This window comes from Asanoa ferruginea (assembly GCF_003387075.1).
Taxonomy (GTDB): domain Bacteria; phylum Actinomycetota; class Actinomycetes; order Mycobacteriales; family Micromonosporaceae; genus Asanoa; species Asanoa ferruginea.
The window spans coordinates 837,633-894,486 of record NZ_QUMQ01000001.1 but is presented as its reverse complement, the minus strand read 5'-3'; the positions used below and the strand labels follow the sequence as shown (position 1 = coordinate 894,486).

The window sequence follows — 56,854 nt, the reverse complement described above, 5'->3', positions numbered from 1 at the left end:
GGCGAGAGGGATGAAAGTGACAGCACGTCCGGAGCTTGCGGTTATCGGCGGTTCGGGTTTGTACGCGCTCCTCGACAACGCCGTCGAGCACGATGTCGAGACCCCTTATGGGAAGCCGTCGGACCCGATCACCGTGGCCAGTGTCGGCGATCGGACCGTGGCATTCCTGCCCCGGCACGGCCGCGACCACCGTTTTCCGCCGCACCGCATCCCTTACCGCGCCAACCTGTGGGCTTTGAGAGCGCTCGGCGTACGCCAGATCCTGGCACCCTGCGCCGTCGGTGGCCTGCGTCCCGAACTCGGCCCGGGCACGTTCGTGATCCCCGACCAGTTGATCGACCGCACCAACGGCCGTGTGCAGACCTACTACGACGAGGGCGCGGTGCACGTGTCGTTCGCCGACCCCTACTGCCCGGTCGGCCGCGAAACGATCGCAAAAGCAACAAACAAGCACCACATCGAAGCCGTACGCACAGGCACCATGGTCGTCGTCGAAGGGCCCCGCTTCTCCACCCGCGCCGAGTCGCGGTGGTTCACCAGCATCGGCGGCGCCGTGGTCAACATGACCGGCTACCCGGAAGCCGTCCTGGCCCGCGAACTCGCCCTCTGCTACTCCACGATCGCGCTGGTCACCGACCTCGACGCCGGTGTGGAGGGCGACCACGGTGTGACGCAGGAAGAGGTCTTCCGGGTCTTCGGGGAGAACACGGCGAAGCTGCGCGGCGTGCTGATGGACGCGCTCGCGACCATCCCGCTCGACCGTGACTGCCCGTGCGGCCACGCCCTCGACGGCCTCAAACTCCCGATCGAGCTCCCCGAAAACTAGGACACGCCCACCGGCAAAACCGTGCCGTTGAGGCCGTCGAGCACCGGCCGGTCGCCGAGCGGCTCGGTCAAGGTGACGCTCACCGGCTCGATCAATAGTTGGTCGGTGCAGGCGCCGCTGTCGTGGGTGACCGCGCCGGCGACGACGACCACGGTGGGGCGTTCGACGACGATCGGGGTGATGTCGCGGTCGCAGGCGCCGACGCCGAGCCGGTAGCGCAGCGTGAATCCCTCGACGCTGGTCACGCCCTGGGTGCTGACCATGTCGGGTGGCACGGCGCGGTTGGCCGGGGTGGCCGCCGGTGATGGGACCGGTGCCGGGTCGGCCACGGCGGCCAGGAGCACCGCGCGGTTGCCGGAGATCTCGAACCGCCAGGCCGGCACGGTCGCCACGCCGCGGCTGGTGCGCAACTCCATGGTGGTCAGCGACGCCGCCGACGTGGTCAGGCCGACGCAGTCGCCGCCGGCCGCGCTGGACACCGAACTGTCGGGGCCGCCGGACGGGTCGGGCACCGGCGGCACGCTCGGCTCGGTGCAGGGCGGCGGATCACCTTGATCCATTTTTTGGTACGCCTCCGCGGCGCTCAGCAACGGAAGCTTCAGCGTGCCGTCGCGGAAGAGCACGGTGCCCGCCGCCGGGCGGGTGGTCGGCAGCGTGGCCGTCGACTCCCACCACCCGGCCGCGAGCGCCCGCTTCTCCTCCTCGACCAGCGTGCCGTCGACGGCGGTCGGTTGCTGCAACGGCACGTACCCCCGCTGCCACGCGTCGCCGGTCGGAGACCAGGCGTTGGCCACCTCGGTCGCCCACTGCTCGACCGCCTGGTGGTCGGTTTCGGGCGGCTCGAGCCCGCCGCCGTCGCCGGCCCCGCCGGGCGAGGCGCACGCCGACAGCGCCACGACGACAACAGCACCGACAACGGCGGCGAGACGACCCGCCCGCAGAAGACTCATGGTGGTCAGACGGTTACGCGGGCCGACGGGTTCCGGAGATCACCCGATCAGGTCAGGTTTCTCCACCAATGTCGGTCTCGTACGCGTCGTAGACCAGATCGGCCCCGCGTTGTCGGTGGCGGGACAACGCCCGCAACACCTCCCCGCCGCACGCGCGCAGGTCGCCCGACCGGGATCCGGCCAGGTCGGCCCGCCGCTGCAGCGACGACATCGCGACGGCGATCGCGGCGTGCTCGCGGATCAGCAGCTTGACCCGGTGGGTCAGCCGCGGCGCGTGCTCGAGCAGTTCGGCGTAGAGCCCGTCGTCGCCCTCGGTCACCACGATGTGCTCCGCGAACGCCGCCCGCAGCGTGTGCAGGCGGGTGCTCACCCGCTCGCGCCAGCCCGGCTCGCCGATCGGCGACGCGATCGCCTGCTCGAACATCTGGATGTCACGCAGCAACGCCGCCCGGTGCCGCCGAGCCACCTGGAGCGAAACCGCATCGGTCACTATCGGTTGTGTGCCGCCCACCGCACACCTCCTGGTCTCATACGACCTCTGCACCGATGGTGACGGCGCTCACACCGCGCTGTAAAGGGGAACGGCGGAACCCGTTCGTACCACCGCGATCTTGTGGCCCATCCGCACCGCCGGACCCGCTAGCGTGGCTATCCATGAGTCGCTACGGCGCGATGTATGGGCCCGACATCACCTTCCTCGGCGTACCCCCGTGTGATCTTGATGATCGTGCGACCTGGGCCGATGCCGACGTGGTGATCCTGGGCGCGCCGTTCGACGGCGGCACCTCGCACCGGCCGGGCACCCGGTTCGGCCCGTCAGCGATGCGCAAGGCCTGCTATCTGCCGCACGACGGCTCGCGACCGGCACTCGCGTTGCGGACCGATGGGCTCAAGGACATCAGGGTGTACGACGCCGGCGACGTCGAGTGCTTCTCGGGCGACATCGAGAAGAGCGTCCGGGTGATCGAGGCGGCCGTGGCGACCATCGCCGGCGCCGGTGCGATCCCCGTCGTGCTCGGCGGCGACCACACGATCACGCTGCCCGACGTCACCGGCGTCGCCCGCGTGAAGGGCTTCGGCCGGGTCTCGGTGGTGCACTTCGACGCACACGCCGACACCGGCAACAGCGAGTTCGGCTCGCTGCTCGGCCACGGCCAGCCGATGCGCCGGCTGATCGAGTCGGGCGCGGCGCGCGGCGATCGGTTCCTCCAGATCGGGCTGCGCGGTTACTGGCCAGGTCCGCAGACGCTCGACTGGATGGCGACGCAGGGCATGCGGGCGTACGAGATGAGCGAGGTCGTCGCCCGCGGCCTGGACGTCTGCCTGACCGAGGCGTTCGCGATCGCGGTCGACGGGTGTGACGGTGTCTTCCTGTCGGTCGACATCGACGTGGTCGACCCGGGCATGGCGCCGGGCACCGGCACGCCCGAGCCCGGCGGTCTGACCTCCCGTGAACTGCTCGACGCGGTCCGCCGGGTCTGCCTGGAACTGCCGGTCGTCGGCGTCGACGTGGTCGAGGTGTCGCCGCCCTACGACCAGGCCGAGGTGACCGCGTTCCTGGCCAACCGGGTCGTGCTGGAGGCACTGTCGGCGATCGCGTTCCGCCGCGGCGGCGGCGTCTGGGACCCGGCGCGACCGTTGCTCGACGGGCGACGTACCGAATGAAATTGGTCACCGGCGATTGTCCTAACCGTCCGCACGCGGTCTGATCGGTGCATGGTCGAGGTCACCGGCACCGCCCAACGGGCCGCGTGGCAGCAGAAAGTGCTGCCGCCGGTGGAGCAGGTGCGACCGGGCCTCTGGTCGATCCCGGTGCCGATGGCCGGCAGCCCGCTGCGCTACGTGCTGGTCTACGCGCTGGCGCTGCCCGATGGGGTGGCGCTGGTCGACGCCGGCTGGCCCACCGACGACGCCTGGACCGCGCTGGTCGACGGCCTGGGTGAGTGTGGATACGCGATCACCGACGTGCGGGCGGTGCTGATCACCCACTGGCACGCCGACCATCTCGGCCTGGCTGGCACGGTGCGCGAGGCGTCCGGTGCGTGGGTCGGCATGCACCCGCTCGACGCCGCGGCGGTCAAGGGCCGCGGCGGCGGTGACCGGCGCGCCTGGGTCGAGGGCCTCAGCACGTGGGTACGCGCCCGCGGCGGTAGCGCCGACGACGTGACCGAGACGGTCGTGATGGTCGCCGACTCCCGTGGCATGCGCGCCCTGGCAGAGCCCGACCGGCTGATCGACGACGGCGACCTCCCGCTGGGCCCCGGCTCGGTCCGTGCTGTGTGGACGCCGGGACACACCGCCGGGCATCTGTGCTTTCTCGACGAGGGGCAGCGACTGCTGCTCGCCGGCGATCACGTGCTGCCCCGGATCAGCCCCAACATCACCCTCCACCCCGGACAGAGCACGGATCCCCTTGGCGATTTCCTGGAGTCGCTGACCCGCACCGGTTCGCTGCCGGTCGACGAGGTGCTGCCGGCGCACGAATACCGGTTCGCCGGGCTACCCGATCGGGTGACCGCGTTGCACGAGCACCACGCCGCCCGGTTGGCCGAGGTGACCACCCTGCTGGCCGCCGCGCCGGAGTCGACCACCTGGGAGCTGGCCGCTCAACTCACCTGGTCGCGCCCCTGGCCGCAGGTGCAGGGCATGATCCGGCGGTCCGCGGTCGGCGAGACCTACGCCCACCTGGCGCACCTCGCCCGGCTCGGCGCGGTGGCCAGGATGGACGGCGAGGTCGACCGCTGGCGGCTAGCCTGAGCCGATGAACTGGACTCTCGAAGTCGTCACCGTCCCGGTCTCCGATGTGGATCGGGCCAAGCAGTTCTACGCCGAGCAACTCGGCTTCGCGGTCGACCACGACACGGCCGGCGCCGGCTTCCGGATCGTGCAACTCACCCCGCCGGGCTCGGGTTGCTCGGTCGTGCTCGGCGTGCAGAACGGGATGGCTCCCGGCTCGCTCAAGGGCGTGCAGCTGGTCGTCAACGACCTGGAGGCGGCCCGCGCCGAGCTGGTCGCCCGCGGGGTCGAGGTCGGCGAGATCACCGTGTACGGCGCGAACGGTCCGCGTCCGCGCGAGGAGGGCGACGACCTCAACAACAACGGCTTCGTCTTCTTCGACGACCCCGACGGCAACTCGTGGACGGTGCAGCAGATCACGAACCGTCCGTGACCTGCCGCCAGCCGCTGACCCGCACCAGCACGCCGGCGGAGGTGTGCACGAGCGGCTCACCGACCGGCGTGGGCAGCCCGGCCGCTTCGACCAGGCTCTGATCGAGGCTCTTCAGCGTGCCGTGCCGCAGTGGCCAGGGACCATGCTGGGCGTCGGCGGCCACCAACGTGCCGCGCCGAACGCTGTAGAGGCGAAACCGCGCGGTGAGGAACAGGTCTAGCGCGGCGGGCTCGTCGATCGGCTGCCCGACCTCGACGGTGGCGTCGCAGCGTTGGTCACGGTCGGCATGCCGGTGGCTGCGATAGCTGTGCACCGGGCCGTCGATGCCCACCGACATGCGCGACCAGTGGTAGGGAAGCATGTAGGTCGTGCGCGCCACGACCACGGGCGCCAGGCGGTCGGCATCGAGCGAGAAGAACCAGATCCCGGAACGCCCGTCGGGCCCGCGTACGTAGGTGCGGACGTTGGTCTCGGGGAAGCGCGACAGCCAGGGCAGCGCGGGCACGTAGGGCGCGCGGACCCCCGCCATCACAAACGGAATGAGCCCGACCCAGGCGTCGCCGTCATGCGTCTCGACGGTGAGCCCGGCCGGCAGCAACGCCTGCACGGCCGGCGCGGGGTAGCGCCAGTGCAGGAAGGTCAGATCCCGCCAGGCCTGAAACATGACCGGACGCTCAACGACCGGCGATTCGCTCACCGGTCCACCGTAGCGGGATCACCGTTCCTGGCGCAGTCGCCCGATCTCGCCGCCGGGTCGAGCTCGATCCCGGCGAGGGCGGCGCGAAAGTGACTGGCATGCCGGGGGTTGACCAGATCATCTGGAGTGCCTGCCCGCCCGGGATCATCTGATGAATGCCGTCTTTGATCTGAAGAAGCCGTGCAGCGTCCGCGCCTGATGCGCGCGGATTACCCTCAAAGTGATGGATCCGGAACACGGACTTTTCGGTCGGGCGGCCGAGTGTGCGGTGCTCGATCAGGTCCTGGCAGACGTTAACGCCGGTGAGCACGCGGTGTTGGTGTTGCGCGGCGAGGCCGGTGAGGGCAAGACCGCCCTCCTCGACTATCTGGGCGACAACGCCGACGGTGCGCGGATGATTCGGGTTACCGGCGTCGAGTCCGAGATGAAGCTTCCCTATGCGGGCCTGCATCAGCTCTGCGTGTCGATGCTCCACCAACTGGACAGTCTTCCCGATCCGCAACGTGACGCGCTCTGTGTCGCGTTCGGGCTCATCGAAAGCACCGGCACGGCCCCGGATCGGTTCCTGGTCGGGTTGGCGGCGCTGACCCTGCTCTCGGAGACGGCGAGCAGCCAGCCGCTGGTCTGCATCGTCGACGACTTCCACTGGCTCGACCTTCCCTCGGCGCAGGCACTGGCCTTCGTGGCGCGGCGGCTCGGCGCCGACCCGGTCGCCCTGGTCTTCGGCGAGCGCGACCCCAGCGACGACGACGAGCTGGTTGGGCTGCCGGAACTCGTGGTGACCGGGCTCGACGACCCGGACGCGCGTGCGCTGCTGGCATCGGCGGCTCCTGGACTGCGCGATGAGCGGGTGCGGGACCGGATCCTCGCCGAGGCGCGGGGGAATCCACTGGCCATTCTGGAGCTGCCGGCTGACCTCACCTCGATGGAACTCGGCGCCTGGAACGGCCTTCCGAAGCGCGAGAGCAGGTCCGGTCAAATCGAGCAGAGCTACGAGCGGCGGATCCGCGCACTGCCGACACCGACACAGCAATTCCTGTTGCTGGCCGCGACCGAACCCGTTGGCGATCCGACGGTGCTGTGGCGGGCCGCGGCGCTGTTGGGTCTCGACGAAGACGTCGCCGTGCCCGCGGAAGCCAGCGGGTTGGTCAGTCTGGATACCCGGATCCGGTTCGCCCACCCACTCGTGCGGTCGGCAGTCCATCAGTCCGCCAGCCGCGCCGACGTGCAACGAGCGCACCGCGCGCTGGCCGAGGTGACCGATCGGCACACCGACCCCGATCGGCGGGTGTGGCATCTGGCGGCCGCGGCGACCGCGCCCGACGAAGCGCTGGCCGCGGAACTGGAGCGGTCCGCCAACCGGGCGCGGTCCCGCGGCGGGGTGGCGGCCGCGGCGATCTTTCTACGCCGGGCCACCGAACTCACGCCCGATCTGACCCGCCGCGGGCAACGGGCCCTGGCGGCCGCGCAGCAGGCCATGGTCGCGGGCGCCCCCGACGCGGCGGAGGAACTGCTCGCCACCGCGGAGATGGCTGATCTGAAGGGCCTGCAACTGGCGCGGCTGGAACGCCTGCACGCGGAACTGGTTTTCGCCCGTAGCCGGGGCACCGACGCACCGGCGCTGCTGCTCGATGCGGCTCGCCGGCTGACCCCGCTCGACCTCCCGATGGCCCGGGAGACCTACCTGGAAGCGTTGCTGGCGGCGATGTTCGCCGGTGCCGGCCGACTGGAGCCCGACGAGGGGATGCGTACCGTCGCCGAAGCGGCTCGGTCGTTGCCTTCCGACCCGGGCTCGCAAGACCTGGTGGAACTTCTTCTCGACGGCCTGTCGGCGCAGTTCACCCAGGGGTACGCGGCCGCGGCACCGACACTGCGGCGAGCGCTGGCCGCCAACCGGGCCCGGGACGGCGTCACCTTGATCTGCTTGACGTCGTCGCTGGTGGCGATGGAACTGTGGGAAGGGTCGGCCTGGCTCGACCTGCTGGGTCGGCACGTGCGCGGCGCCCGCGAAACGGGAACGTTGAGCCTGCTGCCGATGGCGCTGGACTATCTCGCGAGCTACTACGTCCAGGCCGGGGACTTCGCCACCGCCGCCGCGTTGACCGAAGAGGCGGCCGCTCTCAACGCCGCCATCCACGTGGTGCCGCCGCCCTATACGCCGACCATGTTGGCGGCTTGGCGCGGTGACCAGCCAGCCACCGGCAAGCTCACCGAGGTCGGCATCCAGGACGCGTTCCCGCGTGGTGAAGGCAGTGCGTTGGTGCTGACGGAGTACGCCTCGGCCGTGCTCAACAACGGGCTGGGCCGCTATCCCGAGGCGCTGGCCGCCGCACAGCGGGTCAGCGGCGGAGACCAACTGGTCGCCAGGTCGTGGGTGCAGGCCGAACTGGTGGAGGCGGCGGCGCGGCTGGAGCAGTGGGACGTCGGGGCGGAAGCGCTGGCGGCGCTCACCGAGCGGTCCCAGGCGAGCGGAACGTCCTGGGCGCTGGGCACCGAGGCACGCGCCCGGGCGTTGCTGAGCCGCGGCCCGGACGCCGACGATCTCTACCGCACGTCGATCGACCGGCTGCGGGACAGCGGGATGCAGGCGCACCTGGCCCGCGCGCACCTGGCGTACGGGGAGTGGCTGCGCCGCAACGACCGCCGAGCAGATGCCCGCGACCAGCTGAGGCGGGCGCACGACCTGCTCTCGCACATGGGTGCGGCGGCCTTCGCCGAGCGGGCCCGCAACGAACTGCTGGCGACCGGCGAGACCGTGCGCAAGCGCACCCCGGACACCGCGCTCGATCTCACGCCTCAGGAGTCGCTGATCGCGTCGCTGGCCCGGGACGGGCAGACCAACCAGGAGATCGGCGCGGAGCTGTTCATCAGCCCTCGTACGGTCGAATGGCATTTGCGGAAGGTCTTCGCGAAGCTCGCCATCAGCTCACGCCGCGAACTCCGCGACACTCCGCTCGAAGCGCACATGGCCGCCGTCTGACGCTTGCTGGTTTCCCCGGAAACGGACACCCGGGCACACGTGCGGGGCTCCTCGGCCCGATCCCCGTGCACGCGTGACCCGACCCCGGGGCCCGGCGACCCGGGTTGACGACGGGCCTGAAGCCGGCGGCGCGAAACGACAGTGGGTGGGCAAGCACGACAGCCGAGCCCAAGGAGCCTTCCCGGTGTTGACCAGCCCCCCAGCCGACCACACCATCGCCCAGGCCATCGCCCACGACGAGTTGCGGCTGTTCTACCAGCCCATCGTGCGCGCCACTGATGGCGCGGTCGTGGCCGTGGAGGCCCTGGTGCGGTGGCAGCACCCGACACTCGGCCTGCTGACCCCCGACCGGTTCCTGCACAAGGCCGACCGCGACGGGCAACTGCCGTTGCTGGACCGCTGGGTCCTGCACCGCGCCTGCCAGGACCTGGCCGACCTGGGCCCGGCGGCGCCGGATCACGTCAACGTCAACCTTTCCGCGCCGACGCTGGCGACCGACTTCACCGAGCCGGTCACCACCGCGCTGGAGCGGACGGGCCTGGCGGCACACCGGCTGCGGCTGGAACTGTCCGAATGCGCCGACCTCAACACGCTGACGCACGCGGAGAAGCACCTCAAGGGCCTGGTCGAGCGCGGCGTCGGTGTCGCTCTCGACGACATGGGCACCGGTTCGACCGACCTGCGTTGCCTGTCCCGGCTGGCGGTGCACGGCATCAAGATAGACAAGGAGTTCGTCTCAGGCATGCTGACCAACCCGCGCGACCACGCCATCGTCAAGCTGCTCACCGAGATGGCACACGGCCTGCGCCTGCACGTGACGGCCGAAGGCGTCGAGACCGCCGAACAGTTGGCCGCGCTCACCCGCCTCGGCGTGTGCTATGTGCAGGGTTACCACCTCGCGCCGCCGCTGACGCTCGCCGAACTGACCAGCACCATTCTCACGGCATGAACCGCAAGCATCGACTCCCGGAGGTAGGCATGAAGACGATCCGCTCGGCTTACGGACGCGACATTCTCCGCACCGGTGGCGTCGGGGTCACCACCATCAAGCCCAGGGACTCACCCGCACTAGCTTCTCTTGAGTACGTCGGCGACCTCACCGCTGCCGACCTCGGACAGCAGCGCCAGCGACGCGTGCCATTGCTCGCGGGCGATCGTGCCGAGGCCGTTGGCGCGGGCGATGTCGCCAAGCAGACGAAGAACCCGGGCCTCGCCCAGCCGGTGGCCGGTCGCCCGGTGGGTGACCAGTGCCTGCTGTCCACATTCGACAGCGCGGTCGATGTCGCCGGTCTGTAGGTGGATGCTCCCGAGCAGGAGATAGGCGTTGCCGGCCGGGATGCGGTGGCCCGCCCGGCGCGCGTCGGCCAGCGCGGCGGCCGCGACCGTGGCCGCCTGGGTCAGGTCGCCGGTGTCACGCAGGGCGGCCGCCAGACCGACGTTGGCGCGGGTGCGGACATACTCGCTGCCGGCGCCCAGCAGGGCCAGGCCCTGACGGTGTTCGTCGACGGCCTGGTCGGGACGGCCCAGCCAGTGGTGGACGGTGGCGAGCACCGAGAGGATGTCGCCCTCGACCATCGGGTCGGCCGCCTCGCGGGCCTTGTCCAGCGCGGCCTCCGCGTTGGCCAGGGCCAGCGTGAGCTCGCCGCGGTCGCGCTGCACGGTCGCGAGACCGCCCAGCAGGTGGGCCTGCGAGTAGGCCTTGCCGACGTCGGACTGCAACTCCATCGCGGCCCGGAAACGGTCGGCGGCGGTCGGTTCGCCGAGCAGGTGTTCCACCGCGGCGAGGTTGTTGAGCGCGATCATCTGGCCGACCCGGGAGCCGATCTCCTCGTGCATCGCCAGCGCGGTCACGCAGTAGTCGGCGGCCCGGCGCAGCTCGCCGAGATCGTGGTAGAGCCCGCCGAGGGTGATCAGGGTGCTGGCCTCGCCCGGCCGGAAACCGTTGGCGCGGTGCAGTTCCAGGGCCCGCTCACTGCGCCGGGCCGCCCCGGCGAAGTCGCCCATGTTCTTCAGCACCACGCCGAGGTTGCCGGATGCCGCGGCCTGGCCGTGCGACCAGCCGGCGCGGTCGCTCAGGTCGGCCGCCGTGTCGAACTCGGCCGCCGCCTCCGCCAGATGGCCCTGGCTCTGCTGTGCCAGCGCGATGCTGGTGTGCATCGCCGCCTGCGCCCGCAGGTCTCCTTCGCGCTCGGCGGCGTCGAGGCTGGCGTTGACCGCGGCGAGCCAGTCGACGGTGTGGCTGGTCTGCCAGAAATAGCCGCGCAGCGCGTCGGTCAGCTCCCACGAACCGCGAGCCGGGCCGGCTGTCGCGGCGTGCCCGATCGCGGCGAGCAGGTTGCGATGTTCGGCGTCGAGCCAGGCCAGCGCCGCGGGGTTGGCGGCGAACTCGTCGACCTTGGGCAGATCGGCGAGGGGTAGGCGGACCATGTGCGGGTAGAGCAGCCGGCCGGCGGCGTCAGCGGTTGCCAGGTAGTAGGCGTGCAGGCGACCGACCGCCGCTTTCGCTTCGGCTGGGTCGGTCAACTCACGGGCGTACGCGCGGAGCAGGTCATGCAGCCCGAACCGCCCCGGCCGGGGCACGGTGACCAGGTGGGCGGCCACCAGGCCCGCCAGGGCGGCATCGACAGGCGAGCCGGCCAGCGCGGCGGCGCCGGCCGCGGAGACGTCGGTGCCCGGCACGGCACCCAGCACGCGGAACAGGTCGCGTTCCACAAGAGACAGCCGGACGTAGGAAGCGCGGAAGGCGGCCCGTACCCCGGAAAGCTCGTCGCCCTCGATCGCCAACCGGTCGAGCGGGCCCTGATCGAGCGCGCGGACATAGCCGTCGAGGGTGGCCGTCGGTGAGGCGTCGAGCTGCGCGGCCGCGATCCGCACGGCGAGCGGCAGCAGGCCGCAGGCGCGCACCAGGGCCACGGCGGCGTCGGGCTCGGCGTCGACCCGGGACCCACCGATGATGGTGCGCAGCAGCAGCACCGCCTCCGGCTCGGTGAGCAGGTCGACGGTCAGCCTTCGGGCGCCGTGGCTGGCGGTGAGGCCGCCGAGCTGGGCCCGGCTGGTCACCACGACGACGCAGGAGGGTGAGCCGGGCAGCAGCGGGCGGACCTGTTCGGCGGTCGCCGCGTTGTCGAGCACGATCAGCACCCGGCGGCCGGCGAGCTCGCTGCGGTAGAGGGCGCCGGCTTCGTCGAGGTCGGTGGGGATGCGGTCACCGGGAAGGCCGAGGGCGCGCAGGAAGCGGGCCAGCGCGTCGACCGGGCGCACCGGCGGGACGGTCTCATAGCCGCGGAGGTTGACGAACAGCTGCCCGTCGGGGAACCGGTCGGCGACCCGATGCGCCCAGCGGACGGCGAGCGCGGTCTTGCCGACCCCACCGGCGCCGTCGATCGCGGAGACGACCACCGTCGTGCGGCCGTCGCCGACGAGCGTGTCGAGCTGGTCGAGCAGCGCGGCGCGGCCGACGAAATCCGGCACGGCGGCCGGCAGTTGGGAGAGCCGGGCAGCCGCAGCGGGCCGCAGAGCCGGGTCGTCGCGGAGGATCGCGGTGTGCAGGTGCCGGAGTGACTCGCCGGGGTCGAGGCCGAGGTCGTCGCGGATCCGGTCGCGGGCCCTGGTGTAGACGTCGAGCGCCTCGGCCCGCCGGCCGTCGCGGAACAGCGCCGTCATCAGGTGGGCGGTCAACCGCTCGTCGAGGGGCGCGCCGGCGGACAGGTCGGTCAGCTCGCCGATCAGCTCGGCGTGCCGGCCGGCCTCGAGGTCGGCGACGATGCGCAGGTCGAGGGCGGTCTTGCGGGCCTCTTCGAGGCGGGCGCCGAGCCGCTCGCGGCCGGGGCCGATGCCGTCGAGGGCCGGACCCTGCCAGAGGGCCACCGCCCGGCGGAGCAGGTCTCCACGCGAGAGCGGGTCGGTGGTCTCCCGGGCCCGGGCGACCAGGTCGCTGAACCGGTGGGCGTCGACCGACCGCGGGTCGACCTGGATGCGGTAGGCGCCGTTGTGCAGCTCGATCCGGGCGCCGTCGCCGAGCAGCGCGCGCAGCCGGGAGATGTAGGTCTGTAGGACGGCCCGCGCCCCGCGCGGCGGCTCGCCCGACCAGAGCAGCTCGACCAGTCGGCCCACGGGCACGAGTTGGCCCGGCTCGAGCAGCAGGATGGCGAGGACGCAGCGTTCCTGCCGGCGACCGATCCCGAGGGTGGTGTCGCCATCGACGACTTCGACCGGACCGAGCAGGCGGAACTCCACGCCGACCGACTGTATAGCTGCCCACCACGGTGGGGAAGTCCGGGTGGTAAGCGATCCGGTAGGCGGTATGCGCCACGCTGTGACGTGACGGGGGGCAGCGAGCCGATCGCTCGCTGCGGTCGGCGGCGGTGGAGTGACCTAAAGCCCGGCGTCCCGGGCCCGGGCCACCGCCGCCGCGCGGTCGGCCACCCGGAGCTTCGCGAAGACGTTGGAGACGTTGTTGCGGACCGTCTTCTCGGTCAGGCCGAGCCGGGCGGCGATCGTCGCGTTGGCGGCGCCGGTGGCCATCAGCGTCAGGATCTCGCGTTCGCGGGTGGTCAACTCCGGGAACGGGACCGCGGCCGGAGCCGCGGCGCCGGTGGCGAAAAAGCGGGTCAGCCGGGCCGCGATCGCGGGGCCGAAGATGGCCTCGCCGTTGGCGACCACCTGGATCGCGCGGAGGATCTCGGCCGGGTCGGCGCCCTTGAGCACGTAGCCGCGGGCGCCCGCCCGCATCGCCGCGAAGACCGAGTCGTCTTCGTCGACCATCGTCACCACCAGGATGGCCACCGAGGGGGCGGTGCGCAGGATGTGCCGGGTGGCCTCGACGCCGCTGCGGCCAGGCATCCGCAGGTCCATCACCACCACGTCGGGGCGTTCGGCCAGGGTGACCTCGACCGCCTCGTCGCCGTCGCCGGCCACGCCGACCAGGGTCACGCCCGGCGCGTCCTGGATCAGGGCGCGCAGGCCCTCGCGGAACAGCGGGTGGTCGTCGGCGACCACAACCCGGACGGTCATGGCGCCGTCAGCGGTAGGTCGGCGACCACCAGCGTGCCGCCGGACGGGCCCGGGCCGATCACGAACGAGCCGCCCACCTCGGCCGCCCGCTCGCGCATCGACGCGATGCCCACCCCGGCGCGATAGCCGTCGGGGATGCCGCCGCCGGCGTCGGCGATCCGCAACACCAGGCGGCCGGCCGACGACACGGTCACCGTGACCGGGGCGCCGGGTGCGTGCCGGCTGGCGTTGGCCAGCGCCTCCAGCGCGATCCGGTAGGCGGCCACCTCGACCGCCGCGGGCAGGGGCGGCAGGTCGGCGACCTCGACGTCGGCACAGCCGAGCCGGAGCGCCTGCTCACGGACCGCCCCGGCCAGGCCGAGCTCGTCGAGCACCGGCGGGCGCAGGTCGTAGACGATCCGGCGGATGTCGGCGACGGCCCGCTGGGCTTCGCCGCGGAGCAGATCGAGCCGGTCGGCGTCGGCTTGAGCGCCGGCCGGCAGCGCCCGCCGAACGGTGTCGATGCCGAGGGCGATGCCGGCCAGCGTCGGGCCGAGGCCGTCGTGCAGGTCGCGGCGCAGCCGGCGGCGTTCCTCCTCGCGCGCGGTGACCAGCCGCTCGCGCGAGTGCCGCAACTCGGCGGCCAGGGTCACCGCGTGTGCGACGACGGCCACCTGCCGGCTCAGGTTGGCCAGCAGTGCCTCGTCGGCGAGGGTGAAGTCGGCGTGCCGGCTCTGCAGCACCAGCCGCCCGATCGTCTCGCCCGCGAACGGCAGCGGGAGTTCGCGGACCGGCTCCGGGCCGCGCCGGCCGTGGGTGGCCACCACCGAGCCGGCGACCTCGACTTCCACATAGGACAGACGAAGGGCGTCGGCGACGGTGCCGGCGGCGGCGGCGAGTGCTTCGTCGGGCGCGCCGGCCGCGTCGAGCCGTTCACCGAGCCGGGCCAGGGCGGCGGCCGGTTCGTCGCGCAGGCCGTACACCAGCCGGTTGACCTGTCTTTGCAGCACGTCGCGTAGCGGGAGGGCGGCGAGCGCCGCGATCGCGCCGCCGGCGATCTGGCCGACCGCGAGGGCCGCTCCGGCGTAGACCGCGAGCACGACCGCGGTCAGCGCGCCGTAGACCAGCGTCCGGCTGACCACGACCCGGGTGTCGAACAGCCCGTAGCGCACGATCCCGACCCAGGCCGCGACGCCGAGCACGACCGGCCCGGTGTTCTCCAGCACCGAGATCTGGGCGGTGTCGCCGGAGGTCATGCCGACGGCGAGGCACGCGAAGAACGTTGCCGCGCAACCGAAACCGGCGTAGGCCGCGAGCCGCATCGCCGCGCCTCGGTCGCCGCCCGCGGCGCGCGCCTTGCGCAGCAACGACCATGCGGCGAGCGCGATCATCGGCCCGAGCAACAGGACCACGACCAGGAGCGCGGAAACCCAGCCGCCCAGCGAGAGCGGGTTGGGCACGTCGGGCTGGTCGATCAGGGTCGGCGAACACAACCCATAGATCAGGAGCAACACCAGGGCGATGGCGTACGCCCAGGCGAGCGCGCGCCGCCGGCCGGAGCCCAGCCGGCCGTCGGGGAACAGCAGCACCCCGAACAGCGCGGCCAGCGGAACGGCGAGCACCGTCAGCCCACCGGACACCAGCTCGAGGGCGATGCCGCCGATCAGGTGCAGCAGGTTGGCCAGCGGCAGGGTGACGCCGGAGACGAGGAAGATCCAGCCGACCGGGTTGGCCGGCTCGCGGCGGGCCATCGCCGCGCCGACCACGGCGACCGGCAGGTAGGCCGCCGCGCTCGCGGTCAGCCACGCGTCGAGCCCGGAGACCTGGCCGCGGATGGCCAGCAGCACGCCGGCGATCGCGGCGGCCACCGCCACCGCGACGCCGAGCCGGATCGCCGCGTTACGCATGATTCCTGATTGTGCGGCCGCCGGCCGGGCCGCGGAATCGGCCCGACCGGCGGTCATCTCAAGCCGCCACACGTTCGGGGACCGGCTTCGCGGCGATCCGCGCCGGCAGGTCCCATTCCGCGTCGGGCGTGCGGGCCAGGATGACGGCGCAGGCGACCGTGGCGATGGAGAGCAGCCCGTAGGCGATCGCGTCGACCGCCGGCCCGATGCCCATCGCGACCGCGTGCAGGAACGGGCTGGCGCCGAAGAGGATGCCGACCCAGGCCGGCACCGCGCGCGACCGCCAGAGCCCGATGCCGAGCACCAGCATGCCGACGAGGTGGCCGAGCACGAAGACCATGAGCAGGGTGTTGTAGACGGCGTCACCGGTGACGGCGTCGAGCAGCGCGGCGACGGTGTCCCGGTCTTCCATCCGGGAGCCGAACCAGTAGGCGGCCTCGACCCCACCGATGCTGGCGATCCCGGCCGACCAGGCCAGGAACGACAGCGCGCCGCCGACGGCCGCGAGCCGGGGAGCGCCACGCCGGGCCATCCTGGCCGCGTAGAGCACGGTGAGGGGCATGAGCAGGATCAACAGCCAGACGAGGGTACGCGCCGGCGCGGCCGGGATGGCGTGCGTGGCCACGTCGGCGAGCTGGCTGGCGGCCGGCGCGTCCTCGTCGAAGTGCGGCTCGGTCAGCGTGCCGGCGACCAGCGCCAGCGGCGCGAGCACCAGGCAAGCGGCGCCGGTGAAGCGGGAGAGGGCTCGGGTGTCCACGATGGTGTCCCTTCCTTCGGAGGTGTGGACAGCAGCGTCCGCCGCACCGTGACCCGGGCGGCAGAGTCACCGGTCCCGGGACACCCGGGAAATGCGGGGGTGCCCGCCCCCGTTGGCGGGCACCCCCGGCTCCCTCAGCGGACCGAGACCAGCTCCGGCGCGGGTGCGTTCTCGGTTTCGGTCAGGCCGATCCGAGCGTGGATGCGGGCCAGCCAGGCCGGCGCCCACCAGTTGTAGCGGCCCAGCAGGGTCATGGTCGCCGGCACCAGCAGCATCCGGACGATCGTCGCGTCGAGCAGCACGGCCAGCACGAGGCCCAGGCCGATCGAGCGGATCGGCACGAAGCCGCCGGCCACGAAGCCCGCGAAGACGACCGCCAGCAGCAGCGCCGCCGCCGTGACGATCCGGCCGGTGAGCTGGAGTCCCTCGGCCACCGCGACCTCCGGCCGGGCGCCGGCCAGCCAGCGCTCCCGCATCCGGGACAGCAGGAACACCTCGTAGTCGACGGACAGGCCGAACGCGATGGCCGCGACGAGGACCGGGACGGTCAGGTTGGTGCCGTCCAGCGGCGCGAGACCGAGGTGGCCCTGCTGGAAGACCCAGACGACGGCACCGAGCGCGGCACCGATGCTGAGCAGGTTGGTCAGCACGGCCTTGATGGGCAACACGATCGAGCCGGTGAACAGGAACAGCAGGACCAGCGTGCCGAGCGCGACCAGCGCGATCGCCCAGGGGAGCCGCTCGGCCAGCATGCCCCGGTAGTCGATCAACCGGGCCGCGTCGCCGCCGGCCAGCTTGTCGCCCGGCAGGTCGCGCACGGCCTGGGCGACCGCGTCCTGCTGGGGCTGGTCGACATCGGCCTGGACCAGGGTCAGGTTGCCGAGCGCGGAGACCTCGACCTCGCGTACCCCTGGCATGGTCTGGATCTGATCCCGCAACATCGTGGCCGTCGCCGCGTCCGGCACGATGGCCGAGACCTCGTCGGGTCGGACCTCGTCGGGGAAATGGACGGCCAACTCGTCGTAGAGGGCGCGGGTCTGGGTGGTCGCGGGCAGCAGTCGGGCGTCACCCGCCGCCAGCCGCATGTCGAGCACCGGGATCGCGATGAACAGCATCGCGGCCAGCACGGTCAGTGCGGTCACCAGCGGCCGGCGCTGCACGATCCGGGCCAGCCGGGCGAACACGCCGGCACTGGCCGGCCGCGGCGCGCGGGCCTTGATCCGCTTGCCGAAGAGCGCTAGCAGCGCGGGCAGCAGCGTCAGCGCGGCCAGCATGTCGAGCAGGACGACCGCGGTGCCAGCGATGCCCATCGAGCGCAGGAACGGGTCCGGGAAGACGGTCAGCCCGGCCAGCGCGACCGCGACGGTCAGGCCGGAGAACAGCACGGTACGGCCGGCGGTGCCGGCTGTCCGGAGCACGGCGGCGCCCACCTCCGGGTCGATGGCCCGCTCCTCGCGGAACCGGTAGACGATCAGCAGGGCGTAGTCGACGGCCAGGCCGACCGCGAGCATCGTGACGATCTGGATCGAGTAGACGGACACGTCGGTGACCTGGCTGAACGCGAAGAGCAGGCCGAAGGTGCCGCCGACGCCGACCACCGCGATGATCAGCGGCAGTCCCGCGGCGAGCAGGCCGCCGAAGACGATCAGCAGCAGCAGCAACATGATCGGCGTGCTGAAGATCTCGGCGCGGGCCACGTCGCGGGCCGCCTGCTCGCTGAACTCGTCTTCGCTGAGCGACCCGCCGGACACCGTGACCGTGCCGCCGGCCAGGCCGGTGCCGGCGCGGATGCGTTCGGCCGCCTGCCCGGCGACCTCGTCGGCGCCGTCGGCGAGGTCCATCGTGACGGTGAACAACACGGCGCGGCCGGTCTCCGGCGCGGGCACCGGCGGGCTCACGTCGGCCACCCCGGGCATCGCCCGGACGTCGGCGCTGACCCGGTCGATCGCGGCGGTGACGGCCGGGTCGGCGGCGTCGATGCCGCTGACGACCGCGGTGATCCGCTCGGGTTCCGGCGCGAGCGTCTCGCCGAGGTCGCTGGCCCGGTCCGACTCGCTGCCGGGCACCACGCCGACATCGCCGACGAGCCGTTCGAAGACGCCGACCCCGACGGTGAAGCCGGCGCCGACGACGGCCAGCCAGATCAGCAGAACGATGACCGGGCGGCGTACGGAGAAACGTGCCAGTGAGGTTGTCATGCCATCGATCCAACGCATTTTCGGCCTGCGGCGGATCGCCGTCCGGAGTGGACTCCGGCTCACTCGCCGGAGCGAGGAACGACCAGTCCGGTCTCGTACGCGAGGACTACCGCCTGCACCCGGTCGCGCAGGTCGAGCTTGGTGAGCAGGTTGCTGACGTGGGTCTTGACGGTGTGCTCGGTGACGAACAGCTCGGCGGCGATCTCCGCGTTGGACAGGCCGCGCGCCACCGCCTTCAGCGTCTCGGTCTCCCGGGCGGTGAGGGTGGTGAGGTTTTTCGGCATCGCGGGATTCTGCGGTGCCCGGGCGACCACGTCGGCGATCAGCCGGCGGGTCACCGTCGGCGCCAGCAGCGCCTCGCCGCCGGCCACCACGCGAACGGCGTTGACCAGGTCGTCCCGGCGCATGTCCTTGAGCAGGAAGCCGCTGGCGCCGGCCCGCAACGCGTCGTAGACGTATTCGTCGAGGTCGAAGGTGGTCAGCACGAGCACCCGGGTCGCGGAGGCGGCGCAGATTTGGGCGGTGGCCGCGATGCCGTCGACGTTGGGCATCCGCACGTCCATCAGCACCACGTCAGGACGCAGCCGCTCGGCGGCGGCGATCGCCTCGGCACCGTCGGCGGCCTCACCGACCACCGTGATGTCGGGTTGGGCGTCGAGGATCAGCGCGAACCCGCCCCGGACCAGCTCCTGGTCGTCGGCCACGAGGACGCGGATCTGGTCAACCACGCGGCTGCACGGGAACCACCGACTCCACGAGGGGGAGCGTAGCGTGCACGACAAATCCGGGGCCGTCGGTGGCGGCGCCGGTGCGCAACGTGCCGCCGCACGCGGTGACCCGCTCACGCATGCCGATCAGGCCGTGCCCGCCTGGGGTCGGCGGCCGGCGGCGTGGCCCACGCCCGTCGTCGCGCACCTCCAGCACCAGCGCCGACCCGTTCCAGTCGAGCCGCACCTCGACCTGAGCGGCGCGGGCGTGACGTACCACATTGGTCAGTGCCTCCTGCACCACCCGATAGGCGGCGACCGCGGTGTCGGCCGGAACGGACCGCCGATCACCGGCTTCGGCGAAGCTGACCACCAGGCCCGCGGCACGCGCCTGCTCGACCAGCGGCCCGATCGCGTCGAGGCCGGGCTGCGGCGCGCGCGAGGCCGGCTCGGAACGCAGCACGCCGAGGGTGCGCCGGAGCTGGGTGAGCGCGTCGCGGCCGGCATCGGCGATCGCGTCGAAGGCCCGCTCGGCGGCGGCCGGATCGCGGCGCACCACCACGGGCCCGGCCTCGGCCTGCACCACCATCAGGCTGACCGAGTGGGCGAGCGTGTCGTGCATGTCGCGGGCGATCCGTTGCCGCTCGCGCGAGGCCGCCTCGGCGTAGTCGGCGGCGAGTTGCTGCGCCCGGGCCTCCAGGGTGGCGATGAGGTCGCGGCGCGAGCGGGCGATGGCGCCGAGGCCGTAGGCGGCACCGAACAGGATCAGCGTGGCGGCCACCGGCAGCGGGTTGCTCTTCGGCGTGAGCGAGACGCTCAGCCCGGCGATGGTGCCGGCGATGCCGACAAACCGCCAGAGCTGGCTGCCCAGCGCGGCGAAGGTGTAGGTGGCGACGAGCTGCCCGTAGGGCACCTCTTTGATCAGGTCGTTGACCGCGAGCACCGCGGTGGCGATGCCGGTGATGAAGGTGACCGGCACTGGCCAGCGCCGCCGCCAGACCAGCGGCAGCGAGCTGAACGCGGCGAAGAGATACATGCTGGTGCTGTCTTCGGCGTCGACCACCGGCGAGGCGATCGTCGCCAGATAGCAGAGCAGCGCGATGATCGCGTCGACCACCAGCGGCGGAAGCGCGTAGGCCGCCTCAGTGGCCCGGCGCCTGAGCTCCGACAGCTTCCGCACGCTGGCAGTATCCGACGCGCCGACCGCCCGCCGCCTCCCTCCCAGGAGGGAGACGGATTTTCTTGGGGACGATGTCGAAACCGGCGTGCGCCCGTTCGACCCACGGGTAGCAGAAGGACGACACGAGGAGGACAGGCCATGAAGGTCCTGGTAGTGATCAAGGTGGTCGGCACCGACGAGGACATCGTCGCGGGCAACGTAGAGATGCTGGCGCCCATGGGCGAATACAACGACAAGCTCTCGAAGGCCGGGATCCTGCTCGACGCCGCCGGCTTGCGGCCGAGCGTCGAGGCCAAGCAGGTGGTCCTCGAGGGCGGCACCACGTCGGTGGTCGACGGGCCGTTCACCGAGGCCAAGGAGATCATCGCCGGATACTGGATCTGGCAGGTCGGCTCGATGGAAGAAGCGGTCGAGTGGGCCCGGCAGTGCCCGGTCGACCCGAAGGTCGGGCGCGGGCTGCTGGAGATCCGGCCCTACTGGGAAGAGGCCGACCTGCAGGCCCTGCTGGGCGGCTGAGCACCCGATCGGGGAGGGAGCGGCGATGGACGCGCGGCGGACCGTGGAAGCGGTGTGGCGGATGCACTCCGCCCGCTTGGTCGCCGCCCTCACTCGGCTGGTGCACGACGTGGGGCTGGCCGAGGACTTCGCGCAGGACGCCTATCTCGCGGCGCTGGAGCAGTGGCCGCGCGAGGGTGTCCCCGCCGAGCCGGCCGGCTGGCTGCTGACCACGGCCCGGCGCAGGGCGATCGACATGATCAGGCGCGAGAGGGTACGCGACGAGAAATACGCCCTGCTGGCCGTGGCCGACGACGACGAGGGCGGCACCGGCACCGACAGCGAACTCCTGTCGCTCGTGTTTGTCGCCTGCCACCCGGTGCTGTCCCAGGAGTCGCGGGCGGCGCTGACCCTCCGGCTGGTCGGCGGGCTGAGCACGGAGGAGATCGCCCACGCGTTCCTGGTGCCGCCGGCCACCATGGGGCAACGGATCTCCCGGGCCAAACGCACGCTGACCGAGGCCGAGGTGCCGTTCGCGATGCCCGACCCCGATGCCTTACCGGCCCGGCTCAACGCCGTCCTGGAGGTCGTCTACCTGATCTTCACGGAGGGCTATTCGGCCACCTCCGGCGACCGCTGGATCCGCCGCGACCTGGCCGAGCGCGCCATGCGCCTCGGCCGGATGCTGGCCGGCCTGATGCCCACCGAGCCGGAGGTCTTCGGCCTGGTGGCCCTGATGGAACTCCAGGCGTCGAGATTCGCCGCCCGGATCGGGCGCGACGGGCAGCCGGTGCTGCTCGAAGACCAGGACCGCGGGCGCTGGGACCGCACCCTGATCGCACACGGACTCGGCGCCCTGTCCCGGGCGCGGGGCCTGCGCAAGCCGCTCGGCCCCTACACGGTGCAGGCCGCGATCGCCGCCTGTCACGCGCGGGCGCCACGCTTCGCAGACACCGACTGGCCGGCGATCCTCGCCCTCTACGACGCGCTGACCCACCTCGCCCCGTCGCCGGTGGTCCGGCTCAACCGGGTGGTCGCGGTGTTGCATGTGGATGGTCCGCAGGCCGCCCTCGATGCGGTCGACGAGCTGCGCGACGACCCAAGGCTGGGCCGCTACCACCTGTTCGGCGCGATCCGCGGCGACCTGCTCATGAGACTGGGCCGGCAGGCCGAGGCCGCCGACGAACTCGAACGCGCCGCCGGCCTGGCACCCACCCGTCAGGAACGCACCCTGCTGATGGAGCGGGCGGCCGCGGCGACCCGGTGATTGCCGCCCGCCGCGTGCGGGCATATCGACGGCCATGAAGCCGCGATATTCGTTGCGCCCCGGCGCCGTCGCGCTCACCCGCGCCCAGTGGGTGGCCGTCGGGCTCGCGCTGGCGGTGGCGCTCGTCGGCGGCGTCACGCTGGCGCTGGTGGCCGGCCTGGCGGCCGCCGGGATCCTGGTCGGGGTCGCCGGCCTGGTCGTGGCCATGGTCGCCGCGTTCGGGCGGCGCTCGGGAGCATAGGTGTGGCGTTCGCGGGAATGCGGGGAGCGACCGCAAACCCGGCCGAGGAGGGGATATGACCGCCACGCTGCCGATGTTGGAGAACTACCCGAATCCGATCGAACTGGATCGGGGAAAGCTCGCAGCCACGATCGACGCCCTGGATGACTGCGCCGAGGCATGCACGGCGTGTGCCGAGGCATGTCTCGGCGAGCCCGACGTCGCCGAACTGACCATGTGCATCCGCACCAACCTCGACTGCGCCGACGTCTGCGCCTCGGCGGCGCGGGTGCTGACCCGCTGGACCGGCTACGACGCGGCGATCGGCCGGGCGATGCTGGAGGCCTGCGCCACCGCGTGCGCGGTCTGCGCCGCGGAATGTGAGCGCCACGCCGCGAAGCACGAACACTGCCGCATCTGCGCCGAGGCCTGCCGAAGCTGCGAGCAGTCCTGCCGCGACCTCCTGGCCACGATGGTGTAGCTAGGCCGTTGCCGCCCAGTCGATGTGGTAGTCGAAGACCTTGCGTTGGGCGTTGCTGGTGCTGGCCAGCTTGAGCACCGTTGGCATGACCGCGTCGCGGATGACCCGACCTACCGGGCCCGCGGCCTTGCTGCTGTTGTTGCGGGCCGCAGCCTTGATGATGCGCTCGACCCTGGGGCGGCGGGCCGACTCGTAGCGGGCGAACGCATCCGCCGGGTCCGCGTGATCGCGCAGGCACTTGGCCAGCACCAGGCCGTCCTCGATGGACAGTGAGGCGCCCTGGCCCGAGGTTGGCGTCGGCGCGTGTGCGGCGTCGCCGACCAGGACCACCCGGCGGGAGTGCCAGGAGCGGAGCCCGGACACCGACTGGATCGGGTCCATCGGCACGAACTCGGGCGTCGCGCTGATCACCTCGATCGCCGGGCCGGCGTCGCCCTCGAAGAGGTCGATCAGGCGGGGGCGCCAGTCGATCGCGGCCAACTCGCCGCGGGCCGGTTCGCGGGGGTAGGGCACGTTGGCGAACCACCAGACCTCGCCGCCGGGAGCGACCACGTACCCGAAGAAGGCCCGTCGTCCGAAGATCATCTCGTAGTGGCCGGGCGGTGCGGAGACCGCGCCGGTTGGCGGGGCGAAGCCGCCGTTGCCGACCAGGCCGGCGTAGGACAGCGGTGGCGCCGCCGGGTCCAGCACCCGCCGCACCTCCGAGTGGATGCCGTCGGCGCCGACCAGGACGTCGGCCTCGGCGGTGGTGCCGTCGGCGAACTCCGCGCGTACGCCGGTCGCGGTCTCGGTAAAGGTGACCAGCCGCTTGCCGGTCAGCACCGGGATGTCGCGGGCGGTCGTCTCGGCGCGCAGTGCCTGGTCGAGGTCGGCGCGGCGGAGGGTGAAGCTCTCGGCGCCCGGCGTGTGCACCGTGCCCAACTCTTTGCCGGTCGTGCTGCGCAGGGTGATGGCCGGCGACGGGAACGCCTTCGCCAGGGCCGCGCCGTCGGCGTCGAGCACCCGCAGCGCGTCGGCGCCGTTGGGTGCCAGGGTCAGGAACGCGCCGCCGCGGGGTGCGGTGGACGCCTCGTAGACCGTGGCGTCGATGCCGGCCTTGTGCAGGGCCATCGCGGTCGCCGGGCCGGCGACGCCGCCGCCGATGACCAGAGCTGTGCGGATCATGATTCGTCCCCCCTCTGCCCGGAGTGGAACGCGGCCCACTGTGGACCCCAGCCGGTCTCCGGATCGGTGATCTGACCGATGAAGTGCTCGACGAACGCGAGCTCGGCGTCGAGCTGGTTGATCCGGTATTCCTCCTCGACGAGGAACAGCGGGTGCAGGCCGCCGGCCAGCGCGCCGTCGACCAGGGTGCGGGTCTGGGCCCGTTGCTCGGCCAGGCGACCGGACCGCTGCTGGAGGAGCGCGACCGCCTCGTCGGGCGGGATGGCGGCGATCAGCGAGAGCGCGGCGACGAAGTGCGGGTATTCGTGGTCGGGCTCGCCGACCAGCTCGCGCAGCCAGTCGTGCATCTCGGCGCGGCCGGCGTCGGTGATCGCGTACACCGTGCGCTCGGGGCGTTGCCCTTCCCGGCTGGTCTCCTGCTCGGCCACGAAGCCGGCCTTGGCGAGCTGCTGGATCACCATGTAGAGCGAGCCGTGGTTGAACCGGATGCTCCGGTCGTCGCCGTTGTCGCGCAACGTGCGGGACAGCTCATAGGGGTGCTTCGGACCCATCGTCAGGTAGGACAGCACCGCCAACCCCAGCAGGTTGCCGACCTTCCGCTTCGCCGCCGCCATGACACGCCTCCATTAGTTGACTCCAACTATCCACCGCTGAATAGTCAGTGTCAACTACTAAAGCCGGGCGGCCAGCCCGTCCAGCAGGCGCTCCAGCCCGTATTCGAAGGTGGCCCGCTGCATCGCGGGTAGGTCGAGCGGTGCGGCCTCCTGCCAGCCGGAGACATGCGGATAGGCCTCGCGCTGCTGCTCCTGGAAGGCCGCCACCGACTTGGTCAGGTCGGCCTCGGTCATCCCGGAACGGGCCACGGCGGTGTGCCAGGCCGCGGTCGTGATGGCCGCGCCGATGGCGTGCGAACTGAGCGCCGACGCGGCGTACGCCGCCTCCTCGGCCGCGAAGCCGGCCTGCTCCAGCAGCGTGATCATCGATTCGGCCAGCGCCATCGAGTTGGGTCCGACGTTGAGCCGCACGCCGAACAGGCTGGCGATCCAGGAATGCCGGAGCAACACGTCGCGCAGGTCGCGGACCATGGCCGCGGCGGCGGGCCGCCAGTCGGTGCCGGCGGCCGGGAGCCGGACCTCGCCCATCACCGCGTCGATGGCCAGGTCGAGCAGGTCGTCCTTGTTGGCCACGTGCCAGTAGATCGAGGTGGCGCCGGAACCGAGCTTGGCGCCGAGCCGCCGCATGCTCAGCCCGTCGATGCCCTCGGCGTCGAGCAACTCGAGCGCCGCCTTGACGATCTGGTCGCGGCTGAGGGCCGGCGTGCCACTGCGGGATCGCGGAGGGCGGGTCCACACCGAGCTGTCGAACGGGTCTGGCATCCGCTCATGGTAACGGGACTCGCACAGTGTACGAGTTAGTAGTACGGTGTTCCATTGAATCGCACAGTGTACGAGGAGGTTCATACATGTCCACCTCTCCACGCGAGCCACGGCGCTGGTGGATCCTCGCCGTGCTCTGCCTCGCCCTGCTGGTCCTGGTCATCGACAACAGCGTGCTCAACGTCGCGATACCCACCCTGATCAGCGATCTGGGCGCGAGCAGCTCCGACATCCAGTGGATGATCGACGCCTACATCCTGGTGTTCGCGGGCCTGCTGTTGACGGCCGGCAGCCTCTCCGACCGCTACGGCCGGCGGCGCGCCCTGGTGATCGGCATCGTGATCTTCGGCGTCGCGTCGCTCGCCGCCGCCTTCGCGCAGTCACCTGTTCAGCTGATCGCGGCGCGCGCCGCGATGGGTGCCGGCGGCGCCTTCCTGATGCCCGGCACGCTCTCGATCCTCACCACCGTCTTCGACGACGCGGAGCGCAAGAAGGCGATCGCGGTCTGGAGTTCGGTGCTCATGCTCGGCGCGCTGGGCGGCCCCACGGTCGGCGGCCTGATGTTGGAGCACTTCTGGTGGGGCTCGGTGTTCCTGCTCAACGTGCCGGTCGCGGCGCTCGGCATCCTCGCCGCGCTGCTGATCATCCCGGAGTCACGCGGCCCGGCCCGCCGCACCGACCTGATCGGCGCGCTGCTGTCGATGGTCGCGCTGACCGGGGTGGTCTGGGGCATCATCGAGGCGTCCCGCGACGGCTGGGGGTCCGGGCCGGTGCTGGCCGCCTTCGCGATCGGGCTCGCCGGCGCCGTCGCGTTCGTGCTCTGGGAGCGGCGGGTCGCCGAGCCGATGCTCCCGTTGGGACTGTTCCGGGACCGCAACTTCAGCGGCGCCAGCCTGTCGCTCGTGCTGCTCGCGTTCGCCGGCGGCGGCATCCTGCTGGCCCTGACCCAGTACCTCCAGTTCGTGCTCGGCTTCTCGCCGCTGAAGGCGGGCCTCGCGTTCGCACCGATGATCGCCGCCGTGATGGTGTTCAACGGTGTCGGCGTGGTCGTCGACAAGCGCTTCGGCGCCCGCGCCGCGATCGTGACCGGCCTGGTCCTGCTCGGCACCGGGTTCGGGTTGCTGGCGTCCACGTCGGTCGGCGACGGCTACGGCCACCTGGTGCTCGCCCTGGTGGTCACCGGCGCGGGCAGCGGCACCGCGGGACCGGCCGCGGTCGCGACGCTGCTGGCCGCGCTGCCCAAGGACCGGGCGGGCGTGGGCTCCGCGGTCAACGACACGGTGCAGCAGGTCGGTCAGGCACTCAGCGTCGCCGTGCTGGGCACGGTGTTGACCTCGGCGTTCGCCGCCAAGATGCCGGCGTCGGCACCGGCGGAGGCGAAGCACTCGATCGGCGACGCGCTCGCGCTGGCCTCGACGACCGGCGACGCCGGACTGGTGCGGGTCGCGCGGGAGGCGTTCGTGGGCGCCATGTCCATCACGTCGTGGGTCGGCGTCTTCGGCGCGGTCGGCGCCGTGCTGGTCGTGTTGCTGGTCATCCGCCGGGCCAAGCCAACCACGGCCGGCCCGGTCGAGGACCGTCCGGCGACGGACGAGGTGAGGGTCAGCAGCTGACCAGTTGCGCACTTGGATCTTTGGATGTCTGCTGTTGACCATGGTGACGGTGCGGCGGCGGCCGCTGGTGGCGTTTCTGACCGCCGAGGGCGCGTCGCTGGTCGGCAACAAGATGACCATGCTGGCGTTGCCGTGGCTGGTGCTCACCACCACCGGTTCGCCGGCCCGGGTCGGCCTGGTCGCGTTCGCGCAGACCGGCTGCTACGTGCTGGTGAAGGTGGCCGGATCGCCGGCGATCGACCGCCTCGGGCGTAAGCGCTGCGCGGTCGCCGGCGGCCTGGCCAGCGCCGCGATCCTGGCCGCCGCGCCGCTGGTCAGCCACCTGGGCGGGCTGCCGTTCCCGGCCCTGGTGGGCGTCGTCGCGGCGCTCGGTGCCGTGCAGAGCCTCACCGACTCCGCGAAACGGCTGATGGTGCCCGACCTGGTGGCGGCCAGCGGCGCGCCGCTGGAGCGGGTGACCTCGCTCTACGCGGGTGTCGAGCGGCTCTCGTTCCTGCTCGGCACGCCCGCCGCCGGCCTGCTGATCGCCGGGTTGGGCGCGGTGAACGTGCTGCTGCTGGACGCCGCCGCCGCGCTGTTCGCCGCGCTGCTGATCGCGGTCGCGGTGCCGGCGACGGCACGGTCGGCCGCGGCCGCCGACGGATACCTGGACTCGTTGCGGGTCGGGCTGCGCTACGTGCGCGCCGACCGGTTGCTGCTGGCCATCGCGGGGTTGCTGTTCTTCACGAACCTGATCGACCAGGCGACCATGGCGGTGTACGTGCCGACCTGGATCGACCAGGTGGTCGGCAACCCGGCGGTGCTGGGCACGATCGCCGGCACCTACGGCCTCGGCGCGGTGCTCGGCTCGCTGCTGTTCGCCTGGCGCGGGCCGCGGCTGCCCCGCTACCCGACGTTCGCGGTATCCCTGCTGCTGGCCGGCTCGCCGCTGCTCTTCGGCCTGGCGTTGACCACCAGCCTGCCGCTGCTGCTCGGCATCTGCCTGTGGGTGGGCGCGATGTCGGCCTCGATCAACCCGATCATCACCAGCGCTATGTTCGAGCGCGTGCCGCCGGACCTGCATGCCCGGGTGTTCGGCTTCACCGGCTCGCTGGCGTGGGCCGGCGTCCCGCTGGGCGGGCTGCTCGGCGGGCTTGCGCTGACCACGCTGGGGCGCACGCCGGGACTGCTCGTCTCGGCGTTCTGCTATCTCGCCGTCACCCTGTTGCCGCTGGTCTTCCGGCGCACCTGGCGCCAGCTCGACCGCGGAGCGACGGTCGCCGAAGTGTCGCCGGCGGCCGTCGCTAGCTGATCACTTGGCCGGGCGCTCCACGTGTGCCTCGCTGCCCGGGAACACCAGGTTCTCGCTGCCGTCCGGCCAGCGGACCAGGTATGGCGGGCTCCCGTCGGCGTGGCGGACCTCGAGGATCTCGCCGTCGCGCCTCGGGTCACCCACATGGATGCCCTCGACGACGAGCCGGTCACCTACGACTGCCTGCATGGCGTGCCTCCATCTCTCCCTCCCACCTTGACTCGCCGTAGGGCTGTAGTGCAACACTAGAGTCCAACTACAGTCAGAAAGAGGACGCCATGCACGCTGTCGAAGCGTCGGGGCTGGTCAAGGCCTTCGGCGCGACACGGGCCGTCGACGGCATCGACCTGACCGTCCCGGCCGGCTCGGTCTACGGGTTCCTCGGGCCCAACGGCGCCGGCAAGACCACCACGATCCGGATGCTGGCCACGCTGCTGCGGCCGGACGCCGGCAGCGCCCGGGTGTTCGGGCACGACGTGGTCCGGGAGGCCGCGGCGGTGCGCGACCGGATCAGCCTGACGGGGCAATACGCGTCGGTCGACGAGACGCTGACCGGCCGGGAGAACCTGGTGCTGCTCGGCCGGCTGCACCGCCTGTCGAAGGCCGCGGCCGGCGCGCGGGCGGCCGACCTGCTCGACACGTTCGGCTTCACCGACACCGCCGACCGCCTGGTCCGCACCTACTCGGGTGGGCAGCGCCGGCGGCTCGACATCGCCGCCGGCCTGGTCGTCGCGCCCGACCTGCTCTTCCTCGACGAGCCCACCACCGGGCTCGACCCGCGCGGCCGCAACGACGTGTGGAGCCTGGTGCGGGCGCTGGTCGCCGACGGCGCCACCGTGCTGCTGACCACGCAATACCTCGACGAGGCCGACCAACTCGCCGACCGGATCGCGGTCATCGACCACGGGCGGCTGGTCGCCGAGGGAACCGGCAGTCAGCTCAAGGCCTCCGTCGGCGGCGGCACGCTGCGGGTGCGGCTGCACGACCCGGCCCAGCGCGACGCCGCGCGCCAGGTGTTGCACCGGGTGCTGGGGGAGACGCTGGCGCTCGACCCCGATCCGGCCGTGCTCACCGCCCGGCCCGACGCGGCCGGGGCCGCAGCGACCGCGCTGGCCGAGCTCTCCTGGGCCGGAGTCGAGGTCACCGAGTTCGCGCTCGGCCAACCGACCCTCGATCAGGTGTTCCTGGCGCTGACCAGCAAGGAGACAGTCGCATGACCGCGCTGGTCTTCGGCGGCCGGGCGATCAAGAAGTTCCGCCGCACGCCGATCCAACTGCTCGACGTCGCCGTGCACCCGGTCGTCTTCACGCTGATCTTCAGCTTCCTGTTCGGCGGGGCGATCGGCGGCTCGATCGACGCCTACATCGGCTATCTGGTTCCGGGCATTCTGGTCATGACCTTGCTGGTCACCACGGGCACCACCGGCGCCGCCCTGAGCGTCGACATCACCACCGGGGTGTACGACCGGTTCCGCACCCTGTCGATCCGCCCCGGCGCGGTGCTGGTCGGCGCGCTGATCGGCGACGTCGTCCGCTACGCGCTGGCGTCCGGCGTGGTCGTCGCGCTCGGTCTCGCGCTCGGCTTCCGCCCGGCCGGCGGGGTGCCCGGCGTGCTGGCCGCGGTGCTGCTCGTGCTGCTGTTCGCGGTCAGCCTGTCGTGGCTCTGGACGCTGCTGGCGCTGGTGACCAGGTCGCCCAGTGCCGTGCTCGCGCTGACCCAGGCGGTGCTCTACCCGCTCTCCTTCTTCAGCAACATCTTCACCACGCCCACGACGCTGCCCGGTTGGCTACAGGCGTTCGTCGACGTCAACCCGGTCAGCCGGCTGGTCACCGTGGTCCGGGCGCTGATGGCCGGCACCGCACCCGGCGCGAGCCTCGGCTGGCTGCTGCTGGCGTGCGCGCTGCTCACGGCGGTGTTCGCGCCGCTGGCGCTGCGCCGGTTCCGCTCAGCCGGGTGAGGCATGATGCGGAGATGGATCAACGGCTGCTCTGGGAGCAACACTGCTGCCTGCCGCTCGTGCCGGCGGCCGACATCAACGAGCTGACCCGCTACGACCGGCCGGGCGGCGCCTACGTGTCGGTCAACGTCGGCTTCTCGCCGCACTCGACCGAGCTCGTCTTCGAGTTGCTGCACACGTGGCGGCGCGGGGTCACCGAGCACGACAAGCTGACGCTGGTCGACGGCGTGGCCGACATCGACGCGGCGACCCGGGCCGGCCAGGTCGGCGTGGCGTTCGACCTGGAAGACTCCGGGCCGCTCGGTGGCCGGCTGGAGCGGGTCAAGGAGTTCTACGACCTGGGTGTACGCACGCTGCTGCCGACCTACAACGTGCGCAACGCGGCCGGGTCCGGGTGCACCGACGCGGTTGACGAGGGGCTCACGGCGTACGGGCGGGATCTGGTTCGGGAGATGAACGCGGTCGGCATGGTCGTCGACGGTTCGCATTGCAGCATCCGCACCGGGCTCGACCTGTCGGCCGTCACGGAGCGGCCGATGGTCTACAGCCACTCGTGCATGCGCGGGGTGTGGGAGCACGAGCGCAACATCACCGACGACCAGGCCCGCGCCTGCGCGGAGACCGGCGGCGTGGTCGGCATCACCGGCGTCGGCATCTTCCTCGGGCCCAACGACGCCAGCCTGGACGCGTTCGTGCGGCACGTCGACTACGCGGTCGAGCTGATCGGGCCGGAGCACGTCGGCATCTCCAGCGACTTCTCGTTCGACCTCGACGACCTCAACCGGGAGATGATGGCCAACCCGGAGCTGTTCCCGGAGATCTACACCCGGTGGGGGCCGATCACCATCATGCCGCCGGAAGACCTGCTCCGGGTCGAGCAGGCGCTGCTCGACCGCGGCTACCCCGCCCACGCCGTCGACGGCATCCTCGGCGGCAACTTCCGTCGCGTCGCGGAACAGGTCTGGCGTTAGTCCTTCTTCAGCGCCGCTTCGACCGCGCCGATGCGGTCAGCGACCAGGCCGAGCGCGCCGACCGCGCGGCTCATCGGGTCGTCGCCGCTGCCGCCGAGTGCCTTCTCGCGCAGGTAGGCGGCCTTGACGACCTCCCACCGGGCGGTCTGCGTGGGCGTGAGCCGGCCGCGCAACGAGGCCAGCTTGAGCAGGTTGGCCTCGGCCGCGGCGGCCAGTGTCTGCGCCTCGCCGAGGTAGTGGTCGTCGAGGACGGCCTCCAGCTCCTCGTCGTTCATCACCGGCAGGATCCGCTCGGCCAGCTTGTTCATGTTGCGGTAGGAGCCCTGGAGCAGGAACGGCGGCTCGGTGCGGGCCGCGTCGTCTTGCCCCGCCGACGCGATGTAGGCCCGGTTGACGGCCAGCACCACGTCTTGCACCCGGAGCAGCTTGGTGAGCACCGACCGGATCTGGTTGAGCTCGACCGGCGGGTAGGGGTGTGCGAGCTGGTCGGGCAGCACCGAGGTGTCGCCGCGGGCCATCCGCACCAGCAGCTCGACGTCGCCGCGCTCCCGTGTGGACAGTGGCGCGAGCACGGGGTTGGCGGTAAGGGAGTTTTCCACGTAGCTGAGCGCGAACAGCTCTTCGCGGCCGGAGAGCACGTCGCCCAGGTTCCACACGTCGGCCCGGTTGGCCAGCATGTCGGGCACCCGGAACCGCTTGCCGGACTCGGTGTAGGGGTTGCCGGCCATGCACACCGCGAACCGCTTGCCGCGCAGGTCGTAGGTGCGGGTGCGGCCCTCCCAGACGCCCTCCATCCGGCGCTGCGCGTCACACAGCGAGATGAACTTCTGGAGCAGCTCCGGCGAGGTGTGCTGGATGTCGTCGAGGTAGAGCAGCACGTTACTGCCCATCTCCAGCGCGAACGAGATCTTCTCGACCTCCTGGCGCGCGGTCGCGTTGGGCGCCGACGCCGGGTCGACCGAGGTCACCTCGGTGCCCAGGGCCGGGCCGTTGACCTTCACGAAGACCAGGCCGAGCCGGCTGGCGACGTATTCCATCAGGGTGGTCTTGCCGTAGCCGGGCGGTGAGATCAGCAGCAGCAGGCCGGACTGGTCGACCCGCTTCGCGTCGCCGGCGGCGCCCACCTGGCGGGCCAGGTTGTCGGCGATCAGCGGCAGGTAGACCTCGTCGAGCAGCCGGTTGCGCACGAAGCCGGACATCACCCGGGGCTTGTGCTCGTCGAGCCGCAGCCGCTCGCCGGCCCGGGCCGCGACCTGCGCGCGCAGCTTCTGGTAGCCGCGGTAGGCGGGCACTCGGGAATCACGGAACTCCCGGGTACGGGCCAGAGCCTCGTCCAGGCGCAACGTCAGCCGCCGCTCGGCGATCCGCGGGTGTGTCCCCAGTAGACCGTCGACGGTCGCGGACAGCTCGGCCGCGGAGTCGTAACGGGGCAGGTCGGTTCCGCACAGCTCGATCGCGACGGCCTCGGTGAGATCGGGGTGGTCGGGCGCGTAGGCCGTCAGCCAGGCCTCGACCAGTTGGTGCCGAGCGGCCAGGTCGGTGCCGAGCGCGCGCAGGTCGTCGTCGTATTCGCGGGCCCGCGGCCGGCCGAGCGCCTTGCGGAAGCCGGCTACCAGCGCTTTGGCGCCGGCGCTCGTGACGAAACCGGTCGAGCCGGCGGCCAGCTCCTCGAAGAGGTATTCGCCGGCCAGCGGGTGGTCGATCAGCTCGTGCGCGGTGATCGCGGCGGCGAGCTCGGCTTGCAGGTCGTCGATCGCGGGGGAGCCGCCGAACACCGCGCGGGCCCGGGCCAGCGAGGCGGCCCGCCGGGTCCACAGCGGCTTTTCGTCTTCCTTCGCGTTGAAGGCCCAGAAGAGCTGGGCCGCCGCCCGCGCCGCCGGGGGATAGCGGAGCAGCCCGGCAGCCGCGTGCAGCCGCAGCAGCGCGTCGAGGACGGCGGTGGCGTCGGCGTCGTGGATGCCCCGCTCGTATCCTTCGTCGATGCGCTCCTCGGCGGCCCGCCGGACCAGCTCGCCGAGCGTGCCGCCGGCCGTGGCGGCGTGCAGCGCGTCGAGGTCAGCGGTGGCCAGGATCGAGGTGGCGAGGAACTCGGCGCGGCTGACCGTCGGCGACTCGGAGACCAGCGGCTGGTTCCAGAACTCGGCCGTGGTGGCGAACTCGGGGTCGTCGACCGGCTCGCGGAAGTCGGTGCCGGTGACCGCGACCGCCATCCTGCCGTCGTGTGGCACCAGGGCCAGCTCGATCGCCTGGGTGTTGACGGCGAACTTGTGCCGGCCGAGCTGGATGGTCTCGCCGCCGTCGGAGAACAGGTCGATCCGGTCGCGCAGTGCCCGCCCGGCCTCCTGGCGGACCGCCTTGACTCGGCCGTCGAGCTCCTCGCCGCGGACGGCGTCGCCGAGCGCCCGCAGCTCGTCGGCGACCGAGCGGAGCTTGGCCACCATCGGGTCGGCGGCGAAGTAGGTGTTGACGTCGTCGAGGCTGTCCATCGTGGACGCCCGGCGGCGGACGCTGGTGAGGATCCGGTCGGCCGAGTCGACCAGCCGGTCGGCGCGGCGCGAGCGTTGGTCGACGAGGGCCTGCTTGCGGGCGGCGAACGCCTCGTAGACGTCGGTGCGCTTGGTCGACAGCTCGGTCAGGAAGTCGTCGAACTCGCCGTAGCGGGACTCCAGGTTTTCCACCTGGAGCAGCAGCCGGCCGAGCTGATCGTCGCACGCCTCGGGGGTGCCGGCCGCTGCCAGCGCGCCGGTCACCGCCTGGTTGAGCAGCGCGAACTCGGCGGCGAAGCCGGCCCGCCCCTCGACCGCGGCCAGCTCGCGCCGGCGGGCGTCGAGGGTGGCGCGGGCCCGGTTGACGGCGCCGAGCACCTCGCCGATCCGTTCGAGGATGGCGGTGCGTACGGTCGCGTCGGCGATGTCGAGGGTGCCGACCACATCGGTCACCAGGCGCAACGCGTCGCCCTGCTCGGTGAGCCGCTCGCTGACCGGCGCCGCCGCGGCCACGGTCGGCACCTCGGCGCCCTCGGCGGTCAACCGCTCGACGTCGGCGTGGTAGCCGGCGAACGCGTCGTCGCGCTTGAGGAATTCGACCGCCCGGCGGGCGGCACCGTCGAGCTGGTCGGAGAGTTCGGCGCCGAGCGAGTCGATCCGGGCCAGGTCGACGTAGCGCAGTTCGCGCAGGGTCTCCAGGTGCCCCTGGGCCCGGCGCAGTTCGGCGAGCTGACCGATCCAGCCGTCGGTGGTCGCCGGCGCCTCGCCGTTGACCCGGCGGATCAGCGACGCACTGTCGGCGGCGGCCTTGTCCAGCGCGGCGGTCGCCGCGGCGGTCAGGGCCTGGACCTTCTCGTATTCGTCGAGCACCTGCTCGGCGGTCGCCCGCACCTCGGCGAGGGGGGTGCGCAGGTCGCACAGCTCCGCCTCGCCCAGCCAGTGGTAGTGGTCGAAGGCCCGCACGCAGGCGGCGATCAGCGCCTCGAAGACCGGCACCGACGGGCTCATCTCGCCGACCATCCGCGACACCGAAAGGGCATCGGAGATGCCCCGGACGAGGTCGGCGTTGCCCACCCGGGCCAGCGGACCGGCGCCGGCCGGCTGGCGCGCGGCGTAGGCGTCGGAGACGAACGGGGTCTGCCAGACCTGCATCGGGTGCACCCGGGTCGGCTCGTCGGAGGTGGCCCGGAAGATCACCAGGGTGCCGTCGTCGAAGACCGAGTAGCCGTGGCAGGACAGCGGGGTCGCGACCGCCTTGCGGATCACGTTGTAGGGCAGCAGCAGGCTGCGCCCGTCGGCCAGGGCATGGAAGACATAGAGCACGTCTTCGCCGTTGGGTGACCGGATCACCCGCTCGAAGACCAGGTCGGCGGTCTCGGTGTCGAAGGTCTTCACCACGCCGGTGGTCAGATAGAACCCGCCCGGGAAGATGATCCCCTGGTCTTCGGGCAACCGCTGGCAGGCCTGCCCGATGCCGTCGAGCCGGACCACGCCCTTGGTCTGGGTGTTGAAGACCAGATGACGCCAGGCATTCTCTTTGTAGGGCCGGATGCGCAGCAGGATCAGCGGCCCCACCCGGGCCCACTGCACGTCGGCGTCGGCGAGGCTCTGCAACGGCTGCTCGACTGGCTCCGAATAGATGCCCTCGCCGGACTCGGTGTTGTCTTCGATCTTGAGCGTCAGGTCGCCGCCGACGGTCTCGACGAACACCTCGCCGCCGATCGAGATGTGCGGGAAGCGGCCCAGCACATGGTCGTCGCGGGTGGTCGCCACCCACTCGAAGTCGTGGCTGGGCGGGAACGTGTGGTCGCGCTCGCCCCGGTTGTCGAGGTAGTCGACCGTGCCGTCGACGGCCACCGCCCAGCGCAGCACCCGGATGTCTTCGGTGCGCGGGCCGGTCTGGAACACCGCGAGCAGCTTGCCCTCGACCTCGCGCAGCGTGGCGAGCCGGGTCTCCCGGTAGTAGCGGTAGAGCTCGGCGAAGTCGCGCTGGAAGGTCTCGTCGTCGAGCAGCCCGGGCACCTCGGCCGCCGTGGCGTCGTCGAAGCGGAACGCCTCGCCGTCGCGCAGGAACCGGTGCAGCGAGAACACGTCGCCGACGGTGGTCTCCGGCTTGAGGCCGAGGAACACGTTGTAGCCGAACAGCATCAGGCCCGCGGCGGGCACGATGTCGCGCGGCACGCAGTTGTGCTCGGTGCGCACCCGGTCGGTGCCGACCAGCCGCAGTTCGGCGCTGCCGAACTCGGCCAGCCGCCGGGTGTTGAGCTCCTCCGCCCGGCGGGCCAACTCGGCGGCCCGCGCCGCCAGCCGGTCGCGCAGCACCTCATAGGTGCCGACATCCAGACTGGCGGGCGCGGTTGTCGCCTCAGCCACGGGCGTTGAGGGCGGCCAGCGGTGCGTCGGCGACGCCGAGTTTCTCCGCCGCCGTCAACAGCTCGCGCAGCTTGCCCTGGTCGGTGCCGCCGGCCTTGATCTGCTGGAGGAGGAAGGCCGACAGCGTCAGGTTGGTGACGTCGGCGGTGTTGACCTTGCCGAGCAGCTTGCCCAGATCGTCGGCGAAGCTCGACGAACCGTCGAGCCACGGCCCGGCCAGCGAGGTGGCCACCGTCGAGTTGCCGACGAAGCCGTCGACGCTCTTGCCGGCCGAGATCGCGCCGATCAGCTTGTCGAAGAAGATGCTGTCGCCGCCGACGATGTCGATGTCGGCCTTCTCCAGACCCTTGCCGATGATCGTCGCCTGGGCCTCGGCGACCTGCCGCTGCACGTCGATGCCGGCCAGCCGGATCTCCTTCTCGGCCTCCAGCCGCAGCCGGTATTCCTCGTGCTCGCGGGTGGCGTCGTCGAGCGCGCCCATCGCGGCGGCCTTCTCGGTGAGGCCCTCGGCCTCGCCCTTGAGCTTCTCGCGCATGCCATCGGCCGCCGCGAGCGCCTTCTCCCGATCGACGATCGCCTCGGCCCGGCCGACCTTCTCGATCGCGTCGGCGTCGCGTTCGCGCACCTGCGCGCCGGCCAGCCCGGCCGCGGCGGCCTCGGCCTGGGTGCCTTCGGCCAGCCGGATCATCGCCCGGGTGTCGAGCTCGGCGGCCTGCTGCCGGGCCTCGGCGAGCACGAGGGTCTCGCGCGCCCGGTGCTTGGCCGACTGCTCGGCCGCCTCGGCGGCCTTGATGTCCTTGACCAGGTTTTCCTGGGCCATCGCCTCGGCCTGGATGATCGTCGACTGGCGGAGCCGCTCGGCCTCTTCGACCACCCGCAGGCGCTTGATGATCTCTTCTTGCTCGGCGACCGTCTTCTCGACCGCGATCCGCTCGCGGACCACCTCGGCGATCGCCCGCTTCTCGACCTCGACCTCTTTGTTCTTGGCGATCGTCGACAGCTCGGTCTCCCGCTCGCGGCCGATCACCTCGAGCATCCGGTCCTTCTCGATCCGCTCGGTCTCGATCGCGATGACCCGCTCGCGGTTCTTCTCCGCGACCGCGATCTCCCGGGCCTGGTTTTCCCGTTGGACGCCGAGCTGCTCGTCGGTGCGCAGGTTGGCGGCGTTGTAGCGCAGTCGCTGCTCGGCCCGGACCAACTCGGTCTCGGCCTCCTCGCGGGCGCGGATCGTGTCGATCTCGCGCTTCTGCTTGATCTCCGCGTCGGCCTGGCGGCGCTGCAACTCGAGGATGGCCTCCTTCGCGTCGACGTTCTGCCGCGTGATCTCCTTCTCCTCGTTGCGCCGGAACTCGTTGGTCTTCACGTTCTCGGCGGCGGTGAGTTCGGTGATCTTCCGGATGCCCTGCGCGTCGAGGATGTTGCGCGGGTCGAGCTGGTCGAGAGGAGTCTGCTCCAACACGTCGATCGCGGCGTCTTCGAGCGAATATCCATTGAGGTCGGTGCCGATCACGGCGATGATGCGGTCCCGGAACTCGTTGCGCTTGGTGTAGAGGTCGACGAAGTCGAGTTGCTTGCCGACCGTCTTGAGCGCCTCGGAAAACTTGGCGCTGAAGAGCTCCTGGAGCGTCTGCTGGTCGCTGGCGCGGGCGGTGCCGATCGCCTGGGCCACCTTCACCACGTCTTCGGCGGTCTTGTTGACGCGTACGAAGAAGGTGATTTTGATGTCGGCCCGGATGTTGTCCTGACAGATGAGCCCGTCGTTGCCGAACCGCTCGATGTCGATCGTCTTCACCGAGATGTCCATGATCTCGGACTTGTGGAAGACGGGCAGCACCACGGCACCGGTGAACGTGACGTCGACCTTGCGGGTCTTCGAAATGATCAGCGCCTTGCCCTGCTCGACCTTGCGGAACAGCCGGCTGACCAGCAGCACCATGCCCAGGACCACGAGGAGCAGCACCAGCAGGAGGACGAGGAACCCGAGCGAGATGACGTCCATCAACGGTCCTTCGGTCGATTCGAGAGGTCGGCCGGCACGACCCAGAAGAACTCGCCGGCGGAGTCGTATTCGTAGATGACCGCGCGGGTCCCGGCGACGAAGCTGTCGGCTCCGGTCTGCCGGACCTGCACGATGGCCGACGACCCGTCGGCGGCGTGCACTTCGGCCTGGCCGAAGTCGATGGCGACCCGGCCGGTCCGGATGACACACTCGCGGCCGACGAAGTCGTGCCGCGACGCCTCGGGCGCGGTCGGGAAGAACCGGCGCAACGGCCGGCGAAGCTGGTTGGCGACCACCCAGGCGACCGCCAGGCTGGCGACCAGCACCACGATGTCGAGGAAGGCGTTGTCGGGCAGCACGACCGTGCCGACGAGGCTCACGAACCAGGCGACGGCGACCACAATGGACAACACAACGGTGGCCGGCGTGCCGCCGAGCCCGAGCCGGTCGAGAACATCGTCGAGCCCGCCGTCGGTGTCGGTGTCGAGCCCACCCGCCAGGACGACGATCCAATAGCAGACGACGACCGCCAGCAGAACGGTGAAGACCACGGACGGAAAGCCCAGCGCCGTGTCGATGAAGTCGCCCACCGGTCGAAACCACCCCCATGAATGTTCACCAGGATGATGGCACGGACACACAAGCATGGGGTCATCCGAATGTCGGATGACCCCATGATCGAACAGGTCAGCAGGGGCAGGTCGCGGCCCTTGGCTGCGGGGGCGGGACCATCGCGGCGGCCGCCTTCTTGACGTCGTCGAGCATCCGCTCGCGGGTGGCCGGGTCGATCACCTGGCCGCGGAACACGACCGAGTTGATCCGGGTGGTGTTGCGGATGTCGCGCAGCGGGTCGGCGTCGAGCAGGACCAGGTCGGCGACGTTGCCGCGCTCGACCGTGCCGCGGTCGCGGACGCCCAGGTAGCGCGCGGGCTCCAACGTGGCGGTCTGGAGAACGCGCATGTTGGACAACCCGGCCTGGGACAGCCGGGCCAGTTCGTCGTGCAGGCTGAAGCCGGGCATCAGGTAGGACGTGCCGTTGTCGGTGCCGGCCATCAGCGGGACACCGGCGCGGTCCAGGTCCTGCACCAACTGGAGCCGGCGCTCGAAGATCTCGCGGCCGCGGGCGTCCTGGGCCGGCGTGCGGCCGCCCAGGTAGATCAGTCCGAGGGCAAACTGCCAGAACTCCCGCGTCGCGGCCGGGAAGTACGCGTACCGCGGGTCGTTCATGGGTGTGTCGCCGGGCATGTCGGTGAACGTGTGCAGCACCAGCGTCGGGGTGACCCGGGTGCCGTTGCGCGCGAGCCGGGCGAAGACGCCGGCCGCCTTGTGCCGGTCGTAGCTGCGGGCGGCCGCGTACTCGTAAGGGTGCATCTTGTTGAGCCAGCCGTTGTATTCGCCGCCGGCGATCGGGACCGCGGTGATCTGCCGGCGCAGTTCGTCCTCGCGGCTGGAGGTGTCGTACCAGATCTGGAAGAGGTGTTCGATGCTGGCCAGGCCGGCGTCGCTGGCCTCGGTCATCTGGACGAAGTCGGAAAGGTGGCCGAGGAACGGGATCCGTTGCCGGCGGGCCTCGTCGGCGATCGCGAAGAAGCTCGGGCGTGACAGCCGGGTGTAGACCTTCACGAAGTCGGCGCCGGCGTCTTTCTGGGCCCGCACCGTGGCCCGGCCCTCCTCGGGCGTGGCGACCGCGATGTAGGGCGCGCCCAGCCCCTCCCACAGCGACGGTGAGCCGTCGACGATCGGGCTGCCGATGGTCCAGCGCGGGCCGCTCATCGTGCCCGCTTCGATCCGGCGCCGCCAACCGGTGACGTCGCTGTTGGCGGTCATCTCGCGGACCGTGGTGACCCCGTTGGCCAGGTGCAGCGGCGGCTCGATCTGCTCGCCGTCGAACGTATGGTTGTGCATGTTGGCCAGGCCCGGGATGAGGAACTTGCCGCGACCGTCGACCACGTCGGCGCCGAGCGGCACACCGATCCGGCGGCTCGGCTCGACGGCGAGGATGCGGCCGTCGCGCAGCAGCACGGTCTGGTCGCGCTTGGCCGGCGCTCCGGTGGCGTCGATGACGGTGACGTGGGTGATGGCGGTGACCCGGTCGGCCGCGGCCCGCACCCGCGGCGCGGCGGTCGCCCGGCCGACGCCGACGGCCGCACCCGCGGCGAGCCCGGCGGCTCCGGCGAGGACCGCACGGCGGGAAATGTCGCTGCGCTGCATGGCTCTACCCCTTTGAGTTCGTGACCGCTTGTCGAGATTCACGATCTCCCACGCGGCGGGTCGGGGTCATTGCCGTGAGCGGGCCTATCCGAGGTAGGGAAACCCTTACCAGGGTCAGTCCATGCCGCGCTTGCCCGGTGTCCAGAAGGGCTTGATCACGATGGCGCCGCGCGGCCAGCGCCGGTCGCGCAGGAAGTGCTGGCGGATCGCCTGGCAGGTGCGGGCCTCGCCGGCGATGTAGACAGTGCCTTCCGTCGCCGGCAGGTCGCGGACGGCATCCAGCAGTTGTCCATCGTGGACCCAGGTGAGCTTGCGTGGCAGCGGGACCTCGCCCGCCGGCCCGCTGGCTTCGAGCACGCCGGCGACCTCGGCGTCGTCGGGGAGTGCGCGGAGCATCGCCGCGAAGGGCACGGCCGCGGTCTCGTCGCCGGCGAAGATGTGGGGACCGGCGTCGCGGAGCACGAGCCGCCCCTCCGGCTTGGAGAGGGAGACGGGGTCGCCCGGGCGGGCGGTGCGGGCCCAGACGCTGCCGGGGCCGTCGCCGTGGTCGAGCACGGCCAGGTCGAGCACCCCGTTGGCCGGGTCGAGGTCCCAGATCGAGTAGGTGCGGCGAGCGTCGCCCGGGTTGCGCAACCACTGGCTCGGCGGGGTGACGTTGACCCGGACGTGCTGCCCGGGTCGCCAGGCCAGCCCGCGCAGGTGGTCGCCGGTGAGGCGGATCGCGCGCATCCGGTCGGTCAGCGGCGCGACCTCGGTGACATTGGCGCGGAGGAAGTAGGCCATGGCGCGACCTTAGTGACCGGATAACCCGGTTGCGACAGGTCGTAACGTGGTTCTGTGATCAAGAGGGATGAGCTGCGGGATCAGGTACGCGCAACCGTCGGCGGGCTGATCGCCGACGGCCTCGAGGCCGGTGTGCAGGTGTCCGCCTACCTCGATGGTGAGGTGCTGCTCGACGAGGTCGCCGGCCTCGCCGACCGGCAGACCGGGCGGCCGCTCACCGCCGACACCCCGATCTTCAGCTTCTCGACCGGCAAGGGCCTGACCGCGACCGTGGTGCACGTGCTGGCCGAGCGCGGCGAGCTCGACTACGACCTGCGGATCGCCGACGTCTGGCCGGAATACGCCCGGCACGGCAAGGAGGGCACGACGCTGCGGCACGCGCTGACGCACAGCGCCGGGGTGCCCTCGCTGCCGGCCGACCTCACCCGGGCCGACCTGACCGACTGGGACCGGATGTGCGCCCTGTTGGCCGACGCCACGCCACTGTGGACACCCGGCACCGCCTATGGCTATCACGCCTGGACGTTCGGGTTCCTCGTGGGTGAGACGGTCCGGCGGGCCACCGGGCGCACGCTCTCCCAGGTGCTGGCCGACGACGTCGCCGGGCCGCTGGGCGTCGCGGGTGAGCTCTTTCTCGCCGTACCCGATGCGGATCTGCCCCGGTTGGCCACCCTCGAGGACCGCAACCTGGCGGCGGCGATGGCCGCGGCCAGCCAGTTCATGGTCAACTTTGATCGGATCGCGCCGCCCGGGGTGCGGCCCGATGTCGCGCTCGGCAACGACCCGGCCGTGTTGCGCGCGGAGGTCCCGGCGGTGGGCACGATCACCGCCCGCGCGGCGGCGAAGATGTTCGCGGCGCTGATCGGCGAGGTCGACGGCGTCCGGCTGATCTCGCCGGAGCGGCTCCACGAGGCCACCACCCTGGCGATGACCGGCAACGACTGGGCGGTCGGCTTCCCGGCGCCGCGTGGGCTCGGCTACCAACTCCAGGAAGACTTCTTCGGCGCCAGCGGCAACGGCGGCAGCATCGCTTACGCGTTCCCCGAGATCGGGCTGACCGTGGCCGCGACCAAGAACCTGCTGTCGGCCGGCGCCGAAGACCCGATGGAAGACCTGCGCAGAGTGATCCGCAGCGCGGTGGGCTAGCGATTGCGGCGCAGGGCGACGACCGCGATGTCGTCGCCGACCGGTGGGACGGCGAGGGTCATCAGCAGGCGGTCGGCGTAGGTTTCCAGGTCTTCGTCGACCAGCCGGGCGGCCGTCGCCAGGTCGGCCAGGCCGTGGTCGATGTCCCGGGTCCGGCGTTCGACCAGCCCGTCGGTGTAGAGGACCAGCGTGCCGCCGGGCGGGAGGAACAGGTCGAGGTCGCCCGGGCGGGGTGCGTGGATGCCGAGCAGCGGGGCGGGGTGGTCGACGAACGTCGCCGCGCCGTCGATGACCAGCACCGGCGGGAGGTGGCCGGCGTTGGCCAGCCGGATCCGGCCGGTCGCCGGGTCGATCGTGAGCAGGCAGATCGTGGCCAGCTCGCCGGGCAGCAGGGTGAGCAGCAACTGGTTGGCCTTCTCGAGCACGGCACCGGGCGGGTGGCCTTCGACGGCGTACGCCCGGACGGCGTGCCGCAGCTCGGCCATCACGGTGGCGGCGTAGAGGGAGTGGCCGGTGACGTCGCCGATCGCGGCCAGCAACTGCCCGTCGATCATCGTCAGCTCGTAGAAGTCGCCGCCGACCTCGGTCTGCGCGCTCGCCGGCACATAGCGGACCGTGAGGTCATAGCCGGGGACCGTCGGGATCCGTTGCGGCAGCAGGCTGCGCTGGAGGGTGAGCGCGATCCGGTGTTCCTCGTCGTAGGTGCGCTGCGCCTCGACCGCGGCCGCCACCGACTGGACCAGCAGGCGCAGCACGTCGGCCTGCTCACGTAACGCCGCGGCGGGCACCGCCACGTGCACCGGCGGGCGGTCGTCGCGCAGCCGGGCGGTGCCCACGGCCACGTCGTCGGTCGGCCAGTCGAGCTGTGGCCACTGGGTGCGGGGGTCGGCGCGGACCAGGGCGCCGACCGGCACGACGGCCGCGGAGGCCGGCCATTCGCGGACCATCGCGGTGCCGGTCGGCTCGGGGACGGCCGCCACCAGCCGGGCGCCGGCCGAGCTGCCCGCGGTGACCGTGTCGGCGGCCACCACCGCGCCGCTGCCGAAGATCTCCGCCGCGCCGAGCGCGGCCGCGGTGAGCAACTCGGCGAGGGTACGCGCGCTGTTGACCGCCACCGTCGTCTCGGCCAACCGGGTGAGGCCCGCGGCCAGCGTCTCGGCGTGCCGCCGGGCCCGGTAGTAGCGCAGCACGGCGTGGGCGGTCGCGATCAGCTCGTCGGGCTCGATCGGCTCGGCCAGGTAGGCGTCGGCGCCGCGGGTCAGGCCCTGCGCCCGGTCGGCGACGTCGACCGCGTGCGCGGAGACGTGGATGATCGGGGTCGCGGCCAGTGCCGGGTGAGCCTTGATCTGCTCGGCCACCTCGAAGCCGCTCATGTCGCCGAGCCGCACGTCGAGAACGACCAGGTCGATGTCGCCGCGGCCGACCCGGTCGAGGGCGGCGGCGCCGCTGTCGGCCTCGACCACCGTCAGGCCCGCCCGGGTCAGCCAGCGCACCAACAGGTAGCGCTTGGCGTCGCTGTCGTCGACGACCAGGACGGTGGCCGACTCAGGATGCTCCATCGCCGCCGCCCGCCGGCAGCCTCACCGTGAACGTGCTGCCGGCGCCGGGCTCGCTGGTCACCGTCAGCGCTCCGCCGAGCAGGGTGACCAGGCGGCGGGCGTAGGGCAGGCCGAGGCCGGTGCCGGTCGCGCCGGTCGGTGCCCGGCCGGGCACCTGGTAGAACTCCTCGAAGATCCGTTCGTGCAGCTCTTCGGCGATGCCGACGCCGGTGTCGGTGACCTGGATCAACCAGTCGTCGCCATCGCGCGCGGCGCTCATCCGGACCGAGCCGGCCGCGGTGAACTTGAGCCCGTTGTGCAGCAGGTTGCGCAACACCTGGGCCAGCAGCACCTCGTCGGAGCGGATCGTCGCCGGCTGCTCCGGGTCGACCACGACCAGCTCGACGGCGCCGGTGGCCATCGCCCGCACGGTGCCGCGGAGCTGGCTGAACACCAACCGCAGGTCTACATCGGACCAGTCTGGCTGGATCGTGCCGGACTCGGCCTTGGCCAGGTCGAGCAGGTCGTTGACCAGGCGCAACAGGTCGCCGGCGGAACCGCGGATCAGGGCGACCTCGCGGGCCTGCTGCTCGGTCAGCGGGTCGGACTCGGCGTCGTCGAGCAGCCGGGCCAGCCCGATCACCGCGGTCACCGGCGCGCGCAGCTCGTGGCTGACGTTGGCCAGGAAGCGGGTCTTCGCCTCGCTGGCCGCGCGTAGCTGGGCCGACCGCTCGTCGAGCTCGGCGTAGAGCGCGACCACGCCCCGGTTGGTCTCCTCCAGCTCGCCGGAGAGCTGGGTGTAGAGCGCCATCACGCCGTGGTTGGTCTCCTCCAGCTCGGCGTTGAGCCGGGCCAGGTCGTCGCGGTGGGCGCGGGTCTCCTCGAGCGCGGAGAGCAACTGCTCGTTCTGCTCGGCCATCTCGTCGAGCGGGGTGCGCGGTGCCAGGGCGGCAAGGTCGGCGCGGATCCGGTCGAGGTCTTCAGCGTTAAGCCCCGCCGAAACCGGGATCCGCCGGCTCATCCGCACCACCGTCGTCGTCGGTCCATCCTGGACAGTGAGGTCGTCGACCAGCCGGCCGAGAGTCGGCAGCCGCACCGCCTGCCCGGGCCCGACCGCCACAACCTCGACCTGAAGTGTCGCACCGTCGACGCCGAACCACACTTCGGCGGCGGTCGCCGGCGGCCCGTCCCGGTCGGTGAACAGGGTGCGGCCCACTTCGCTGAGCGCGGTCGCCAGCCGCACCTGGTCCTGCCGTTCGAGGCCGACCGCAGCGGCCACCTCACGGGCCCGTTGCCGGGCCACGAACACATCGGATTCGGTACGCAGCACCAGGTGCAACAGCCGCGTCATCGGCCGGCCCTCGCCACCAGCACGCAGGCGTCGTCGCGCCGGGTGCCGGCGTCCCGCAGCAACGTCGCCGCGACCAGTTGCGGCGCGCGTTCCCGCAGGCCGGGGTAGTTGTCCAGGAGCCAGCGGTCGACCACGCCGTCGGAGTGCATGACCAACAGCGCCCCCGGCGGCGCCGGATAGCTGAACTCGCGAACCGCCCGGCGCTGGTGGCCGGCGATGCCGGGTAGCGAGACCAGCCCGCGCCGCGCGGTGTCGTCGACCAGGAAACCGGCGATGTTGCCCAGGCCGGCGAACCGGACCTGATCCTCGTCGAGTTGGGCGACCGCGATCGCGGCGCCGCGGGTATGGCGCACCGAACGGTGCACGTGCTCGACGACGCCGGCCGGGGAGTCGGCCGGTGCGGCCTGGAACGCCTGCACGGTCGCCGCGGCGGCCGCGGCGGCCAGCGGACCGTGGCCGAGACCGTCGGAGACCAGCACCTGGGTGCGGCCGGCGACGAGCCGGATCGCGTAGCCGTCGCCGCAGACCTCCTCGCCGCTCATCGCCCGGCTGACCGCGGCCGCCGTGGCCGGCTCCGGCGCCTGGCCGGGCCAGACCTGCGCGACCGCGACGGTGCCCCGGCCCTCGACGGAGCTCATGTCGAGCCAGCCGGCCTGACGGACGATCGCGCCGAGGCCGATGCCCAGCGTGCCGGTCGTCGAGTGCCCGTCGCGCGACGACCGGGCCACGTCGGCCATGCCGGGGCCGGCGTCGACCGCTAGCAGTTCCACGCCGGCCAGGTCGCCCGAGCGCACCCGGCGGACCAGCAGCCGGCCGTCGTCGGCGTGCTTGACCAGGTTGCTGGCGAGTTCGGCGGCGACGATGGCGAGCCCGCTGAGCGGGCCGGTGCCGAGCCCGACCTCGGTGCCGAGGTCCTGTGCGGCCCGGCGCACGGCGCTGACCGCGCTGGCGTCGTCGAGGCGGAACCACAGGCCGCCGTCGATGAGGCCGCTGGCGCGGCTCACCGCTACCGCGCCCATTTCATGACGGTTATCCGGGTGCCCCGACCCGCCGCCGTGTCGATGTCGAACTCGTCGACCAGGCGGCGCGCGCCGCTGAGCCCGAGGCCCAGGCCGCCGCCGGTGGTGTAGCCGTCGGTGAGCGCCAGGTCGAGGTCGGCGATGCCGGGGCCGTCGTCGGCGAACACGATCCGGATGCCCTTGCGCCGGCCGTTGTCGACCAAGGTCACCTCGGCGCCGCCGCCACCGCCGTACACCAAAGTGTTGCGGGCCAGTTCGCTCGCGGCCGTGACCAGTTTGGTCTGGTCGACCAGCGACAGTTTCGCCGCGACCGCGACCGTCCGCACCAGTTGCCGCACGCGGACCACGTCCTGGTCGGCGGCGATCGTGACGACCTGCTGCTCGACTTCCGTGGTCACGACGTTGCCGGGGAGTGACCGTCGAGGTCGAAGCCGAGGTCGAGCTCGACGGTCTGGTCGGCGCGCGACTCGGCCAACAGCGCCATGCCGAGCTCGACGTTGAGCGCCGTGCGGATGCCGTCGAGCGAGAGACCGAGCTCGACCAGCGTGATCGCGACCGCCGGGCGCATGCCGACGACCACCGTCTCCGCGTCGAGAACGCGGGAGATCGAGGCGATCGAGGAGAGCATCCGCCCGACGAACGAGTCGACGATGTCGAGCCCGGTGATGTCGATGATCACCCCGTGGCAGCCGGTCGTGACGATCCGATCGGCCAGGTCTTCCTGCAAAGCCAGCGCGGTCTGGTCCTGCATGTCGACCTGGATGGAGACCAGCAGGAGATCACCGATCTTGAGGACCGGGACGCGTTCCATCAGTTGCTCCGGCCCTTGCGGCTCGCCTCGATCATCCGCAGCGCGTGGCGCAGCGCGTCGGCCAGCGTCGCCTTGGTGGCGATGTCGCCGAACTCGATGCCGAGCGCCACGATCGTCTGGGCGATCTGCGGTCGGATGCCGGAGATGATGCATTCGGCGCCCATCAGCCGCGCCGCCACCACCGTCTTGAGGATGTGCTGCGCGACCTGGGTGTCGACCGCGGGCACGCCGGTGATGTCGATGATCGCGTAGGGCGAGCTGGTCTCGACCAGCGTCTCCAGCAGCCGCTCCATCACCACCTGGGCGCGCGCCGAGTCGAGGGTGCCGACCAGCGGGATCGCGACCACGCCTTCCCAGAGCTTGACCACCGGCGTGGCCAGCTCGAGAAGCTGCTCGGCCTGGTCGGCGATCAGCTCCTCGCGGGTCTTGGCATAGGTCTCGAACGTGAACAGGCCCAGCTCGTCGACCATCCGACTGGCCGCGATCACGTCGGCGACCGCCTGCCGGTCACCGTCGTGCACGTCGACCGTGTCGAACAGCGCGGTCTTGAGACCGAACACGGTGACGGCCGTCTCAGAGGCGCTGAACCCCTGCCGGGCGCGCCCGCGGGACAGGTCGACGAGGGTGGCGCGCAGGCTGGCCGCGCCGTCGTTGCCGAGGTCGAAGGCGCCAGCCTCCAGCGCCTCGACGATGGCGCGTTGCAGATCCTGGACCTGCTTCTGAAGCTCCGCCCTGGTCAGACGGCCGCGCAGGGGTGCGGCGACGGCGTCGGTCCAGGTCGCGGTCAGCGTCTCGGCGTGGGTTTCGAGCAGCGCCAGCAGGCGGCCGCTCTCATCCGCGGTGAGCCCCATCCATACCCTCCCCAGGGACGGGCCGGCGGGCCGGGATGCCGCCAGCGGGCGAACCGTACCACCGTTGCAACCAATCCGTGCTGCGCGGCAACTACCTGCGGAACCTACGATGCGCGGATGCCAGACAAGGGCTTTCGGGCACGGGTACGAGGTTGCCTGCTCGGTGGGGCAATTGGGGATGCACTGGGCAATCCGGTGGAATTCCTATCGACTCACCGGATCCGGGAGCGATTCGGGCCGGACGGGTTGACCGACCTGCTCGGCGACCCGGCGCTGATCACCGACGACACCCAGATGACGCTGTTCACCGTCGAGGGGCTGATCCGCGCGAGCGTCCGCTGGGACCGGGGCGTCTGCCATCCCGCGTCCGTCGTCCATCGGGCCCACCTGCGCTGGCTCGACACCCAACGGCTGCCCGCGCCGCCGGCCGAGGTCGACGGCTGGCTCGCCGGCCAGTCCTTCCTCTACGCGCGACGCGCGCCCGGGAACGCCTGCCTCTCGGGTCTCGCCGCCGGGCGGATGGGCACCCTGGAAAACCCGGCGAACCCCGACTCCAAGGGCTGTGGCGCGGTGATGCGCTCGGCCCCGTTCGGGCTGCATCCACGATGGACTGTCGAGCAGTCGTTCGACCTGGCGGTCGAGTGCGCGGTGCAGACGCACGGGCATCCGTCCGGCTATCTCGCGGCCGGCGCGTTCGCCGCGATCACCCACGGCCTCGTCGCCGGCCAGGAGCTGGTCGAGGCGGTCGAGGGTGCGCTGGTGCTGCTCCGGCAACGGCCGAGGCACGACGAGGTCACCTCGGCGCTGCGCGCGGCGCTGGGCCTCGACCGGGCCGCCACCCCGGAACTGGTCGAGCGGCTCGGTGGTGGCTGGGTGGCCGAGGAGGCGCTGGCGATCGGCGTCTACGCGGCGCTGGCCCACCCGACCGACGTGCGGCGCGCGCTGCTGGTCGCGGTCAACCACTCCGGCGACAGCGACTCGACGGCCGCGATCGCCGGCAACCTGCTCGGCGCGTGGCACGGCGAAGAGGCCCTGCCGGCCGACTGGGTGTTTCGCCTGGAGGGCCGGGGCACGATCCTCGAGGTGGCCGACGACCTCGTGCTGGAATACACCCAGCGTGACCAGTTGCACGGCGACTACGGGCCGTACACGAGCTGGACAAGCCGCTACCCGGGCAGTTGACGGCCGGGTAGCGGCCAGCTTTGTGCGTCAGAGCGTGAGCGTCCACGAGTTGAGATAGCCGGTGTCGGCCGCCGCGGCGTCGCGCACCCGCAGCTTCCAGGCACCGTTGCGGGCCTCGCTCGACAGGTTGACGGTGAAGGTCGAGTCGAGGTTGTCGGCGCTGCCGCCCGTGCGGTTGTGCAGCGTGTAGAGGCTGCCGTCCGGCGCGACCAGGGTCACGACGAGGTCGCCGCGGTAGGTGTGCACGATGTGCACCTCGACGCTGGACGAGGCCGAGGCGTTGCCGGAGCAACCCGACACGGTGATCGTGCTCTCCACGGTGGACACGTCGGGAATGGTCAGGTCGGTGCCGTTGGTGATGGCGCCGCAGCCGCCGACCGCGTTGACCGTCCAGGTGTAGGAGGTGCTGCCGGAACCGCCGGCCGCCGCGGTCGCGGTCACCGTCACGCCGTAAGAACCGGCGGTGGTCGGCGTGCCGCTGACCGTGCCGGTCGACGAGGAGATCGACAGGCCCGGCGGGAGGCCGGTCGCCGACCAGGTGTAGGGCGCGGTGCCACCGGAGGCGCTGTGCGTGGCGGAGACCGCCGTGCCGACCGTCGAGGTCCGGCTGCCCGGGTTGCCCACCGCGACGCCGCCACCGCCGGGGCCGCCGCCGAGCGAGACCGCGGCCGCCAGGATGTCGGCGGCGAACGTGCGCACCTCGGTGTAGACGCCGGGCGCGTTGGGCTGGGCGCAGCCGATGCCCCAGGAGGTGATGCCGACCTGCACCCACTCGTTGCTGGCGTCGCGCTTGAACATCGGGCCGCCGGAGTCGCCCTGGCAGGTGTCGATGCCGCCGCCGGGCAGCACGCCCGCGCAGATCTCCTCGTTGGCGATCAGGCCGGCATACTCGCCGCCCTGTGCCGCGCAGGTGCTGTCGCTGATGAACGGCACGGTCGCCTTGCGCAGGTAGCGCTGCTGGCCACCGCCCTGCACCGCGGCACCCCAGCCGGCCACCGTGAACGAGCCGCTGTGCAGCGACGTGTCGGTGGCGATCCGCAGCAGCGGGCTGCTGATCGGGCTGGCCAGGCGGATCAGCGCCCAGTCCTTCCCGTTGCCGTTGTAGCCGGGTGCGCGGTAGACGTAGTTGGACTGCCGGGTGGTCCGGGACGGGTCCTGTAGGTCGACGGAGCCCCAGGTCGCGGTGATCGACGTGTTGGTGCCGGTGCCGTTGACGCAGTGTGCCGCGGTCAACACCAGGCTGGTCGTATACATCGCCCCGCCGCAGCCCATCGACAGCCGGACCATCCACGGGAACTCGCCCTGCGCGGCCGTCGTGCCGCCGACGATCGGTTGCGGACCGGTCGGGACCGCCGGCGACGCATTGGCCGGGCCGGCGAGCGCTCCACCGCCGGCCACCAGTGCGATCGCGGCGACGGCGCACAGCGCCATTCGTCGTAGTCGGGTCACAGCTTCCTCCCCATCGAACCTCGTGAGTATCCGGGGAATCTAGCCTCTTCGATCCCTGAACGGTCATCCCGAATTGAAAGGGGGTGGCGGGTGATGACCCGCCGTCATGACCCGCTTAGGGAGCGATGTTCTGGTTCAGGTGGAAGATGTTGTTCGGGTCGTAGGTCCGCTTGAGCGCGATCAGCCGGGTCAGCGTGGCCGCCGGGAAGGCCCGCCGCACGCCGGCGGCACCCTCGTCGCTGAGGGTGTTGAGATACATGCCACTGGAGTACGCCGACAGGGGCGCCGCCGCGGCCCGGGCGGCCGCCATCCGGTCGCTGTCCTCCGCCGCGTCCTCCCACCGGCCGGCCGCGACGAACTCGAAGAGCGTGCCGCGCTGGCCGTAGGCGGCCTCGTCGTCGGGCACGTCCTGGATCGCGCCGCCGTAGGCCTGCAACGACACTCCCGGGCGCAGGGCCGGGTCGGCGTCGCCCCGCTCGGCGAACGCGGCCGCGGCGGCAGCCGGGAAGCGGTCGAGGTAGAGCCCCTTCCAGTAGCGCCGGAAGAAGTGCCCGTCCGTCGTGTCGTCGATCGTTTGCAGGTCCAGGTAGGACAGTTCGCGGACGTGCTGCTCGCGGATCCGGCCCAGCCCGGCGAAGTCGTGGGTCAGCCGGCGCCCCTGCGCGGGGTCACCGACCCAGACGAAGCCGACGTCGACCAGCCCGTTGGCGCCGACCGAGGCCTGGAACGTGGCCTGGCGGGGCGCCGCCGCGCTGAGGTCGCGCCAGCCCTCGAGCACCGCGACCGCGTCGGCCGGATCGAACGAGTAGCTGGCCAGCAGCGCCCGGGTGCCGACCGGATGCAGCCGGAACTCGAACGCGGTGACGATGCCGAAGTTGCCGCCGCCGCCGCGCAGGCCCCAGAACAACTCCGGGTGCTCGTGCCGGCTGGCCGTGACCACGGCGCCGTCGGCGGTCACCACCTGGTAGGACTCGACGTTGTCGCAGGACAGCCCGTACTGCCGCGCCAGCCAGCCCATCCCGCCGCCGAGGGTGAGGCCGCCGACGCCGGTGTGTGAGACGTTGCCGGCCGTGGTGGCCAGGCCGTGCCGCTGCGCGGCGCGGTCGAGGGCGCCGAGCAGCGCGCCACCCTGCACCACGGCGCGCCTCGTGCGCGGATCCACGGTGACGCCGCCCATCGGGGTGAGGTCGATCATCAGACCATCAGCGGGTACGGCGAGCCCGAGCACGCTGTGGCCGCCGCAGCGCACGCCGATCTCGAGGTCGTGGTCGCGCGCGTAGCGGACGGCGTTGACCACGTCGGTGACCGTGCCGCACCGCACGATCAGCCGCGGCCGGCGGTCGACCATCGCGTTCCAGACGGAGCGCGCGGCGTCGTAGCCGTCGTCGGTAGGTAAGAGGACCTGTCCGGTGAGGGATGCTGGCGTCGTCGTCATGACAGCTACGGTGCCAAGAATCGGTACAGCGAATAAGCTCCGATTCCGTGGTGGATTCCTGGACCAATTCCTCAACCGCAACGGACCTGATGATCCCGCTGGACCGTGCGGCGGGCGTTGCGCTGCACCGGCAGATCGAGGCCGGGATCCGCGACCGGATTCGCTCCGGGCGGTTGCCGCTCGGTGCGTCGCTGCCGCCGACCCGCACGCTCGCGACCGACCTCGGCGTTTCCCGGGGCATCGTGGTCGAGGCCTACCAGCAACTGGTCGCCGAGGGCTACCTGAGCAGCCGGCCCGGCGGCTACACCCGGGTCGCGGCCGGCCCGGCCGAACCCCCGCCGGTGCTGCCACCGGCGCGGGCGAGCGGGGCCGTGGTCGACTTCGGTTACGGGCGGGCCGACGTCGCGCACTTCCCGCGGGCGGCGTGGCTGCGGTCGCTGCGCCGGGTGCTGACCCACGCGCCCGACGAGCGGTTCGGCTATGCCAGCGGGCAGGGCGTGCCGGAGCTGCGACTCGCCCTCGCCGACTATCTCAACCGGGTGCGCGGCACCGTCGTCACGCCGTCGACGGTGGTTGTCACCAACGGCTTCGCACAGGGCATCGCGCTGGTGGTGCAACAGCTGGCCCGGCGCGGCGCCCGGCGCATCGCGGTCGAGGACCCGTCACCCGACGACGACGCCAGGGCACACGCCCGCGCCGCCGGTCTCGAGGTGATCGGCGTGCCGGTTGGTCCGGACGGCGTCGACGTGCGCAGCCTCGAAGCCGTGTCCGCGGACGCGCTGGTGCTGACCCCGTCGCACCAGTGGCCGACCGGCGGCGTGCTGCCGGCCGCGGCCCGGTCGGCGGTGCTGCGCTGGGCCCGTACCTCCGGAGCGGTGGTGATCGAAGATGACTACGACGCGGAGCACCGCTACGACCGGGCGCCGGTGGGCGCGTTGCAGGGCCTCGACCCGGACCGGGTGATCTACGCCGGCACGGCCAGCAAGACGCTCGCGCCCGGGCTGCGGGTGGGCTGGCTGGTGGCGCCGCCGGGTTGGGTCGACGACCTGGCGGCGGCCAAGGTCGACGCCGATCGCGGCTCGTCGGCGATCGACCAACTCGCACTCGCCGACTTCCTCGCGCACGGCGAGTTCGACCGGCACCTGCGCCGGATGCGCCCGGTCTACCGGCGCCGCCGGGACGCCCTGCTGGCCGCGCTGGCGGCCCACCTACCCGGGTTCCGGCCAGCGGGTGTGGCGGCCGGCCTGCACCTGGTCGCCTGGTTGCCGCCGGGACTCACCGAGGAGGCGGTCGTCACCGCCGGCCTGTCCCGGGGCGTCGCCGTCTACGGCGTCGGCCGCTACCGCCTCTCGCCCGGGCCGGCGGGCCTCATCTTCGGCTACGCCACCCTCGACCCGCCGGCGATCGAGGAGGGGATCGCCCACCTCGCCGCCGCCCTCCGCTCCGACGATTCGAGACACACCTAATCGTGGCCGTGGCGCACCGGTCCGCACAGGCTGTGTGCCATGAAGCCATTGATCAAGACCCTGGCCGCGCTGGGTGCGGCGGTCGTGCTGGCAGCGGCACCCGCAGCCGCGGCCGACGCCGCACCCCGCGGCGGTTCCGGCTGGACGCCCTACCAGACCCCGTCGTTCACCGTGCCCGCCGGCGAGGCCTGCTCGTTCGAGCTGCACGGCGAGGTTGTCTACGACCACGAGTTCACCCGGGTGGTGAGCACCTTCCCGGACGGCACGCCCAAGGTGCAGGACTGGGTGGGTCCGCTCGGCGTCGTGTTCTCCAACGTCCAGACTGGACGGTCGGCGCGGCGGGACGCCTCCGGCACGCTGCGGGCGACCCACGACGGGCAGGGCACCACCACGTTCGTCTTCCACGGCAACGGCATCGCCCCGATCTTCGCCGGCAGCAAGTCTCCGGGTATCTACCTGGTCAAGGGCCCGCACGTGCTCGTCGCGAACCCGGACGGGACACGGGAGTTCACCAAGACCCGGGGCACCACAGAGAACATGTGCAAAACTCTGTCCTGATGATCCGGTTCCGGCTCAGCTCCGCCATCCTGGCGCGTCTGCGATTCGCCTACTCGCCACTCGCGGAGACCGCCAAGAGCCTCTACATGATCAATTCGGGCACCATCCACCCGCTGCATCACGGCTGGTATGAGCGTGTCCGCCCGAACCTCGGGCGGGTCGACCGCGAGCTGCTCAGCGCGGTCGTCCCGCCCGGGGGACACATCGCCGAGTTCCTGTTCGTCGGCGCGACGGCAACCACGACCACGATCGAGCAGCAGCTCCAGCTCGTCGCCAACTGGCCGGTGGAACACTTCGCGAGTGAGTTGGCGCTGGCACACCCACATGGCCTGCCGCCCGCCGCGCGAAGGCTGGTCGACCTGGGCGCCGACGGCCCGCCGCGGGTGGCGCACGCCCTGGAGCAATATTGGCGGGTCGCCGTCGAGCCGCACTGGCCAAAGCTGCGCGCGGTGCTCGACGCCGACGTCGCCTACCGCGTCGGCAAGCTGACCCGGGGCGGCATCGCGGAGCTCATGGCCGACCTGCACCCCTCGATCGAGCTGCACGAGCACGCGATCCGCATCACCAGCCGCACCGAGGGCGACGTCGAGGGCGGCGGCCTGACGCTGGTGCCGTGCGTGTTCATCTGGCCGCACCTGTGGATCGAGTTCGGCCTGGCCGGCGACCCGAGCCTGACCTACGGCGCCCGCGGCGTCGGCTCGCTGTGGCAGGAGGACGACGCGACCACCGAGGAGGACGAGGACCCACTCGGCGCACTCCTGGGCCGGACCCGCGCCGAAATACTGGTCACCCTCCGCCTACCGCGGTCGACCACCGACCTGGCCCGCGCGATCGGCCTGTCCCCACCCACCGTCAGCTCCCACCTGGCGATCCTGCGCCGAGGCGGCCTGGTCACCTGCTGGCGCAGCGGCCGGCGGGTCCTCTACCAACGCACCGGCCTGGGTTCGACCGTCGTAGCGGCGTGCGGCTCCGACAACGAGACCCGCCCCGGATCGTCGTCGCTCGGCTGACCAGATCGCCCCGATTCGCTTTGGGGCGCGAATCGGGCGGCGGATAACGTCGAGTTTGTCGGTCGGCGGACAAAGCGCAATGTCGGAGCGAGTTAGCTGATCACGTCGACGAGCCTATGGCCTAGTCGCGCTACCGCCCTATTCTCGGAAGCAGTTCGCGGACGCAAAGGGTTCCATAGCTGTTCGTGTTATTCGGGAGGTTCGGGTAAGCCTCGAGCAACAGGCACTAGCCTCGCGGGGTCAGCCATCGAGCACGAGGGCGCTGGCCGGTATTTGGCTCGTCCTGCCGCGGCCACGAGCCCTTGCACATCGGTGGCCGCGATGTCGTGTGCGGTGTAGGCGCCCTGGCCGGCGGCCGTCGCGGCCGTGACCGTGGCCAGGCCGAGGCGGCGCTGGAAGAACGACTGGCGCACCCGCCAGCCGATCACGGCACGTAGCTGGACCGCCGCCGTTGCCCGGGTGAGCGGGCCCGCGCGGACCACCAGGTAGCCGTCGTGCACGGCATGGCCCAGGCTGCGGTAGGCGAGGACGGCGCCGGCCGTGGTGACCGCCAGCAGGGCGGGGAAGAGCCAGATCGCGTCGAGCGGGCCGCCGAACGGCAGCCAGCCGACCGTCGCGACCGCGGCCTGCACCGTCGCCCGCACCAGGCGGCGGCGCAGCGCCGCCCGGGGTGGCCGGCGCAGCGGGCGGGACAGCACATCGCTGCCCAGGATCTCCGCGGCCGTCGCGCGGGCGACCGTGACCGGGCCGCGCGGCAGGATCGTCGCACCGCCGGTGGCGCTCCACAGGCTGACCCCGGTGGTGATCAGGGAGGTCTCGGCCACGCCCAGCCAGCGCCAGACCTGCGGCTCGCGGATCTGGATACCGCGGACGCGGTGCTCCTCGCGGTCGACCGTGTTGGTGCGCAGCAGGCCCTGGGTGGTGCGCAGGTTGCCGGCCACGCGGGTCAGCCGGAAGTTCCAGTTCGCGCTGACGAAGCCGACGACCAGGCCGGCACTGCCGACGATGGTGAAGGCGAGCGCGGCGATCAGCACGATCCATAGTGGTGCGACACCGTCGGCCAGCCGGCGGGCGTGCTCGAACGCGTCGTAGCCGAACAGCCGGCCCAGCCAGTAGCCGCCCCACAGCAGCGCGGCCCCGGCGAAGACGGCCCAGACGCTGAGCACGTTGTAGAAGATCCACGAGGGCTGGAAGCGGGCGAGCACCTGGCCGGTGTCGGGGGCATGGGTGTCTCCGTCGAGCATCTGGTGCAACCGCCGCGCGGTCTCGACCGAGACGGCGTCGATGCGCAACGCCGCGGTGCTTCCGGCGACCCCGGTCAACCCGGCGCCGACCGTCACCACGCGCAACCCGAACAGCCGGTGGGCCAGCCGGGCGTCGCTCGACACGCTGCGGATCCGGTCCCGGGCGATCCAGCGCTCGCCGCGGACGAACAGCCCGCCGCGCATCTCGACCCGCTCGTCGGTGATCCGGTAGCGGGTGGTGGCCCAGCGGATCAGGTCGGCCGCCGCGCGGGTCACCCCGATCACCGCGACCGCCAGCGCGGGCCAGGCGTCGCCCGGCTCGAGACCCAGGACGCCGGCCGTGACGGCGGTCGGGATCAGCGACGCCGCGGCGCGCACCAGGTCGACGGCCACCACCTTGCGGTCGAGCCGCAGCCAGGTCACGTCGCGTCGCCTCGGGTCGCCGCGACGGTCGCGGTCAGCCGGGCCGCCACCTCCGTCGCCTCGGCGTCGTCGAGCGCTACGAGTTGCACCGGGCCGCTCGCCGACGCGGTGGTCACCGTGACCGTGGCCAGGCCCAGCAGGCGTTGCAGCGGGCCGCGGGTGGCGTCGACGGTCTGCACCCGGGAGAGCGGGGCCACCCGCCACTCGCGGACGAGCCAGCCGGACAGCGCGTACACCGCGTCGTCGGTCGCTTCCCAGCGGTGCACCCGGTAGCGCCAGGTGGGCACCACGGCGGCGTGCGCGACGGCCAGCACCGTCACC

Annotated in this window: 49 protein-coding genes (1 of these 49 running past the window's edge); 20 read left to right on the top strand and 29 right to left on the bottom strand. The window is 71.9% G+C overall.

What is annotated here, in order from left to right:
• Window positions 1-16: 16 nt before the first annotated feature.
• Window positions 17-826, top strand: coding sequence for an S-methyl-5'-thioadenosine phosphorylase (locus DFJ67_RS04420; protein ID WP_409362880.1), 810 nt, complete (start codon window positions 17-19; stop codon window positions 824-826).
• Here DFJ67_RS04420 and DFJ67_RS04415 read toward each other — a convergent pair.
• Window positions 823-1,776 (bottom strand): hypothetical protein, encoded by a 954-nt coding sequence (locus DFJ67_RS04415; RefSeq protein ID WP_147315414.1) that lies wholly within the window; start codon window positions 1,774-1,776, stop codon window positions 823-825. The two genes, DFJ67_RS04420 and DFJ67_RS04415, sit on opposite strands and share 4 nt — an antisense overlap.
• A 52-nt stretch (window positions 1,777-1,828) precedes the next feature.
• Complete coding sequence (locus DFJ67_RS04410; protein WP_147315413.1) at window positions 1,829-2,266, bottom strand: hypothetical protein; 438 nt, start codon at window positions 2,264-2,266, stop codon at window positions 1,829-1,831.
• A 164-nt stretch (window positions 2,267-2,430) separates the two neighbouring features.
• Between DFJ67_RS04410 and speB the strand changes: the two genes are divergently transcribed.
• From speB to DFJ67_RS04395, 3 genes are read left to right on the top strand one after another with little or no spacing between them, the layout of a single operon-like run.
• Window positions 2,431-3,441, top strand: a complete 1,011-nt coding sequence (speB, locus tag DFJ67_RS04405; protein ID WP_116066702.1) for an agmatinase — start codon at window positions 2,431-2,433, stop codon at window positions 3,439-3,441.
• A gap of 51 nt (window positions 3,442-3,492) precedes the next feature.
• A complete protein-coding gene (locus tag DFJ67_RS04400; RefSeq protein WP_116066701.1) occupies window positions 3,493-4,533 on the top strand; it encodes an MBL fold metallo-hydrolase in 1,041 nt (346 codons plus the stop codon).
• A 4-nt stretch (window positions 4,534-4,537) separates the two neighbouring features.
• Window positions 4,538-4,945: a VOC family protein gene (locus DFJ67_RS04395; RefSeq protein ID WP_116066700.1), complete on the top strand. Its 408-nt coding sequence runs from the start codon at window positions 4,538-4,540 to the stop codon at window positions 4,943-4,945.
• On the opposite strand, the gene DFJ67_RS04390 is transcribed toward DFJ67_RS04395, so the two are convergent.
• A complete protein-coding gene (locus tag DFJ67_RS04390) occupies window positions 4,929-5,642 on the bottom strand; it encodes a YqjF family protein (protein ID WP_203783013.1) in 714 nt (237 codons plus the stop codon). The genes DFJ67_RS04395 and DFJ67_RS04390 overlap by 17 nt on opposite strands.
• Window positions 5,643-5,865: 223 nt before the next feature.
• On the opposite strand from DFJ67_RS04390, the gene DFJ67_RS04385 reads away from it, so the two are divergent.
• Together DFJ67_RS04385 and DFJ67_RS04380 are read left to right on the top strand one after the other, a co-directional pair.
• Entirely contained in the window at window positions 5,866-8,622 is a 2,757-nt protein-coding gene (locus DFJ67_RS04385) for an ATP-binding protein (RefSeq protein WP_116066699.1), read from the top strand.
• Between the two features lie 187 nt (window positions 8,623-8,809).
• Complete coding sequence (locus DFJ67_RS04380) at window positions 8,810-9,571, top strand: EAL domain-containing protein (protein WP_170215740.1); 762 nt, start codon at window positions 8,810-8,812, stop codon at window positions 9,569-9,571.
• Between the two features lie 119 nt (window positions 9,572-9,690).
• Here the strand turns inward: DFJ67_RS04380 and DFJ67_RS04375 are convergent, their stop codons facing one another.
• The 7 genes from DFJ67_RS04375 to DFJ67_RS04345 all read right to left on the bottom strand — a co-directional run bounded on the left by DFJ67_RS04375 (window position 9,691) and on the right by DFJ67_RS04345 (window position 20,363).
• Window positions 9,691-12,858 carry an AfsR/SARP family transcriptional regulator gene (locus tag DFJ67_RS04375; protein ID WP_116066697.1) on the bottom strand — a complete coding sequence of 1,056 codons (3,168 nt, stop codon included), beginning with the start codon at window positions 12,856-12,858 and terminating at the stop codon, window positions 9,691-9,693.
• A gap of 138 nt (window positions 12,859-12,996) precedes the next feature.
• Window positions 12,997-13,635: a response regulator transcription factor gene (locus tag DFJ67_RS04370; protein WP_116066696.1), complete on the bottom strand. Its 639-nt coding sequence runs from the start codon at window positions 13,633-13,635 to the stop codon at window positions 12,997-12,999.
• A complete protein-coding gene (locus tag DFJ67_RS04365; RefSeq protein ID WP_147315412.1) occupies window positions 13,632-15,521 on the bottom strand; it encodes a sensor histidine kinase in 1,890 nt (629 codons plus the stop codon). Before DFJ67_RS04365 ends, DFJ67_RS04370 begins: the two co-directional genes overlap by 4 nt.
• 58 nt (window positions 15,522-15,579) lie before the next feature.
• Entirely contained in the window at window positions 15,580-16,278 is a 699-nt protein-coding gene (locus tag DFJ67_RS04360) for a hypothetical protein (RefSeq protein WP_116066694.1), read from the bottom strand.
• Between the two features lie 134 nt (window positions 16,279-16,412).
• A complete protein-coding gene (locus tag DFJ67_RS04355) occupies window positions 16,413-18,476 on the bottom strand; it encodes an MMPL family transporter (RefSeq protein WP_116066693.1) in 2,064 nt (687 codons plus the stop codon).
• A gap of 59 nt (window positions 18,477-18,535) precedes the next feature.
• Window positions 18,536-19,204 carry a response regulator gene (locus tag DFJ67_RS04350; protein ID WP_116066692.1) on the bottom strand — a complete coding sequence of 223 codons (669 nt, stop codon included), beginning with the start codon at window positions 19,202-19,204 and terminating at the stop codon, window positions 18,536-18,538.
• Entirely contained in the window at window positions 19,197-20,363 is a 1,167-nt protein-coding gene (locus tag DFJ67_RS04345; RefSeq protein ID WP_116066691.1) for a sensor histidine kinase, read from the bottom strand. Before DFJ67_RS04345 ends, DFJ67_RS04350 begins: the two co-directional genes overlap by 8 nt.
• A 138-nt stretch (window positions 20,364-20,501) precedes the next feature.
• Here DFJ67_RS04345 and DFJ67_RS04340 point away from each other — a divergent pair, with 138 nt between their 5' ends.
• From DFJ67_RS04340 to DFJ67_RS04325, 4 genes are read left to right on the top strand one after another with little or no spacing between them, the layout of a single operon-like run.
• Entirely contained in the window at window positions 20,502-20,879 is a 378-nt protein-coding gene (locus DFJ67_RS04340; protein ID WP_116066690.1) for a YciI family protein, read from the top strand.
• A 25-nt stretch (window positions 20,880-20,904) separates the two neighbouring features.
• On the top strand, window positions 20,905-22,125 hold the full coding sequence (locus DFJ67_RS04335) for an RNA polymerase sigma factor (RefSeq protein ID WP_116066689.1): 1,221 nt from the start codon (window positions 20,905-20,907) through the stop codon (window positions 22,123-22,125).
• A gap of 34 nt (window positions 22,126-22,159) precedes the next feature.
• Window positions 22,160-22,366, top strand: a complete 207-nt coding sequence (locus DFJ67_RS04330; RefSeq protein ID WP_116066688.1) for a hypothetical protein — start codon at window positions 22,160-22,162, stop codon at window positions 22,364-22,366.
• A 55-nt stretch (window positions 22,367-22,421) separates the two neighbouring features.
• Window positions 22,422-22,826, top strand: a complete 405-nt coding sequence (locus DFJ67_RS04325; RefSeq protein ID WP_116066687.1) for a four-helix bundle copper-binding protein — start codon at window positions 22,422-22,424, stop codon at window positions 22,824-22,826.
• On the opposite strand, the gene DFJ67_RS04320 is transcribed toward DFJ67_RS04325, so the two are convergent.
• From DFJ67_RS04320 to DFJ67_RS04310, 3 genes are read right to left on the bottom strand one after another with little or no spacing between them, the layout of a single operon-like run.
• A complete protein-coding gene (locus DFJ67_RS04320) occupies window positions 22,827-23,990 on the bottom strand; it encodes an FAD-dependent oxidoreductase (RefSeq protein ID WP_116066686.1) in 1,164 nt (387 codons plus the stop codon).
• Window positions 23,987-24,604, bottom strand: coding sequence for a PadR family transcriptional regulator (locus DFJ67_RS04315; protein WP_116066685.1), 618 nt, complete (start codon window positions 24,602-24,604; stop codon window positions 23,987-23,989). The genes DFJ67_RS04320 and DFJ67_RS04315 overlap by 4 nt, the downstream gene beginning before the upstream one ends.
• Before the next feature lie 57 nt (window positions 24,605-24,661).
• A complete protein-coding gene (locus DFJ67_RS04310; RefSeq protein WP_116066684.1) occupies window positions 24,662-25,366 on the bottom strand; it encodes a TetR/AcrR family transcriptional regulator C-terminal domain-containing protein in 705 nt (234 codons plus the stop codon).
• An 86-nt stretch (window positions 25,367-25,452) separates the two neighbouring features.
• Here DFJ67_RS04310 and DFJ67_RS04305 point away from each other — a divergent pair, with 86 nt between their 5' ends.
• Both DFJ67_RS04305 and DFJ67_RS04300 read left to right on the top strand, forming a co-directional pair.
• A complete protein-coding gene (locus DFJ67_RS04305) occupies window positions 25,453-26,979 on the top strand; it encodes an MFS transporter (protein WP_116066683.1) in 1,527 nt (508 codons plus the stop codon).
• A 40-nt stretch (window positions 26,980-27,019) separates the two neighbouring features.
• A complete protein-coding gene (locus tag DFJ67_RS04300) occupies window positions 27,020-28,270 on the top strand; it encodes an MFS transporter (RefSeq protein ID WP_116066682.1) in 1,251 nt (416 codons plus the stop codon).
• Here the strand turns inward: DFJ67_RS04300 and DFJ67_RS04295 are convergent, their stop codons facing one another.
• Complete coding sequence (locus DFJ67_RS04295) at window positions 28,271-28,459, bottom strand: DUF1918 domain-containing protein (protein ID WP_116066681.1); 189 nt, start codon at window positions 28,457-28,459, stop codon at window positions 28,271-28,273.
• 89 nt (window positions 28,460-28,548) lie between these two features.
• On the opposite strand from DFJ67_RS04295, the gene DFJ67_RS04290 reads away from it, so the two are divergent.
• The 3 genes from DFJ67_RS04290 to DFJ67_RS04280 are packed head-to-tail and all read left to right on the top strand — an operon-like array spanning window position 28,549 to window position 31,198.
• Window positions 28,549-29,487: an ATP-binding cassette domain-containing protein gene (locus tag DFJ67_RS04290; protein ID WP_116066680.1), complete on the top strand. Its 939-nt coding sequence runs from the start codon at window positions 28,549-28,551 to the stop codon at window positions 29,485-29,487.
• On the top strand, window positions 29,484-30,227 hold the full coding sequence (locus DFJ67_RS04285; protein WP_116066679.1) for an ABC transporter permease: 744 nt from the start codon (window positions 29,484-29,486) through the stop codon (window positions 30,225-30,227). Before DFJ67_RS04290 ends, DFJ67_RS04285 begins: the two co-directional genes overlap by 4 nt.
• A 14-nt stretch (window positions 30,228-30,241) precedes the next feature.
• Window positions 30,242-31,198 (top strand): dipeptidase, encoded by a 957-nt coding sequence (locus DFJ67_RS04280; RefSeq protein ID WP_116066678.1) that lies wholly within the window; start codon window positions 30,242-30,244, stop codon window positions 31,196-31,198.
• On the opposite strand, the gene DFJ67_RS04275 is transcribed toward DFJ67_RS04280, so the two are convergent.
• The 5 genes from DFJ67_RS04275 to DFJ67_RS04255 form a co-directional block, all read right to left on the bottom strand.
• On the bottom strand, window positions 31,195-36,057 hold the full coding sequence (locus DFJ67_RS04275) for a DNA repair ATPase (protein WP_116066677.1): 4,863 nt from the start codon (window positions 36,055-36,057) through the stop codon (window positions 31,195-31,197). The genes DFJ67_RS04280 and DFJ67_RS04275 overlap by 4 nt on opposite strands.
• Window positions 36,050-38,056 (bottom strand): SPFH domain-containing protein, encoded by a 2,007-nt coding sequence (locus DFJ67_RS04270; RefSeq protein WP_116066676.1) that lies wholly within the window; start codon window positions 38,054-38,056, stop codon window positions 36,050-36,052. The genes DFJ67_RS04275 and DFJ67_RS04270 overlap by 8 nt, the downstream gene beginning before the upstream one ends.
• Entirely contained in the window at window positions 38,056-38,646 is a 591-nt protein-coding gene (locus DFJ67_RS04265) for a hypothetical protein (RefSeq protein WP_116066675.1), read from the bottom strand. Before DFJ67_RS04265 ends, DFJ67_RS04270 begins: the two co-directional genes overlap by 1 nt.
• A 97-nt stretch (window positions 38,647-38,743) precedes the next feature.
• Entirely contained in the window at window positions 38,744-40,267 is a 1,524-nt protein-coding gene (locus tag DFJ67_RS04260; RefSeq protein ID WP_116066674.1) for an amidohydrolase family protein, read from the bottom strand.
• Window positions 40,268-40,381: 114 nt separating this feature from the next.
• Window positions 40,382-41,050: a siderophore-interacting protein gene (locus DFJ67_RS04255; RefSeq protein WP_116066673.1), complete on the bottom strand. Its 669-nt coding sequence runs from the start codon at window positions 41,048-41,050 to the stop codon at window positions 40,382-40,384.
• A 54-nt stretch (window positions 41,051-41,104) separates the two neighbouring features.
• On the opposite strand from DFJ67_RS04255, the gene DFJ67_RS04250 reads away from it, so the two are divergent.
• The gene (locus tag DFJ67_RS04250) at window positions 41,105-42,196 is read left to right on the top strand and encodes a serine hydrolase domain-containing protein (protein ID WP_116066672.1); all 1,092 of its coding nucleotides are present in this window, start codon (window positions 41,105-41,107) and stop codon (window positions 42,194-42,196) included.
• Here the strand turns inward: DFJ67_RS04250 and DFJ67_RS04245 are convergent.
• From DFJ67_RS04245 to DFJ67_RS04220, 6 genes are read right to left on the bottom strand one after another with little or no spacing between them, the layout of a single operon-like run.
• Window positions 42,193-43,755, bottom strand: a complete 1,563-nt coding sequence (locus DFJ67_RS04245; RefSeq protein ID WP_116066671.1) for a SpoIIE family protein phosphatase — start codon at window positions 43,753-43,755, stop codon at window positions 42,193-42,195. The genes DFJ67_RS04250 and DFJ67_RS04245 overlap by 4 nt on opposite strands.
• Window positions 43,742-45,085: a sensor histidine kinase gene (locus DFJ67_RS04240; protein ID WP_116066670.1), complete on the bottom strand. Its 1,344-nt coding sequence runs from the start codon at window positions 45,083-45,085 to the stop codon at window positions 43,742-43,744. The genes DFJ67_RS04245 and DFJ67_RS04240 overlap by 14 nt, the downstream gene beginning before the upstream one ends.
• Complete coding sequence (locus tag DFJ67_RS04235) at window positions 45,082-46,104, bottom strand: SpoIIE family protein phosphatase (protein WP_116066669.1); 1,023 nt, start codon at window positions 46,102-46,104, stop codon at window positions 45,082-45,084. The genes DFJ67_RS04240 and DFJ67_RS04235 overlap by 4 nt, the downstream gene beginning before the upstream one ends.
• Window positions 46,092-46,502 (bottom strand): ATP-binding protein, encoded by a 411-nt coding sequence (locus DFJ67_RS04230; RefSeq protein WP_116066668.1) that lies wholly within the window; start codon window positions 46,500-46,502, stop codon window positions 46,092-46,094. The genes DFJ67_RS04235 and DFJ67_RS04230 overlap by 13 nt, the downstream gene beginning before the upstream one ends.
• Entirely contained in the window at window positions 46,499-46,915 is a 417-nt protein-coding gene (locus tag DFJ67_RS04225; protein WP_116066667.1) for an STAS domain-containing protein, read from the bottom strand. Before DFJ67_RS04225 ends, DFJ67_RS04230 begins: the two co-directional genes overlap by 4 nt.
• On the bottom strand, window positions 46,915-47,766 hold the full coding sequence (locus DFJ67_RS04220) for an STAS domain-containing protein (protein WP_116066666.1): 852 nt from the start codon (window positions 47,764-47,766) through the stop codon (window positions 46,915-46,917). Before DFJ67_RS04220 ends, DFJ67_RS04225 begins: the two co-directional genes overlap by 1 nt.
• A gap of 117 nt (window positions 47,767-47,883) precedes the next feature.
• Here DFJ67_RS04220 and DFJ67_RS04215 point away from each other — a divergent pair, with 117 nt between their 5' ends.
• Window positions 47,884-48,948 carry an ADP-ribosylglycohydrolase family protein gene (locus DFJ67_RS04215; RefSeq protein WP_116066665.1) on the top strand — a complete coding sequence of 355 codons (1,065 nt, stop codon included), beginning with the start codon at window positions 47,884-47,886 and terminating at the stop codon, window positions 48,946-48,948.
• Between the two features lie 27 nt (window positions 48,949-48,975).
• Here DFJ67_RS04215 and DFJ67_RS04210 read toward each other — a convergent pair whose 3' ends face one another.
• A complete protein-coding gene (locus tag DFJ67_RS04210) occupies window positions 48,976-50,397 on the bottom strand; it encodes a trypsin-like serine protease (protein ID WP_239096936.1) in 1,422 nt (473 codons plus the stop codon).
• Between the two features lie 115 nt (window positions 50,398-50,512).
• A complete protein-coding gene (locus DFJ67_RS04205) occupies window positions 50,513-51,832 on the bottom strand; it encodes an FAD-binding oxidoreductase (RefSeq protein WP_116066663.1) in 1,320 nt (439 codons plus the stop codon).
• A gap of 89 nt (window positions 51,833-51,921) precedes the next feature.
• Here DFJ67_RS04205 and pdxR point away from each other — a divergent pair, with 89 nt between their 5' ends.
• From pdxR to DFJ67_RS04190, 3 genes are read left to right on the top strand one after another with little or no spacing between them, the layout of a single operon-like run.
• Entirely contained in the window at window positions 51,922-53,298 is a 1,377-nt protein-coding gene (gene pdxR, locus DFJ67_RS04200; RefSeq protein WP_116066662.1) for a MocR-like pyridoxine biosynthesis transcription factor PdxR, read from the top strand.
• A gap of 39 nt (window positions 53,299-53,337) precedes the next feature.
• Window positions 53,338-53,856 carry a hypothetical protein gene (locus DFJ67_RS04195; protein WP_147315411.1) on the top strand — a complete coding sequence of 173 codons (519 nt, stop codon included), beginning with the start codon at window positions 53,338-53,340 and terminating at the stop codon, window positions 53,854-53,856.
• On the top strand, window positions 53,856-54,866 hold the full coding sequence (locus DFJ67_RS04190) for an ArsR/SmtB family transcription factor (protein ID WP_116066660.1): 1,011 nt from the start codon (window positions 53,856-53,858) through the stop codon (window positions 54,864-54,866). Before DFJ67_RS04195 ends, DFJ67_RS04190 begins: the two co-directional genes overlap by 1 nt.
• A 188-nt stretch (window positions 54,867-55,054) precedes the next feature.
• Here DFJ67_RS04190 and DFJ67_RS04185 read toward each other — a convergent pair whose 3' ends face one another.
• Together DFJ67_RS04185 and DFJ67_RS04180 are read right to left on the bottom strand one after the other, a co-directional pair.
• A complete protein-coding gene (locus DFJ67_RS04185; RefSeq protein ID WP_116066659.1) occupies window positions 55,055-56,533 on the bottom strand; it encodes a PH domain-containing protein in 1,479 nt (492 codons plus the stop codon).
• Window positions 56,530-56,854 carry the 3' portion of a PH domain-containing protein gene (locus tag DFJ67_RS04180; protein ID WP_116066658.1) on the bottom strand. It continues 167 nt past the right edge of the window, so only the last 325 of its 492 coding nucleotides appear in the window; its start codon lies off the right edge, out of view; it ends in the stop codon at window positions 56,530-56,532. The genes DFJ67_RS04185 and DFJ67_RS04180 overlap by 4 nt, the downstream gene beginning before the upstream one ends.

Coding starts and splice junctions, on each gene's coding strand:
- DFJ67_RS04245 (WP_116066671.1), bottom strand. CDS start 43,755: ATGGAGCATCCTGAGTCGGCCACCGTCCTGGTCGTCGACGACAGCGAC.
- DFJ67_RS04215 (WP_116066665.1), top strand. CDS start 47,884: ATGCCAGACAAGGGCTTTCGGGCACGGGTACGAGGTTGCCTGCTCGGT.
- DFJ67_RS04205 (WP_116066663.1), bottom strand. CDS start 51,832: ATGACGACGACGCCAGCATCCCTCACCGGACAGGTCCTCTTACCTACC.
- DFJ67_RS04290 (WP_116066680.1), top strand. CDS start 28,549: ATGCACGCTGTCGAAGCGTCGGGGCTGGTCAAGGCCTTCGGCGCGACA.
- DFJ67_RS04395 (WP_116066700.1), top strand. CDS start 4,538: ATGAACTGGACTCTCGAAGTCGTCACCGTCCCGGTCTCCGATGTGGAT.
- DFJ67_RS04225 (WP_116066667.1), bottom strand. CDS start 46,915: ATGGAACGCGTCCCGGTCCTCAAGATCGGTGATCTCCTGCTGGTCTCC.
- DFJ67_RS04335 (WP_116066689.1), top strand. CDS start 20,905: ATGGACGCGCGGCGGACCGTGGAAGCGGTGTGGCGGATGCACTCCGCC.
- DFJ67_RS04240 (WP_116066670.1), bottom strand. CDS start 45,085: ATGACGCGGCTGTTGCACCTGGTGCTGCGTACCGAATCCGATGTGTTC.
- DFJ67_RS04310 (WP_116066684.1), bottom strand. CDS start 25,366: ATGCCAGACCCGTTCGACAGCTCGGTGTGGACCCGCCCTCCGCGATCC.
- DFJ67_RS04220 (WP_116066666.1), bottom strand. CDS start 47,766: ATGGGGCTCACCGCGGATGAGAGCGGCCGCCTGCTGGCGCTGCTCGAA.
- DFJ67_RS04300 (WP_116066682.1), top strand. CDS start 27,020: ATGGTGACGGTGCGGCGGCGGCCGCTGGTGGCGTTTCTGACCGCCGAG.
- DFJ67_RS04365 (WP_147315412.1), bottom strand. CDS start 15,521: ATGCGTAACGCGGCGATCCGGCTCGGCGTCGCGGTGGCGGTGGCCGCC.
- DFJ67_RS04340 (WP_116066690.1), top strand. CDS start 20,502: ATGAAGGTCCTGGTAGTGATCAAGGTGGTCGGCACCGACGAGGACATC.
- DFJ67_RS04385 (WP_116066699.1), top strand. CDS start 5,866: ATGGATCCGGAACACGGACTTTTCGGTCGGGCGGCCGAGTGTGCGGTG.
- DFJ67_RS04320 (WP_116066686.1), bottom strand. CDS start 23,990: ATGATCCGCACAGCTCTGGTCATCGGCGGCGGCGTCGCCGGCCCGGCG.
- DFJ67_RS04270 (WP_116066676.1), bottom strand. CDS start 38,056: ATGGACGTCATCTCGCTCGGGTTCCTCGTCCTCCTGCTGGTGCTGCTC.
- DFJ67_RS04235 (WP_116066669.1), bottom strand. CDS start 46,104: ATGGGCGCGGTAGCGGTGAGCCGCGCCAGCGGCCTCATCGACGGCGGC.
- DFJ67_RS04280 (WP_116066678.1), top strand. CDS start 30,242: ATGGATCAACGGCTGCTCTGGGAGCAACACTGCTGCCTGCCGCTCGTG.
- pdxR (WP_116066662.1), top strand. CDS start 51,922: ATGATCCCGCTGGACCGTGCGGCGGGCGTTGCGCTGCACCGGCAGATC.
- DFJ67_RS04325 (WP_116066687.1), top strand. CDS start 22,422: ATGACCGCCACGCTGCCGATGTTGGAGAACTACCCGAATCCGATCGAA.
- DFJ67_RS04370 (WP_116066696.1), bottom strand. CDS start 13,635: ATGACCGTCCGGGTTGTGGTCGCCGACGACCACCCGCTGTTCCGCGAG.
- DFJ67_RS04285 (WP_116066679.1), top strand. CDS start 29,484: ATGACCGCGCTGGTCTTCGGCGGCCGGGCGATCAAGAAGTTCCGCCGC.
- speB (WP_116066702.1), top strand. CDS start 2,431: ATGAGTCGCTACGGCGCGATGTATGGGCCCGACATCACCTTCCTCGGC.
- DFJ67_RS04355 (WP_116066693.1), bottom strand. CDS start 18,476: ATGACAACCTCACTGGCACGTTTCTCCGTACGCCGCCCGGTCATCGTT.
- DFJ67_RS04305 (WP_116066683.1), top strand. CDS start 25,453: ATGTCCACCTCTCCACGCGAGCCACGGCGCTGGTGGATCCTCGCCGTG.
- DFJ67_RS04415 (WP_147315414.1), bottom strand. CDS start 1,776: ATGAGTCTTCTGCGGGCGGGTCGTCTCGCCGCCGTTGTCGGTGCTGTT.
- DFJ67_RS04295 (WP_116066681.1), bottom strand. CDS start 28,459: ATGCAGGCAGTCGTAGGTGACCGGCTCGTCGTCGAGGGCATCCATGTG.
- DFJ67_RS04260 (WP_116066674.1), bottom strand. CDS start 40,267: ATGCAGCGCAGCGACATTTCCCGCCGTGCGGTCCTCGCCGGAGCCGCC.
- DFJ67_RS04400 (WP_116066701.1), top strand. CDS start 3,493: ATGGTCGAGGTCACCGGCACCGCCCAACGGGCCGCGTGGCAGCAGAAA.
- DFJ67_RS04330 (WP_116066688.1), top strand. CDS start 22,160: ATGAAGCCGCGATATTCGTTGCGCCCCGGCGCCGTCGCGCTCACCCGC.
- DFJ67_RS04195 (WP_147315411.1), top strand. CDS start 53,338: ATGAAGCCATTGATCAAGACCCTGGCCGCGCTGGGTGCGGCGGTCGTG.
- DFJ67_RS04315 (WP_116066685.1), bottom strand. CDS start 24,604: ATGGCGGCGGCGAAGCGGAAGGTCGGCAACCTGCTGGGGTTGGCGGTG.
- DFJ67_RS04190 (WP_116066660.1), top strand. CDS start 53,856: ATGATCCGGTTCCGGCTCAGCTCCGCCATCCTGGCGCGTCTGCGATTC.
- DFJ67_RS04255 (WP_116066673.1), bottom strand. CDS start 41,050: ATGGCCTACTTCCTCCGCGCCAATGTCACCGAGGTCGCGCCGCTGACC.